Below are 43,509 nucleotides of genomic sequence, written 5' to 3'. Positions count from 1 at the left end.
CGGAATTGCATTCCAGCCAATGTGACCTTGCGGTCGCCCGTTCCGGGGTGAAAATGGGCTGGTGGTCGCCTTGCGACGCCGTGTCTGCATGGTTCTTCGAGGCCGGATTCCAGCCAGGTGCTGGAGTCGTGTTGAGGGCCCTTCATTGTTGCCGCCGGTGGTGTTCGGCGATCAAGCACGCGGATTAGATTTTCTGTTGGCCCATACGACTCCACGAGGCGACCACACCCTCAAATGGTGGACGCGCACAGGAGTGGAGGTACAACGATGCTGGCAGAATCCGAGGACTCTGAACAGATCATCGCCAGGGTCGCAGCTCTCGATATCGGCAAGGCTGAACTGGTGTGTTGCGTGCGGGTGCCCGGCCGGGGCAGCCGCCGTTTGCANGAGGTGACCACGCACTCGACGATGACGCGGTCGTTGACCGAGTTGGCCAGTCACCTCGTCGAATCCGGGGTCTCGCGGGTGGTCATGGAAGCCACCTCCGATTACTGGAAACCGGTGTTCTATCTGCTCGAGGCCCACGGCCTTGACCCGTGGCTGGTCAACGCCCGCGACGTCAAACACCTACCGGGCCGACCCAAGACCGATGTGCTGGATGCAGTGTGGTTGGCNAAGCTGGCCGAACGCCAGATGCTGCGCCCCAGTTTCGTTCCCCCGCCCCCGATCCGGCAATTACGCGATCTGACCCGCTACCGCGCCGACCTCATCGCGGTGCGTACCGCGGAGAAGAACCGCGTGGAAAAGCTCCTCGAAGACGCCTGCATCAAGCTCTCGGTGGTAGCCAGCGACATCTTCGGGGTGTCCGGGCGGGCGATGATGGCCACGATGATCGCCGGAGAGCGTGACCCCGCCGTCTTGGCCCAGCTGGCGAGATCACGGATGCGAACCAAGATCGGCCAACTCGAAGAGGCTTTCAACGGCCACTTCGACGACCATCACCGGTTCCTGCTGGCCCGCATGCTCGACCATATCGACGGCATCGACGCCGACATCGCCGCCGTCGATGACCAGATCGAGGCCCATCTGGCCCCTTTCGCCGCAGCGGTGGCCCGTCTCGATGAGATCCCCGGGATCGGNNCGCTCGCCGCCGCTGTCATCCTCGCCGAGATCGGCACCGACATGTCGATCTTCCCGACCGCAGCCCACCTGTGCTCCTGGGCGAAATTCAGCCCCGGCATCAAATCCTCGGCCGGTAAAACCAAAGGTAAAGCCCACACCGGCCACGGCAACCGCTACCTGGCCCAGGTCCTGGGCGAGGCCGCCGTCTCCGCCGGCCGCACCGACACCTTCCTCGGGCAACGCTACCGACGCATCGCCCGACGACGCGGCAACAAACGCGCCGTCGTCGCCGTCGGACGCTCCATCCTGGTCATCATCTGGCACCTGCTGGCCGACTCCGACGCCACCTACACCGACCTCGGCGCCGACCACTACACCACACACCTCAATCCAGAGTCCAAGAAACGCAACCACATCCGACAACTCGAAGCACTCGGCTACACCGTCACCCTCACCCCAGCAGCCTGACCCGCGAACACACCAAACCCGCCGTGGCACCCACGGCAACACCGACGCGCCCACACCCAGCGCACCTCACCTCTATTTTCGGATTAGCCTGACCCGCGAACACACCAAACCCGCCGTGGCACCCACGGCAACACCGACGCGCCCACACCCAGCGCACCTCACCTCTATTTTCGGATTAGCAGGAAAACCGCGAGAGCGGGCCTGCTGGAATGCAGTTTCGGCCGGGAGTGGCTGACTGGAATTGGAACACGTTCTAGTCTGTCGTGTATGACCCAGGCTGATGCTTCCTCGCGCGAGCGCTCGTCAGGCGAGCTGTTGCGCCATCCCCTGCACTCCGGCCACCTCACCGTCGGTGCGCTCAAGCGCCACAAGGACCGACCGGTGCTGTTCCTCGGTGAGACCACGATGACCGGCGGCGAGCTCGCCGACCGGATCAGCCAGTACATTCAGGCGTTCGAGGCCCTCGGCGCGGGCAGCGGCGCAGCGGTCGGGCTGCTGTCGCTCAACCGGCCGGAAGTGCTGATGATCATCGGCGCCGGCCAGACCCAGGGCTTCCGGCGCACGGCACTACACCCTCTCGGCTCGCTGGACGACCACGCCTACGTGCTGTCCGACGCGGGTGTGACCTCGCTGATCATCGACCCGAAGCCGATGTTCGTCGAGCGGGCGCTGGGGCTGATCCAGAAAGTGCCCGCGCTCGAGCAGATCCTGACGATCGGCCCGGTGCCTGCCGAACTCGCCGACAGCGGCGTGGCCGCGGTCGACCTCAGCGCCGAGGCGGCGAAGTACCCGCCCGTTCCGCTGATCGCGGCCGACCTGCCGCCCGACCACATCGGCGGCCTGACCTATACCGGGGGCACCACCGGCAAGCCCAAGGGCGTGATGGGCACGACGCAGTCCATCACGACGATGACGACGGTGCAGTTGGCCGAGTGGGAGTGGCCGGAGAATCCCCGCTTCCTGATGTGCACGCCGCTGTCGCACGCGGGCGCGGCGTTCTTCACCCCGGTGATCGTCAAGGGCGGCGAGCTGATCGTGCTGACGAAGTTCGACCCGGCCGAGGTCCTTCGGGTCATCGAGGAGCAGAAGATCACCGCGACGATGCTGGTGCCCTCGATGATCTACGCGCTGATGGACCATCCCGATTCGCATACCCGCGATCTGTCGTCGCTGGAGACGGTGTACTACGGCGCGTCGGCGATGAACCCGGTCCGGCTGGCCGAGGCGATCCGGCGGTTCGGCCCGATCTTCGCGCAGTACTACGGGCAGTCCGAGGCGCCGATGGTGATCACGTACCTGTCCAAGAAGGACCACGACGAGAAGCGCCTGACCTCGTGCGGCCGGCCGACGCTGTTCGCGCGGACCGCACTGCTCGGCGAGGACGGCCGGCCGGTGCCGCAGGGCGAGGTCGGCGAGATCTGCGTGTCGGGGCCGCTGCTGTCCGGTGGGTACTGGAACTTACCTGACGAAACCTCCCGAACCTTTCATGACGGCTGGATGCACACCGGCGACCTGGCGCGCGAGGACTCCGATGGGTTCTGGTACATCGTCGACCGGACCAAGGACATGATCGTCACCGGCGGGTTCAACGTGTTCCCCCGCGAGGTGGAAGACGTTGTGGCCGAACATCCTTCGATCGCGCAGGTGTGCGTGATCGGCACGCCCGACGAGAAGTGGGGTGAGGCGGTGACCGCGGTGGTGGTGCTGCGGCCCGACGCGCCCTCCAACGAGGCCGCGGTCGACACGATGATCGCCGAGATCCAGGCCTCGGTGAAGGAGCGGAAGGGTTCGGTGCAGGCCCCCAAGCAGGTGATCGTCGTCGACTCGGTGCCGGTGACCGCGCTGGGCAAGCCCGACAAGAAGGCGGTGCGGGCGCAGTTCTGGGAGAGTTCGGGACGGGCGGTCGGCTGAGCCGACGAGACGGCACCGTCGGCTGACCGACGGGACGGTACCCACCTCGCCGCCCTGGGCTGCCGACAGCGGGTGCCGCGCGTCGCGTCCGACCTCACGCCCGGCAGAATCGCGAAGATGCGCACCCTCGCGAAGTGGGTCCCCGGCGATCACCTCGGCCTCGACATCCCCGCCGACGCCGAAGCGTTGCGCGACGGCGGCGCCGGCTACCTGACGGAGGCGTTCCGGCGGGCAGGCACCCTGACCGAAGACAACGCCGTCGTTGCCATCGACGAACTGACAGAGTTCCGTGGCGGCAGCACCGGCCGCAAGGCCCTGCTGTCGGTGCGCTACCGACAGCCCTGCGAACTGCCGCGCGACCTGTTCGTGAAGTTCTCCAGGGACTTCAACGACCCCGGTCGCGACCTCGGACGCGGCCAGATGGCCGACGAGGTGCGCTTCGCGCTGCTCACCCGGGCGCCGGGATTCCCCATCGACGTGCCCCGATGCCTGTTCGCGGACTTCCACCACGGATCGGGCAGCGGGCTTTTGATCACGAGCCGGATCGGCTACGGCAGCAACGGAATAGAACCGCACTACGACAAGTGCGCCGACCACACCATGCCCGACCCGGCCGCGCACTACCGCGCGCTGCTCCGTGCACTGGCCCGGCTGGCGGGCACCCACATGGCCGGTGGCCTCGCCGCCGAGATGGAGTTCCCCGTCGACATGCGGCGGCTCTCGGTCGGCGAGCGCGCCCCGTACACCGGCGAGCAGTTGCAGCGCCGCGTCGACCACCTCGCCGAGCTGGTTTCCCGCCATCCTGCACTTCTGCCCGCCAATGTCGCTTCCCCGCAGTTCATTTCCCGGCTGCGCGACGAGGCCCCGCGCTGCCCGGATCGCGTCGACGAGCTGTGGCGCGAACTCGGCGCCGACCCTCGGTACGTCGCGCTGTGCCACTGGAATGCCAACGTCGACAACGCGTGGTTCTGGCGTGACCCGCACGGGCGGCTCGAGTGCGGACTGCTCGACTGGGGCTGTGTCGGCCAGATGAACCTCGCCATGGCGATCTGGGGCGCCCTGTGCAGCGCCGAAACCCAGATGTGGAACACCGATTTCGACTCGCTGCTCGGCTACTTCGTCGCCGAGTTCGCGGCGGCGGGCGGGCCCGCGCTGGACCCGCGGGTTCTGCGCAGACACGTGCTCACCTATGCGGCGATCATGGGACCGGCGTGGCTGCTCGACGTTCCCGCATACCTGCTCAGCTGCTTCCCGAACCGGTGGCCGACCGCTTCGACCCCCGGATCGCCGGGAACGAGCAGGCCCGCAGCAGGCTGTTGATGCTGACGAACTTCCTCAACCTCTGGGACAGGTTCGACCTGGCCGAGGTGCTGACGTGACCGGCGGCGACCTGCAGCAGACGGTCGATGCGGTCTGGCGCATGGAGGCCGCGAAGATCGTCGCCACACTCACCCGCGCGGTCGGCGACGTCGGCCTCGCCGAGGACCTCGCACAGGAAGCCCTCGTCGACGCCCTCACCCAATGGCCGGACACCGGAGTGCCCCGCAACCCCGGCGCATGGCTGACCACCGTCGCCAAACGTAAGGCCGTCGACAACTGGCGCAGACAGGACAATCTCGACACCAAGTACGCCGCCATGGCCCGAGATCTCGAGGATCACGTCGACGACGCGTGGGACCCCGATCGCATCGACGACGACGTCCTGCGGCTGATCTTCATGTCCACGCACCCGACGCTGTCCCGGGAGAACCAGATCACCCTGACCCTGCGGGTGGTCGGCGGCCTGACGACCGAGGAGATCGCGAAGGCGTTCCTCGTGCCGAAGGCGACGATCGCCCAGCGCATCGTGCGGGCCAAGAAGTCCCTGACCGGTGCGCCTTTCGAGGTTCCGGACCGATCCGCCTACCCGGAGCGGCTGTCCTCGGTGCTCAGCGTGATCTACCTGGTGTTCAACGAGGGCTACTCGGCGTCGACGGGTCACCGCTGGATCCCTACGAATTGTGCAGTGAGGCACTGCGTCTGGGCCGTGTCCTGGCCGCCTTGGCCCCGGAGGAGGCCGAGGTGCACGGTCTTGTCGCGCTGATGGAGTTCCAGTCCTCGCGGCTGCGGTCGCGCACCGACACCGACGGACGGCCCATCCTGCTGGAGGACCAGAACCGCACCATGTGGGACCGCGCCCAGATCCAGCGCGGCGTCGCCGCTCTCCAGCGCGCGGCCGAAGTGCTGCAGCGCAAGAAGATCGGCTGGGGCCTCTACTCGCTGCAGGCCGCCCTCGCCGAATGCCACGCCGTCGCACCCACCGCCGCCGACACCGACTGGCAACGCATCGTCTCTCTCTACGACGCGCTGCTGCGACTCGCACCCTCACCGGTGGTCGAACTCAACCGCGCGATCGCGGTCGCCATGGCGGATCCGGACTCCGGGCCGGCCACGGCGCTGCGGATTCTCGACGGGATCAAGGGCCTCGAGACCTCGCACCTGCTGCCGAGCGTGCGCGGCGAACTGCTGGCACGACTCGGCCGCAACGCCGACGCCGCAACCGAGTTCGAGCGTGCCGCGGCGCTGGCCGACAACGATCGCGAGCGCGACGTGCTGCACGACAAGGCCGCCAGGGCCAGGACCCGCTAGCCGCCGGGCACCGCGGTACGCGCCGCCACCGACGGGCCGCCGACGTTGTCGAACACGTCGATCACCACATCGGCGTCGCGATACACGCCGAGGTGATGCAGGCCCGGTGTCGCCCCGATGATGTCGTTGGCCCGGTCGCCGGTCATCGGATAATCCTCCACCCGATGCCGCCAGTGCGCGGCGACGACCGTCGCCGCCCGGGCAAGTCGGGGCACCTCGCGATCGAGCACCTCCCGCAGCGCCGAAGGCTGTAGGTAGTAGCACACCTCCGAGAGCACCACCAGGTCGAAAGGTCCTGCGGGCCAGGGCTGGTCGAGTGACCCGCGCAGCAACGTCACCCGATTCCCGACACCTGCGGCCGTCAGCCGCCGGTGCGTGGCGTCCAATGCGCCGACGCTGATGTCGGTGCTGGTCACATGATCGCACCGACCGACAAGCCGTTCGGTGAGCACGCCGACCGAGCACCCCGGCTCGAACGCGTGCCGGTACCGCGGGTAGGGCAGCAGGGCGGTGGTGATCGCGTACTTGCGCTGTTCGTACCACCGCGACTCGAGATGCCAGGGATCCGCCGACTCCGCATACATGCGCTCGAAGTAGCTGTCAGGCAGTCGACTGTTCAGCGGAAGACCACCTCTCCCACAGCCATCAGCCTGCTCAACACGTACGGCGGAAGGACCGGGTCCACCCCGGGCGCCGGAGGGACGAGCTGGCTGCGGAACGCTTGCGCCGCAACGTTCTTGCGCTCGACCGCGAACCGGGTCAACGGAGCCGCGGACGCGCGGTGCCACGGCACGGCGCCGTCGTCGGGCCGCGCCCAGTGCCACATCCACACCGGATACTCCAGCAGCACCGCGCCGGTGCGCTCCGCCGCCACCGCCGCCGCGCGTCCGACCGCCTCGTGGTCGGGATGACCGTCACCACGCCAGGTGGCGGCGCACCAGGTTCCCGGCGGCTTGGTGGCCAGGATCTCGGTGACCAGATCCGCGAGACGTTCGTCGCGCTCGGCTATCTGGCCGTCCGGCAAGCCCAGGCAGAGCGGAGCGTGGACTCCCATCACGCCGGCCGCGCAGTGCAGCTCGGACCGGCGGTCACGTCCCCGCTCCTGCCTTCGACCGCGGCGCGGAGCCGGACAGCTTCCTCAGGTGCTGCGCAAAGCCCCCGGGAGCGCGGCCCTCCCGCCGGTCCGAGGTCGCCACCGACAGGCGCCGGTCCCGGTGGACCGTCAGCCCGGCGGCCTCGAACCGTTCCACCAACTCGACGTCCTCGCCACTTGCCAGGGCGCGGAAGCCGCCGACATGCCAGTACGCGTCGGCGCGGAAACCCATGTTCGCCCCGTGCACGTGGTCGTGGTCGGTCCCGGAGGACCGGTAGGAGCGCAGATAGCGGCGCACCACCGCGGGCGAGACGTGCCGCCAGTTCGGCACGCGCACCACCCCCAGCACCATGTCCGCGCCGGCGTGCAGATCGGGGCGGACCATGCGCATCAGCCAGTCGGCGTCGACGACGCTGTCGGCGTCGGTGGTGGCGTACCACGTGTCCTGAGGGTCGATCTGCCCGTACAGCGACTTCGAGTACTCGAATCCCGCGGCGCGGGCGGCGCCGACGTTGCCGGCGTCGACCGAGATGAAGTGCACGTCGGGGCCGAACTCACCGGCCAGTTGCTCGCTGCCGTCGTCGCTCGAGTCCAGGACGACGACCGCGCAGACCGGCGTCGGGAGGCACAGCGCTGCGGTGGTGAGCGCCCGGAGGCACTGCGGCAGGTGTGAAAACTCGTTGTGCGCGGGCACCACCACAACGGTCTGCAGCGGGAACGAGTCAGGCGCGGTCATGCGCTTATTTAGCCGTTCGGCGGCGGTTTCACACCTGGCACGATGGTCGGGTGACCGACGTTGCGGCTGTTCTGTTCGATTTCTCCGGCACCCTGTTCCGGCTGGAGGAGGACGAGAGCTGGTTCGCGGGCATCACGCTGGACAGTGACGAGGACCGTGAGGTCGACGGCCACGTGCAGGCCGAGCTGATGCGACGGCTCACCGCGCCGACCGGCCGTTCGGTGCACATGACGCCGGAGGCGCTGGAGGCGTGGACCAACCGGGACCTGGCGCCGCATCTGCACCGCGAGGCGTACCTGCACGTGCTGCGCGAGTCGGGGCTCGCTCGTCATCACGCCGAGTCGCTGTACGCCCGCGTGATCGACCCCGACAGCTGGATTCCTTACCCGGACACCGCCGCCGTGTTGAGCGGCCTGCACCGGCGCGGGGTCAAGACCGCGGTGGTGTCCAACATCGCGTTCGACGTGAGGCCGGCGTTCCACGGGGTCGGCGTCGCCGGAGATGTCGACGAGTTCGTGCTGTCCTTCGAGGTCGGTGCCGTCAAGCCGGACCCGGCGATCTTCCGGACCGCACTCGACCGGCTGGGCGTGCCCCCGGAACACGCGCTGATGGTCGGCGACAGCGACGAGGCCGACGGCGGCGCCAGGACACTGGGGTGCGGTTTCGCCCTCGTCGATCCGCTGCCGACGGCCGACCGTCCGGACGGCCTGATCGCGGCCCTGCGCACCCACGGCCTGTGACGGCACACTGGAGCGCATGGCTGATCCGAAGCCGCCCTGGTGGCTCAAACCGATGAACAAAGTGCTGATGGCCGCGATGAAGACGGGCCTGATGAAGGACGGTCCGCTGGTGCTGACGGTGACCGGCCGCAAGTCCGGCCGGCCGCGGTCCACGCCAATCACCCCGTTCGAGGTGGACGGGCGGCGTTACGTGGTCGGCGGGTTCCCCGGCGCGGACTGGGTGCGCAACGCGCAGGCCAATCCCGATGCGGTCGTGGTGCGCGGCAAGGTGCGCGAACCGGTGCGGCTGGTCGAGCTCAGCGCCGATCAGGCCCGCCCGCTGCTGCGGCAGTTCCCCGTCCTGGTGCCCACCGGTGTGAGCTTCATGAAGAACGCCGGTCTGGTCACCGGACCCGACCCCGACGAGTTCGAACGGTTGGCCGGGCGCTGCTCGGTCTTTCGCTTCGATAGCGTCTGACGCTGTGACAGACGCCGCGACAGACCCTGGGACCAATCCGTTCGATGCCCGCCTGTGGGAGCCGGTGGCCGGCTTCGACGACCTCACCGACATCACCTACCACCGCCACATCGCCGACGGCGCACCCAAGCCGACGGTGCGGGTGGCGTTCGACCGGCCCGAGGTGCGCAACGCGTTCCGCCCGCACACCGTCGACGAGCTGCACCGCGTCCTCGACCACGCCCGGATGTCCTCCGACGTCGGCGTCGTGCTGCTGACCGGCAACGGGCCGTCGCCGAAGGACGGGGGGTGGGCGTTCTGTTCCGGCGGCGACCAGCGCATCCGTGGCCGCAGCGGCTACCAGTACGCCAGCGGCGACACCGCGGAGACGGTGGACCCGGCGAGAGCGGGCCGGCTGCACATCCTGGAGGTGCAGCGACTGATCCGGTTCATGCCCAAGCCGGTGATCTGCGTGGTCAACGGCTGGGCCGCCGGCGGCGGGCACTCGCTGCACGTGGTGTGCGACCTGACGCTGGCTTCGCGCGAGCACGGCCGCTTCAAGCAGACCGACGCCGACGTGGGTTCGTTCGACGCCGGGTACGGGTCGGCGTATCTCGCCAGCCAGACCGGGCAGAAGTTCGCGCGCGAGATCTTCTTCCTCGGCCGCGCCTACACCGCCGAGCAGATGCACGCGATGGGCGCGGTCAACGAGGTGGTCGATCATGGCGACCTGGAAACCGTTGCGCTGCAATGGGCTTCCGAGATCAACGGGAAGTCGCCGCAGGCGATCCGGATGCTGAAGTACGCCTTCAACCTGCCCGAGGACGGCCTGGTCGGCCAGCAGCTGTTCGCCGGTGAGGCCACCCGGCTGGCGTACATGACCGACGAGGCGGTCGAGGGCCGCGACGCGTTCCTGGAGAAGCGCGAGCCGGACTGGAGCCCGTTCCCCCGCTACTTCTAGGAATTTCGGTGTAGTTGGTCAGCCTCAGCATGACCAACTACACCGACATCACACGTTCTGGACGCTGGCGCGGTAGCGCAGCGGAGACATCCCCACCTCGCGTTTGAAGGCATTGCTGAACGCGCTCTCCGACGTGTAGCCGAGCCGGAACGCGAGCGGTCCAACGCGGGCGTCGTCGTCGCGCAACGCGTGCCTGGCCAGCTGCATCCGCCAGTTGTTCAGGTACGTCAGCGGCGGCACGCCCGCGACGGCGCGGAACCGCTCGGCGAACGACGTGCGCGACATCGCCGCGGCCCGGGCGAGTTCCTCGAGGCGCCAAGGCTTCCCGGGCTGGTCGTGCATCAGCGAGACCGCCGGCCGGAGCCTGTCGTCGGTCAGCAACCGCAGCCACCCGGGCGGGAGTTCGTCGTTTTGCGCGATGTAGGCGCGCAGCACCTCGAGGAGCAACAGCTGGCCCTGCTGCCGGACCGCGAACGCCGCGCCCACGCGATCGCCGGTCACCTCGTCGAGTAGGCGGTTGAGGATCGCGTGCAGGTTGGTCGCCTCGGCGGCCGAGGCCCGCACGTATCCGACGGGCGGTAACGCCTGCATCAGCAGCGCCCGGCCGATCGGGTTGACGTCGATGTGGCCACCGATGGTCACGTCGGCGTCACCGCAGTCGGCGTCGTCGACCCGCACGAAGGTGTCGGGTTCGCCGATGGTGAGTTCGGTGGCGGGCCCGAGACCCGGACCGCCCTCGAGCACCACCTGGGTTCGGCGGTTGAGGATCGCGACGTCGCCGGGAGCAAGGTCGATGGGAGCGGGTACGCCGTCGGTGGTCAACCGAACGTGCCCACAGACCACCGCGACCATCTTGAGCGGGTGGTGGATGTCGAAGCGGCCGATCCAGTCGCCGCGCACCGAGAACCCGCCGGAGACCAGGCCACGGACGTCGATGAGGTCGAAGACGTCCGACAGCTGATCGCGCACCATCTCTGGACTATCGCGCAGAATTTCCGGACTTTCAACCATTCAACGTCCACTCCTTCGCGCGCACAGTGGTGTCATGACCAACAAACAACAACCCCTCGGATTCGGCTTCGCCGCCGCCTCCACAGCCGCCGAGGTCGTCGACGGCATCGACCTCACCGGGCGCAACGTCGTCGTCACGGCAGGCCATGTCGGCCTCGGCCTCGAGACCACCCGCGCCTTGGCCCACGCCGGTGCCAACGTCGTGGTGGCCAGCCGTAATCCCGCGACGGCGGCGGCCGCGCTCGCAGATCTCGACCGGGTCGAGGTCGACCGCCTCGACCTCGTCGACCCCACCTCGGTCGAGGCGTTCGCGCAGCGGTATCGCGACTCCGGGCGCCCGCTGCACATCCTGATCAACAACGCCGCGATCATGGGCGGCGAGCTCGTCCGCGACGCACGCGGGTATGAAGCACAGTTCGCGACCAACCACCTCGGCCACTTCCAGCTGACCAACGAGTTGCTGCCCGTGCTGCGCGCGGCCGGCGGCGCGCGGGTGGTCGAAGTGTCGTCCTGGGGTCATCACCTGTCCGACATCCGTTGGGATGATCCGCATTTCGAGAGTGAATACGACCCCATGGTGGCCTACGGGCAGTCGAAGACCGCCAACGTGCTGTTCGCCGTCGAGCTCGACCGGCTGTGGTCCGGCGACGGTATCCGCGGCTACTCGCTGCACCCCGGCGGGATCGTGACCACCAACCTGGCGCCGTGGCTGACGCTCGAGGACTGGCGCACCATGGGTCTGGTCGGCGAGGACGGGCAGCCGGTCATCGACCCGGACAACGACATGAAGACCCCCGAGCAGGGCGCCTCGACGACCGTGTTCGCCGCGACGAGTCCGCTGCTGGCCGAGATCGGCGGGGTGTACCTGCAGAACAACGACATCGCGCCGTTGGAGGTGGGTGCGACGCCCGTGACGGTCGACATGGGATCGGGTCCGCTGCGCACCACCGTCGGCGTCACGCCGTATGCCGTGGATCCGGACGCGGCGCAACGCCTCTGGACGCTGAGCGAGAAGCTGCTCACCGCCTGACCAACGTCGGCGAAACTGTATTCCACGCGCCGAAATTCGAGAGCGGCCCGCGTGGAATACAGTTTCGGCGTGACTAGCAGGAACCCGCTGCGGCGGCTGGCCGATCAGGTCGTGCTGACGAGCATGCGTCCTCCGCTCCTCCCCGCGCTGCTGCAGTACGGCACGAACCGCGACATCGTCGACCTGAAGGGCAAGCGCGTCCTGCTCACCGGCGCCTCCTCGGGTATCGGCGAGGCGGCCGCGGAGAAGCTCGCCCGCCGCGGCGCCACCGTGGCGGTGGTCGCCCGTCGTCAGGACCTGCTCGACGCCGTCGTCGCCCGCATCGCCGAGACCGGTGGCCCCGCCGGCCCCCGAGCCCGCGCGTACGCCTGCGACCTGTCCGACCTCGATGCGGTCGACGAGCTCGTCGCCACCGTCGAGGCCGATCTCGGGGGCATCGACATCCTGGTCAACAACGCAGGCCGGTCCATCCGGCGCCCGCTCGAGGAATCACTGGACCGCTGGCACGACGTCGAACGCACCATGACGCTGAACTACTACGGACCGCTGCGCCTCATCCGTGGTCTCGCCCCCGGCATGCTCGAACGCAGGGACGGCCACATCATCAACGTGTCCACGTGGGGTGTGAAGACGGAGTCGCCGCCGCTGTTCGGCGTGTACAACGCGTCGAAGGCGGCGCTGTCGTCGGTCAGCCGCATCATCGAAACCGAGTGGAGCGGCAGGGGCGTGCACTCGACGACGCTGTACTACCCGCTGGTGAAGACCCCGATGATCGCCCCGACCCGCGCCTACGACGGCCTGCCCGGGCTGTCGGCGGACGAGGCCGCGGGCTGGATCGTCACCGCCGCCCGGCACCGCCCCGTGAGCATCGCGCCACGCATCGCCGTCACCGCCCACGCGATCAACAGCATCGCCCCCGCCGCGGTCGACACAATCATGAAACGTCAACGCATGCAGCCGCGAGACTGATGATCCACACCATCGCCGATATCGTCCGGGTGCACGGCCGGGACCGGCCCGACACGCCCGCCCTGGTCGTCGGTGACCGCACCATCACGTTCGGCGAGCTCGACGCACGCTCCAGCCGGGCGGCGCAGGCGTTCGCGCGGGCGGGCATCGGGTTCGGCGACCGGGTGGCATTCGTCGAGCGCAACGGCTCCGAGTTCTTCGACGTCGTCTTCGGCCTGGCCAAGCTGGGCGCCGTCGGGGTGCCCGTCAACTGGCGCCTTACCGCGCCGGAGATCCGGCACATCGTCGAGGATTGCGCGGCCGCCGCGATCGTCGTCGGCGAGGAGTTCTTCGGTCACATCGAGGCCATCGAGGACGAGACCGACGCCGAGGTGATCGCGATCGGCGCGCACGAACGCTGGCCCGACTTCGACGACTGGATCGCCGCCCACCCGCCCGTCGACCCCGGAGTGACGAGCGGGCCGGACGACCCGGTGTTCCTGATGTACACCTCGGGGACCGTCGGGCTGCCCAAGGGCGTCATGCTGAGCAACACCAACTACCGGTGCAAGACCGCCGGGGTCGCGGCCGGGCCGTGGCGGTTCAGCGCCGACGCGGTGAGCCTGGCCGTCATGCCGCTGTTCCACATGGCCGGCTCCGGCTGGGCGTTCGCCGGCCTGTGGGAGGGCGCCACCACCGTCGTGCTGCGCGACGTCGACCCCGCGGCGATCCTCGACGCGATCGCCACCCACCGCGTCACCAACCTGCTGCTGGTGCCCGCCGTCATCGCGTTCCTGCTCGACACATCCGGCGTCGAGACATGCGACTTCTCCCATCTCCGGATCGTCGTCTACGGCGCCTCGCCGATCAGCGACGACGTCCTCGGCCGCGGGATGAAGCGGTTCGGCGGCGTGTTCGCGCAGGTGTACGGCATGACCGAGACCACCGGATCGATCACCCAGCTCGACGGCGACAACCACGTTCCGCACCTGCTGCGCTCGTGCGGCAAGCCGTACCCCTGGGTGCAGGTCCGGATCGTCGGACACGACGGTGCCGACGCCCCGGCGGGCACGGTCGGCGAGGTGTGGACCCGGTCCGGCCAGAACATGATCGGCTACTGGAACGACCCCGGCGCGACGGCGACGACGCTGACCTCCGACGGATGGCTCAAGACCGGCGACGCGGGATACGTCGACGCCGACGGTTACGTGTACCTGCAGGACCGGATCAAGGACATGATCGTCTCCGGCGGCGAGAACGTGTACCCCGTTGAGGTGGAGAACGTCCTGATGACGCACCCCGGCGTCGCGGACGTCGCCGTCATCGGCGTACCCGACGAGCGCTGGGGCGAGGCGGTCAAGGCAGTCGTGGTGGCCGCCGCCCCGCTGTCGGAGGACGATCTGATCGGGTTCGCGCGGCAGCGGCTCGCCGGCTTCAAGCTGCCCAAGATCGTGGACTTTGTCGCGGCGCTGCCGCGCACCCCGAGCGGCAAGGTGCTCAAGCGCGCGCTGCGTGACCCGTACTGGGCAGCCACCGGCAGGCGGATCGGCTGAACTCGCGGCCGACGTGATAGACACGATTCCATGGAGATCCTGGCTAGCCGGATGCTGTTTCAGCCGGCCGACTACTCACGGTCACTGGCGTTCTACCGTGACGGCATCGGCCTGGCGATCGCGCGGGAGTATGCCGGCGGCACCGTGTTCTACGCCGGCCAGTCGTTGATCGAACTCGCAGGCCACGGCGCCCCCGACCACGGCGCCCCGCCGTTTCCCGGCGCGCTGTGGCTTCAGGTGCGAGACCTGCACGCGACACAGAACGAGCTTCGGGAGCGTGGCGTGGAGATCGCCCGCGAAGCGCGCCGCGAGCCGTGGGGGCTTTTCGAGATGCACGTCGTCGACCCCGACGGTGTGACGCTGATCTTCGTGCAGGTACCCGAGGATCACCCGCTGCGCCGCGACCTGCGCGACTGAGACCGCGGTCAGCGCGCAGGCGCCGCCAACGGCCAGCCGACCGACGCGAGGCGCGAGGCGACCCGGAGGATCTCCTCAGGGTCGGGTTCCTGAGCGGTGACCACGTGGATCGCCGCATGGATCTCCGCCCGCGCCGCCGTGCCCGAACCGGTGCTCCGCAGCACGCTCTGGGCGACCTTGACGACCTCGTCTTCGGACAACGACCGCGCCAGCAACGCGAGCAGCGGAAAGTAATCCAGCTGCGGGACGCCGTGCGGGTAGCCCTCGTGCACCCAGGAGACGACGTTGTCGACGACGCGCTGACTCATGGTTCGATTCTGCGGGGCTGCGGTCGCCCCTGCCCAGCCCGCCCGAGGTCTTCATCTGGTGTTCAAGAACGAGTCGGGAAGTGTTGGTCCTGCGTGGGTCTCGCGTCGGCCCGACATCCGCGCCGGACTACAATCGAGCCGAGCATCACGGCGCGGATCGCGCCACAGGTTCCGACACCAGAAGGTCCGACCAGGAGGACCGCCATAGCCATCCTTCGTCCGGTCGGCATCCGGTCGGGCGCCGCGGCACTGCAGGCGCTGACCGTGGTCGACGAGGTCCTCGACGGCCGTGGGACTGTGCTGCCGGTACCCGCCGACGACGCCGACCAGACCTCGCTGCTGACAACGGCACTGCGTGCGGGCGAGGAGATCGACGACGACGTCGCCGTCGTGCTGTCCACCTCGGGAACCACCGGTACACCGAAGGGGGCGTTGCTGACCGTCTCGGCGCTGGTGGCGAGTGCGCAGGCGACGCATCATCGGCTCGGCGGCGACGGCCGTTGGCTGCTCGCGTTGCCCGCCTACCATGTCGCCGGGTTCCAGGTGCTGGTGCGCAGTGTCGTCGCCGGCACCGACCCGGTCGCGATCCCGGCCACCTTCGACGGTGCCGAGCTGGTGTCCGCGGTCGCCGCGTTGGGGCCGGGACGCAGGTATGCGTCCCTGGTGGCGGCCCAGCTGGACAAGGCGCTGAAGGATCCGGGCGCGGCCGAGGCGCTGGCAGAACTGGATGCGGTCCTCATCGGCGGCGGCCCGATGCCTGCGGCTGTCGCCGAAAAAGCCTCTGCAGCAGGGATTTCAGCGGTCAGAACGTACGGCATGAGCGAGACGGCCGGTGGCTGCGTGTACGACGGGGTGCCGCTGGGCGGGGTCGGGGTGTCAGTGGCCGACGACGGCAGGATCTCACTGGGCGGCCCGACCATCGCCTCCGGCTACCGCAACCCGGTGACCCCCGACCCGTTCGCCGAGAGCGGCTGGTTCCGCACCGATGACATTGGCGCGGTGGATGACTCAGGGGTGCTGACGGTCCTGGGACGGGTGGACGATGCGATCAGCACCGGCGGGCTCACCGTGCTACCCGCACTGGTCGAGGCCGCTGTGGCGAGCCACCCGGCGGTGGCCGAATGCGCGGTGTTCGGCGTCGCCGACGAGCGGCTGGGCCAGCGCGTGGTGGCCGCGGTGGTTGCGGCGCCGGGCGCGACGATCACCCTGTCGGAGCTGCGTTCTCACGTGGCCGGCTCGTTGCCCTCGACCGCGGCGCCGCGCCAGCTGCACCTCGTCGACGCGCTGCCGCGACGAGGTATCGGCAAGGTGGACCGCCGTGAGCTCGCACGGGTGTACGCCTCGACGTCGTGAGCAGCTGCTGCATGATGAGGGCATGACCCGAGAAGTGACCTCTGTCGACGAACTCCGTGCGATCGTCGGGTATCCGAACGAGGCCGTCGCCAACAAGGTCGGTGACCGGCTGTCCGCGGTGCACCAGCACTGGCTGGCCCATTCACCGCTGGCCTTCGTGGCGACGACGGACGCCCGCGGCCGCGTCGACGTCTCCCCGAAGGGTGACCCCGCAGGGTTCGTGCACGTCATCGACGAGACCACGGTCGCAATCCCCGAACGGCCCGGCAACAAGCGGGTGGACGGCTACCTCAACGTGCTGGAACGCCCGCATGTCGGGACGCTGTTCGTGATCCCCGGACGCGGCGACACGCTGCGGATGAACGGGACCGCCCGGATCATCGCCGACGCCGACTACTTCGACGCGATGGCGGTGCAGGGCAAGCGGCCCATCCTGGCGCTGGAGATCGACGTCGAGGAGGTGTTCTTCCACTGCGCCAAGGCTTTTCTGCGCTCGGATGCCTGGAAACCCGAGAGCTGGGATCCGGGCGCGGTGCCCAGCGTCGCGCAACTGGCCAAGTCGATCTTTGCGGACATGAGCCTCGAGGAGTTGGAGAAGTACTTCGCCGAGGAGAACATGCGCTCGATGCTGTACTGAGCGGGTCTGTCACCGAATCGTTCGGGGCGGGCACCGGCTAGCGCTCGGAACCACAATATGCTGGCTGCGTGCCCATCGGTCGCAGAGAGGCGGTCGCGGTCAGCGCCGCCGTGGTCCTCGTCGTCGCCGCATTCGCCGTCCCGCACCTCGATCTCGGCATCGTCACCCCGCTGATCAACGCCGACGAAAAGCGGTTCCGCACCTTCGCAGGCACCGCACCGATCTTCGGCTGGTTCAACGCCCACGTCGGCCCCGGCACCGTCCCGGCGGTCGCGATCGCCGCCGCCGCGGTGCTGTGGGGCCCGTCGGTGGCGCAGCGCCTGCCGTGGCGGTGGCTGCCCTGGACGGTATGGGCCGCCTCGTTCGCGTGGGCGTTCAGCCTGGCCATGATCGACGGCTGGCAGCGCGGCTTCGCCGGCAGGCTCACCGCCCGCCACGAATACCTGCGCCAGGTGCCGACCGTCACCGACATCCCCGAGGCGCTGCGCACCTTCTCCGACAGAATCCTTGACTACCAGCCGGATTCATGGATCACCCACGTGTCCGGGCATCCGCCCGGCGCGCTGCTGACCTTCGTCTGGCTGGATCGCATCGGGCTGAGCGGCGGCGCCTGGGCGGGCCTGCTGTGCGTGCTGGCAGGCTCGAGCGTGGCGGCGGCGATCGTCGTCGCCGTGCGCGCCCTCGCCGACGAGGACACCGCCCGGCTGGCCGCGCCGTTCGCGGCGGTGGCACCGACCGCCGTCTGGATCGCGGTGTCCGCCGACGGCTACTTCGCGGGCGTCGCGGCCTGGGGCATCACCCTGCTGGCGCTGGCGGTCACCGGGTCCACCCGCCGGCCGGTGGTGGCGGCCGCCGGCTCCGGGCTGCTGCTGGGCTGGGGCATCTTCGTCAACTACGGTCTGGCACTGATGGTCCTGCCTGCGCTGGCGGTCCTGCTCAGCGCGAAGACCTGGCGGGCGGCGCTGAGTGCGCTGGCGCCCGCGGTGCTCGCCGCGCTGGGGGTGGCAGCGGTGTTCCTCGCTGCCGGCTTCTGGTGGTTCGACGGATACCTGCTGGTGCAGGAACGGTATTGGCAGGGCATCGCCAAAGACCGCCCGTTCAAGTATTGGGGCTGGGCCAATTTCGCATCGGTGGTGTGCGCCATCGGGCTCGGCAGCGTCGCGGGGATCGGCCGTGCGTTCGACATCACCGCGATCAGGCGGCGCTCCGGGCTGTACCTGCTGGTGCTCGGCGCCCTGCTGGCGATCGTCGTCGCCGACCTATCCCGGCTCAGCAAGGCCGAGACCGAACGCATCTGGCTGCCGTTCACCGTCTGGCTGGTGGCCGCGGCCGCGCTGCTTCCGCGCAGCTCACATCGATGGTGGTTGGCGCTCAACGTCATCGGCGCCCTCGCCGTGAACCACCTGATCCTGACGAACTGGTAGCCGACTGGCCAGCAGGTTGTACAGCGGGACAAAGATCCACACGACGAGGACGGTGGGATTGTCGGGACGCGCACCGGGCGTGCTGTACACCGGAATCGCCAGCAGCACAACGCGGTGCCGTGCAACGAGGTCGTCACGTCGCGGACAGGCTGGCGACCACCCGCCTGCCGATCGGGTGCACTCCGGCCACGGCGAGCCCGACCTGCGCGGCCAGCGCGGGAACGCAGTCGATCCCGACCGAGGCCCACCGGAACCACGGGCCGATCGTCCGCGCCGATTCCAACCGCACCCAGCTGACATCGATTCCCGCTATCGCCGTGTCGAATTCGACCACGCACTGGCCACCGTCGCGCAGCAACTCGGCTGCCCTGCGCAGCACCCGTCGCGGATCCCCACCGACCCCGACGTTGCCGTCGGCCAGCAGCACCGTCTGCCAGCGACCGGTACCAGGGAGGGGCTCGAACATGTCGCGGCGCAGGGCAGGTGCCCCGCTGCTGCGGGCCAGGTTCACGGCTGTGGCGGACAGGTCGACACCGAGCGCCGGGACACCGCGCTGCACCAGATCCGCGACCAGACGCCCAGGGCCGCAACCCAGATCGATCGTCGGCCCCTCACACATGTCGACGACGGCGCGGTCGAAACGGGCGTCGGCACCGCGCCCGCCGAGCCAGCTGCGCACCGGGAGCTTGCGCACCCGTCCGTCGTCGTGGCGGACCCAGCACCGTTCGCCGTCGAGCGCACGGTCGTACAACTGGCCGAACATCAGGACCCCACCGTCGCGGTGAGCCGGCTGAACCGGGAACCCGGCGGGCAGGCACGGCGCACCGTGCCCACATCATCAAGGGTGTCGACATCGGCGAGCTCACACATGAGTTCCACGTCGACACCCGTGTTCCGCAGCGCCGCAAGCGTTACAGCCCCGGTGTCGGGTGCCGACATCGGGACACCGCGCAGGCAGTCGGCGGTTGCGGCGTCGGCGACGCCGAGCACCCACCATCCACCGTCGCACGCCATGCCGAGCACGGCGTCGCTGCCGGCGAGGGACCGCGCGCACCGACCGATCAGTTCAGGGCTCACCTGCGGGGTGTCCATACCGATCTGCAGCACCGGCAAACCGCCGGTTGCGGCCGCGGCGTCCGAGTGGGCGTTGGCCAGCCGCGCGGCGAAGCCCTCGCCCCGCTGCGGCACCACCACGAAATCATCGAGGCGGGAACGTATCTCGTCCGCGCACTTGGCGGCGTCGAGGTCGCCGGTCAACGCGACGACGCGCGCCGCGACCGGGCTGGCGGCGACCGAGTCGAGCGTGTCCAGCAGCGCCGCGGCCGCGATCTCGGCGGCGGTGTCGTCGCCGACCGCTGCGGCCAGGCGCGTCTTGGCCAGGCCGGGTACCGGCGCCTTGGCGACCACCAGCACGCACACGGGTATCACGAGATCACCCGCCAGAAGTCCAGCGCGGCGATGGCGCTGCCCTTGACCGAGCCGCTGACCTTGGACGTGCCTCCGGTGCGGGGCCCGTAAGCCACATCGCGTTCGGTCACCGACCAGCCCGCCTGCGCGGCGCGCACGAGCAGCTCCAGCGGATAGCCCGAGCGCCGATCGGTCACCCCGAGCGACAGCAGCGCATCGCGGCGGGCCACCCGCATCGGCGCGATGTCGTGGACCTGCAGGCCATACCGCGTCCGGAGCCGCCAGCACACCGCCGCGGTGCCCAGCCGGGCATGCCAGGGCCATCTCAGGCCGGGCACCGGACGCCGTCGGCCGATCGCCATATCGGTGCCTCGTTCGACGTCGTCGACCAGCGCGGGCAGCACCCCGGGATCCAGGGAACCGTCGGCGTCGAGCACCGCGACGATGGGCGTCGTCGCCGCCACCACACCGGCGTGCACCGCAGAGCCGTAACCCGGCCTGCTCTCGGCGACCACCTCGGCACCGTGGCGGCGCGCCACCTCCGCGGTGCCGTCGGTGCTGTTGTTGTCGACGACCAGCGCCGTGTATCCGGCGGGCAGAGCCGCCAACACCCCTGGCAGTGAGGCCGCTTCGTCGAGGCAGGGCAAGATCACCGTGACCGGACAGTCGGGCATACCCACTCACGCTAGGCGACCTCACCAGGGCGAACCACCCCCAAGCCTGACAATTCGATGACGTCGGCGCAGGTGGCGACGGTGTGGGGCTAACCTCGGTGTGGTGACCCGAGTCCTCATCGCCGACGACGACGGCGTCGTCCGCGACGTCGTGCGCCGTTACCTGGAACGCGACGGGCTCGAAGTGTCGATCGCGCACGACGGCACCGAGGCGCTTCGGCTGCTCGGTTCCCAGCGCATCGACGTGGCCGTCCTCGACGTGATGATGCCCGGACCGGACGGGTTGTCGTTGTGCCGCAGCCTGCGTCACCGGGGCGACAACGGCGGCTATTCGGTGCCGGTGATCCTGCTGACCGCGCTGGGTGAGGAGGAGGACCGCATCGCCGGGCTCGAGGCGGGCGCCGACGACTACCTGACCAAGCCGTTCAGCCCGCGGGAACTCGCGCTGCGGGTGCGGTCGGTGTTGCGCCGCTCCCCCGCACCCTCGAGCGTGCTGCCGATAGACATCAGGTCCGGCGACCTGACGGTGTCGACCGCGTCGCGCGCGGTGACCATCGGGGACAGGCCGGTCAGCCTCACCAACCGCGAGTTCGACCTGCTGTTGTTCTTCCTCACCCACACCGACACCGTGTTCACCAGGGAGGACCTTCTGAGGCAGGTGTGGCACTGGGATTTCGGCGACCTGTCCACGGTGACTGTCCACGTCAAGCGGTTGCGCTCCAAGCTGGGCGAGCGGCACCGGGTGCAGACCGTGTGGGGTCGCGGCTACATGTGGGCCTCCGACCGGGCGGCGTCGGGGCGGGCGGATGCCGACGGCTGACTTCTGGGAGATCGTCGGCTGGGCGTTGGCCTGCTCGGTGCCGGTCGTCCTGACCGGTGCCCTGATCATCAGGCTCGCCCGGTCCTGGTCACTGGCCGTCAGCATGGTGGCCCTGGTGCTGATCCCCGTGCTGGCCACCTTCACCGGGGTGCTCGGCGCCACCGGCTTCATGATCACCGGCGACTTCGGGCGCACCGCCGTCGTGCTGGTCATCGTCTCGATCGTGACGATCCCCGCGGCGGTGATGCTGGGCCGTTACCAGGCGCGGCGCACCGTGTGGGAAGCCGAGATCCGCGACTCCGAGCGCGTCGCCGAGCAGTCGCGACGGCGCCTGGTCGCGTTCGTCAGCCACGATCTGCGCACCCCGCTGGCGGGTATCCGCGCGGTGTCGGAGGCGATCGCCGACGGCATCGTTCCCGACGACGAGGTGCGGGTGCACGCCAAACACATCGAGAACGAGTCCGTCCGGCTGTCCGAGATGGTCGACGACCTGTTCGAGATGTCGAAGATCAACGCGGGCGCGCTGACCCCGTCGTTCGACAAGGTCGCCCTCGACGAAGTGGTCGACGACGTGCTCGCCGCGCACCGGATCGCCGCCGAACGCGCCGGGGTGCAACTCACGGCCGACCTGCCCGACCAGCCGGTGCGGGTGGTCGGCAGTGACCGCGCGCTGGTGCGGGTGCTGTCGAACCTGGTGGCCAACGCCATCGCGCACACCCCGGAGGGCGGCAGCGTCGAGTTGGCGCTCGGCGCCGACGAGAACAGCGCATGGGCGCGCGTCGACGACACCGGCGTCGGGATCGACGAAGCGGACCTCCCGAGGGTGTTCGATGTGGCCTACCGCGGCTCGAACAACCGTGTGCCACGGGCGGATTCGTCACTGCCCAGCGGATCGGGCCTGGGGCTGGCGATCGCGGCGGGGCTGGTTCAGGCGCATCGCGGCACGCTGTCGGCGCACAACCTGCCGACCGGCGCCCGCTTCGAGGTGCGCCTGCCGCTGGCCACCGACTAGTGGCCTTGGTCGCGAACGTGCATTCCCTGTCGCGATTTCGCTGTGCGAGCTACAAGGAATGCACCTTCGCGGCCGGAGGAGGTCAGCCGGGCAGTGAGTTGTTCAGCCGCTCCGCGGCGGCCAGGTAATCCTCGATGAACTCGCGCACCACCTCGCGTGCGGGCTTCACCTTGTTCATCAGGCCGACGCCCTGCCCGACGAAATAGGTCGCCAGCGCCTGGGCACCCTCATGGCCCTGCGACGCCAGCACGTCGATCCGGCGGATCACCGGTTCGCACAGCATCGACTGCAGCGGCAACGGCAACGGCTGGTGGCCACCGGCGTTGGGCGTCCAGGCGTCCGTCCAGTCCGACACCAGCTGACGCGACGGCTTGCCGGTGCGGCCCGCCGAGCGCACCGTGTCGCGGGAGGTGGCGGCCAGCATCTTCGCGACGGTGTGCGGCGCCGTCTCGGCCTCCTCGGTGGTCAGCCACACCGAACCGGTCCACGCCCCCGCGGCCCCCATCGCGACCATGCCCGCCATCTGCCGACCGGTGACGATCCCGCCCGCGGCCAGCACCGGGGTCGCGGCCCCCATCTCCTCGATGGCCGCCAGCACCTCGGGTACCACCACCAGCGTGCTGACCTCGCCGCAATGCCCGCCGGCCTCGGTGCCCTGGGCGACGATCAGGTCCACCCCGGCGGCGACCTGCTTGACCGCGTGCTCCTTGGCGCCGACCAAGGCAGCCACGCGCACCCCGTGTTCACGCCCGGCCTCCATCATGTAGTCCGGCGGCACCCCCAGCGCGTTGGCGATCAGCTTGACCGGATGCGTGAGCGCGACGTCGAGCAGTTCGTGGCCGGTGTTGCCGGACAGAAGCGCGCTACCCAGCCGGCGCTTCGGCTCGGGTTCGATGCCGTGGGCGGTCAGCAACTCGTCGACGAGGTCGCGGTAGTCCTGCGGAATGCGCTGGGCCAGATCGTCGGTGGAGAGCTTCTCCCCTTTGCCCTCGAACTTGGCCGGGACGATCAGGTCGACGCCGTAGGGCTTGCCGCCGACCGCGTCGTCGATCCAGGACAGCTCCTGATCGAGCTGGGTGGGGGTGTAGGCGGTCGCGCCCAGCACACCGAAGCCGCCGGCGTTGGTGACCGCGGCCACCACATCGCGGCAGTGGCTGAACGCGAAGAGCGGAAAATCGATGCCGAACTGCTCGCAGATGTTGGAAGTCACGTGAGCCAGTATGTTCACCGCTCCGTCGCATTGAGCACCGGGGTGTGCTGCAGGAAACCCTCGACGGCGGTCAACATCCGGGGGCCGTCGAGGAGCGCCCGGTCGTTGTGTCCGGCGCCCGGAATCGATAGGAACCGCTTCGGTTCGGGCGCAGCGTCATAGAGACGACGGGTCAGCGACGGCGGCACGATGTCATCGGTATCCCCGGCGATGACCAGCAATGGTGCGGACAGCGCGCCGATGCGGTCGATCGACGGGTAGCGGTCAAGCAGGAGTCGGCGCACCGGCAGCCACGGGTAGTGCACACCGGCGACGTCGGCCAGTGAGGTGAACGGTGAGCGGAGCACCAGCGCCGCGGGTGGCCGCTCGCCGGCCAGACCCACTGCGACGGCGCCACCCAGGGACTCACCGAAATAGCCGATGCGCTTCGGATCGACCTGTGGCTGTCCGGCCAGCCAGTCGTGAGCGGCGCGAGCATCGGCGGCCAAACCCACTTCGGTGGGTTGCCCGGGATTGCCGCCGTATCCGCGGTAGTCCAGCAGCAGCACGGACAGGCCCATAGCGTGGAGCGCGGCAGCCAGCGGGGCTCGCATCTCGCGGTCCCCGCCGTTACCGCTGAGCACCAGCACGGCCGGTCCCGGACCGCCCGGCAGGAACCAGGCGGCAAGGTCCAAGCCGTCAGCGGTGTGGATGACGACATCGCGGGCCCCGGGAAGCACCGTCGACGCCGGCGGTACCGGCCCCGTCGAGGGGAAGTAGATCAAGCGGCGCTGCTGCGACCACAGCAACGCGAGCAGTCCGGACCCCACCAGCGTGACGATAACGGCGATGATGATCGCCCTGCGAGGCAGACCGTGCTCCACTATGCCCGCAGCGGTGCGGTGGCGCACCCGCGCAACCCGTCGGCCGGGTCGACGGCCGCCCGGAAACCCAGCAGCTGCGCGGCTTTCGCCGGGTCTGCGACGATGTGGCGGACGTCGCCGCTGCGGTACTGACCGGTGACTGCCGGCCGTGATGTTCGCCGCGGGCTGTCAGCGGCTGGTGCTGACCTCCTCGATGGTGGTCTACGGGCGGGGTCGCTACGCCTGCCCCGAGCACGGTCTCGTGAGACCGGCACCGCGGCGGCGCGCCGATCTCGACGCCGGGGTCCGCGGTGCCCAGCTCGTTGTGCGACGCGTAGGCGGGGCTGTCCGCGGCGTTCACGCCCGCACCCACCATGGCCGCACTGCTCGCAGATCTTCATCCAGCCAGTATTACTAGACAGGGTCAAGAATCCGCAGAGGGTCTCAGGCGCACGGAAACAGTTGCGCGGCGCTGGCCTTGCGGGCCCAGAGTTCGGCGAAGGCGCGGGAGATCTCGTCCAGCGCAGGGGCGAGGGGCTCGATCCGGCGGGTGACCAAGGAGCCGTCGTCGGTCGCCGCCACCGGATGCCAGTAAACGCCTTCGGCGGTGACCGTGACCTCGGGCACCAGCGACTCGCGGGTGATCATCACGCCCTCGGATGCCACGCCCTCGTGGGCGACCGGCCGCACCACCTGATCGTCGGGCGCGATACCGAGCTCGTCGAGGAATCGGTGGAAGGCAGCCAGCTCGCCGGGAGCCGGCGCGGCCACCGTGGCGGCCACCCGCACGCGAAAACCCAGGCCGAGCGCCAGCCGGATTCCTGCCACCGCCCTGTCCCAGCTTCCCTGTCCGCGATGCGAGTCGTGCAGCTGCGGCGTCGCGGAATCGAGGCTGATCTGCAGCGCCACATTGTCCCGCGGAATGGCCTCGAGCTCGCGTAACCCCCTGCCCCGGAACACCATTCCGTTGGTCAGCACGGTGGTCGGCAGCAACGCGGCGCAGCTGGCGACGATGGTGCCGATATCGGGCAGCAGGAACGGCTCGCCGCCGGTGAGAAAGATCTCGCGCACCCCCCAGGCCGCCGCCTCGTCGGCCAGCCGGGCGATCCGGTCGGCCCCGAGCTCGCGCCGCGGGGTCTGCGGTGAGGATTCCACGCAGCAGTAGTCACACGCGAGGTTGCAGTGGAAATTGGTGTACATCCACAGCCGAGCGCCCGGCATCCGCTCGGGGCCGAGGACCAGGAGCGGATCAGGCGGACGGCCGCGCCGCACCGTCAGTGTGCCCATCCCCGACCCGTCCAGGTTGGCGTCCACCACGGTGTTACCGCTTCGTGCGCACCACTTTTCGGCGAGCTCTCGTTCCGCGGCGGACGCGACGGTGATCTCGCCGACGGCACCGTCGGCCAGTGTGGCCATCAACCTCATCAGGTCGAGAATCACCACCGAGGGTCGACCCCCTGCTCCTCCACCGCGGCGAACAGTGGCTTGTACCCGTCCAGGTGCGGCCTCACCCAGCGCCGCAATCCTTCGAGTTCGAGGATCCTGCGGTGCTCGGGATTTTCCCAGTCCATCGCCAGCAGCTTGTCGACCCATGGGGTGTAACGCTCGGCCGGAAGGGTGTCGAGCGCGGTGAACATGCAGTGGCAGTACCCGTCGGTCCGCCATACCTCCTCGAGGGTGCCGGGCATCAGCTCGTCACGTCCCATCGCTTCCCAGGTGCTGCTGCCGATCGCGGCGACGTCGGCCTCACCGGCCAACACGGCCTCGATGGCGTCGAACTCGCTGCGGCCGGTGTCGCCGTGTTTACCGATATCGGTGTCGAACCGGATGACCTGCATGTCCGATGCCGGCACACCCGCGCGGAATAGATAGTGCAGGGGCAGGATCGCCGCATGCGCGGAGTCGGCCGAGCCGAGCGCAAGCCGCTTGCCGGCGATCGCCGTCGGGCCGGACAGCCCGCTGCCCGACGGCGCGACGAAGACGGTGGTGAATCCCACGTCGGTGTCGCGCTGTGCCAGGGCGACACAATGGCCGTCCGTCTGCATCACCGTCCGTACGTAGGCCAGGTTGGTGTTCCACGCGACGTCGATGTGCCCGGCGATCAACGAGGTCACCAGCCGCCCGTAGTTCGAGTAGAGGACGAAGTCCATGGCGGTGTCGGGTGCGCCTGGATCGTCGAAGTACTCGCGGATGCCCTCCCAGATCGGGACGACGTTCGGGGTGTAGGCCACGGCGCCGACGATCAGTGGGTTGCTCATCTTGTCCTCCCGCGTCAGAAGAGTGGAAGGCCGGTGGCGACCTTGCCGTAGAAGTCGTAGAGCACGTCGGCGGTCGGCGCCATCACCGCGCCCGCCCTCGCGTCCCGGAAGGCCCGTTCGATGGGCAAGTGCTTGGAGAACGCGGCGCCGCCACACACCCGCATGGCCGATTCGGTGATGGCCAGAGCGGCGTCGTTGGCGGATGCCTTTACCCCGAGAACGAAGTCGAGCGTCTCCTGACCCGGTGCGCTGACGCTGGCGGCGGCGCTGTGCAGATAGGCGCGCTGCGCCGCGAGAGTCGTTCCCATTCTTGCGATCTGCGCGCGAATCGTCGGCAGCGCCGACAGCGCCTCGTCGCGGTGTTCCAGCCGCGCACCGCCGACATGCGAGACGGCGGCGGCGTAGGCGGCGCCGGCGAGTCCCAGCGAGACAGCGGCGTTGCCGAGGTTGAACCACGGCAGCACCGTCTGCATCATCATTCCGAATCCGGCGGCCTGTTCTCCAAGCCGCAAACCGACAGGCAGCGTCGTATCGACCGCCATCGGCGAGGATGCGTTACCGCGCAGGCCCATTCCGGTGAACGGCGCGACGACGGACAGGCCGTCGACGGACTCGGGTACCGCAAACAGGTCGACCTCGCCGGCGACTCCCGAGGTGGATCCTGCGGACACGACGTACACGTCGGCGTAACCCGCCGACGTGACCCAACTCTTGTCGGCCCGCAGCTTCACCGAGTCACCGTCGTCGGACAATGCGCCCGTCGACACCGGCGCCCAGAAGTGCGAACGGGACCCCTTCTCGCTGAACGCCAACGTCCCCAACGCCTCACCAGAGGCCATGCGGGACAACAACTCCGGTGCACCGGGGGGTGGCGCGGCGGCGATGCACACGGCGGCGGCCGTGTGCATGAGATAGATCATCGCCGTGGATCCGCAGGCGGTCGCCAACGCGCCCACCACATCGACGAGCTCCGTCGGGCGGGCGCCCAGTCCGCCGACCTCCTCGGGAAGGACCAGTCCCAGCAACCCGCTGCCGCGCAACGCATCGACCGTTGCCGAGGGAAACGAACCCTCGGCGTCGACGTGATCGGCATTGGCCGCGGCGACCGTGGTGACCTGATTCAACGCGTCGGTCGAATACATGGCTCAAGACGATACGCGAAGAGGGCGCGCGCCGACGGCGATTACCGAAGCGCACACGAAAACCGCTGCAGTACTTGGGTTTCCACCCATCCATACGGCGGTGCGTCCGAGTTGCACGTAGATGGACAACGCCGCGAGCGCAGCGAGGACCGCCGCGATCAGAGCCAGCACCGGGATGCGGGTGATCGCCGCGGCGAGCATCAGACCCGCGACCCCGAGCAGCACCAGTGCGGCGAGCATGTTGTAATCGCCGAGGAACAACTGCAGTGGCGGGTAGCCGACCCCCTGGCCGCGCGGCGCGAGGAACTCCTCACCGAGCGACTTGACTGCGGCGATGATCGCGATGAGCGCGAGGATCACACCCCATCCGCCGAGTAACCGCCTGGCCACCGGCGCCGGGTCTCCGCCGATGCGGGCGGCGCGGACCGCGTCCACCGCGGCGTACTGCGCGCTCGGCGCGAGCAGCAGCACCAGGTGGATGCCGAGCATCATCGCGTACGCCCAGGGCCATTCGTTGGGCGCCTGCGCCACCGACAACCCGATCGCCAACGACTGGCCGATGCCGATCAACGCAGCCAGCCGAACCGCGGTTCCGGTCAGCAGCAACACGGGCAGGAGTGTCTCCACCACCAGGACCAGCCACCCGAACGGCGTGAAGTTCGGCAGCACGAGGTGTTCGACCAGCCAGCTGTACGGGGGGAACACCGGATGGTCGACCGCCAGGTGGGTCCAGAACCAGAGCCCGGTGCGGCGGCTTTCGCCGAAGTCAGGGGGCACCTTCCACCACACGTGGGCCAACCACAACAACCCCGCCACGATCCGCAGCACCGCAAGGCCGATACCGCCGGCCCTGGCCGGTGGGGGTGTCGGTGAGAAGACTAGGTCAAGGGCCCTGCGCGGGCTCGCCGTGGTCATCTTGTCAGTGTCACCTCCGACAGCGGCCGACACGCAGGTTTCGACACTGTGTCTGCGCCGGTTGCACCCACTCAATCGGTTATCGGCGGTCCGCGACTGCAGACTGTCAGCGCGATGACAGTCTGCGATGCGACGCCCGCCCCTAGTGCCGCAATGGTGCGGTGGCGAACTCGCGCAGCCCGTCGGCCGGGTCGACGACCGCCCGGAACCCCAGCACCTGCGCGGCTTTCGCCGGGTCCGCGACGATGTGGCGGACGTCGCCGCTGCGGTACTGACCCGTGACCGCGGGCGCAGCGCTTTTCAGGCCACCGCGGGCTTCGCACAGCGCCGAGGCCACGTCGAGGATCGACACCGGCTTGCCCGAACACACGTTGAAGGCACTGAACGCGTCGAGCCCGCCGGGTTCCGCCTCGATTGCCGCCACGTTCGCCGCGGCGACGTCGTCGACGTGGACGAAGTCGCGCATCTGCCCGCCGTCCTCGTAAACCCTCGGCGCATCCCCGGATTCGAGTGCAGACCGGAAGATCGCGGCGACCCCCGAGTAGGGGGTGTCGCGCGGCATTCCGGGGCCGTAGACGTTGTGGTAACGCAGCGCGGTGACAGTGCCCGCGGCGGCGTCGCTCCACGCCAGCGCGTAGTGCTCCTGGGCGACCTTGCTGGCCGCGTACAGGCTGCGGGGTTTCAGCGGCGCGTCCTCGCCCACCAGCTCCCAGCGGAGCTGCTCGCCACCGACCGGACAGCAGTGGTCGAAGACCCCGGCGTCGAGGTCCGCGCGTTGCCGTGGCGACGGGTCGACCACACCGTGCTCCTCACACCGGTACCGGCCCTGCCCGTAGACGACCATCGAGGACGCCAGCACCAGCCGCTGACATCCCGCGGCGAACATCTCCGCCAGCAGCACCGCGGTGCCCAGATCATTGTGCGACGCGTAGGCCGGGCTGTCGGCGGCGTTCACGCCCGCACCCACCATGGCCGCCTGGTGGCAGACCACGTCGACCCCGTCGAGCACGTCGGCGACCGCCGCGGCATCGCGGATGTCGACCCGGTGCACGTCGGCGGGCAACTCGGCGTCCCCACCGTGGGCGGCAGACAGCATCGTGTCGACAGCGACGACGTCGTGGCCTCCGGCGGCCAACCGCGCGAAGATCCGGGTGCCGATGAACCCCGCCGCGCCGGTCAGCAGCACCCTCATGGCAGTTCGATCGGCAGGGTGACGCCCTCGTGCGGCAGGCAGTGGGTGCACGCGCGCTCGGCGTCGACCTGATCTATCGCCTCGTGCACGAGCTGCTTGAACGCCACCAGGTTGCGCTGGAACTCGGCGAACACGTCCACCGCCCGCACACCCTGGCCGGTCTCGATGCCGGCGTCCAGGTCGGTCACCAATGCGATTGCCGCGTAACACATTTCGAGTTCCCTGGCCAGCACGGTCTCGGGGTAGCCCGTCATGTTGACCAGCCGGAACCCCTGGCCGGCGAACCAGCGGCTCTCCGCGCGCGTCGAGAACCGCGGCCCCTGGATGACCACCATGGTGCCGCCGTCGACGACGCCGGGCAGACCGGTCACCGCGGCACGCAGCGACGGGCAGTACGGGTCGGCGAAGTCCACGTGGATACCGCCGGAATCGAAGTACGTGTCGCGACGGCCGGAGGTGCGGTCCACGATCTGATCGGGCACCACCATGGCACCGGGACCCAGTTGCGGGTCGAGGCTGCCGACCGCGCACGGGCCGAAGACGCGGCGCACCCCGAGCGCGCGCAATGCCCACATGTTGGCGAGATACGGCACCGTGTGGGGCGAGAACTCGTGGTTGGCGCCGTGCCTCGGCAGGAACGCCACCTCGTGATCGCCGACGGTGCCGACGGTGATCGCCGCGCTCGGCGGCCCGTAGGGCGTGTCCAGGTTTATCGCGCGGGCGTCGGGACCGAAGAACGAGTAAAAGCCGCTACCGCCGATGACTCCCAACATCCGACCATTGTTAATCATCGCGCCGCCACCCCGGACATGACGTTGCGGTGACGTGGAGTCGGGCCGCCCGTGGTCAGCGGCGCGAGCCGTGACCGGCGGGTCCGCTACCGGTCGTCGGGCTGGTCGTCGAGGTGCTGCGACGCCCGTCGTGCCCCGTCGCGAATCTCGAACAAATCGGTGGCGAGCCCGCCGATGGCGTTGGCGACGTCCCTGACCGCGGTGGTGATGATCGAGGTCACCTCGCCGACGGTCGATGCGCCGGCCCCGACGATCTCCTGGACGGTGTCCTTGCGGATCTCGGCCTTGCTGAGTCGGTCGTCCATGGGCTCAGTCTGCCACGGTGGGCGTCGCCGGTCGCGAGGAGGAAAACCGCCACCTGCAAGACTGACGCCGTGGCCAGTTTCGCCCAGTGGGTCGAGGGTGCGCGTCCCCGGACGCTGCCGAATGCCGTCGCGCCGGTGATCGCGGGGACCGGCGCCGCGGCCTGGCTGGACGCCGCGTCGTGGTGGAAAGCGCTGCTCGCGCTGCTCGTCGCGGTGGCGATGATCATCGGGGTGAACTACGCCAACGACTACTCCGACGGCATCCGCGGCACCGACGACGTGCGGGCCGGGCCACTGCGACTGGTCGGCTCGAAGCTGGCGGCGCCGCGGTCGGTGCTCACCGCCGCGGTGGCGAGCCTTGCCGTCGCGGCGGTGGCCGGCCTGGCGCTGGCGTGGTTCAGCGCGCCGTGGCTGATCGTGGTCGGGGCGGTCTGTATCGCCGGGGCATGGCTGTACACCGGCGGCTCCAAGCCGTACGGGTACCAGGGCCTCGGCGAGGTCGCCGTGTTCGTGTTCTTCGGTCTGGTCGCGGTGCTGGGCACCCAGTACACGCAGGCGCTGCGCATCGACTGGGTCGGCGGTGCACTCGCCGTCGCGACCGGGTGTCTGTCGTCGGCTGTGCTGGTGGCCAACAACCTGCGCGACATCCCCACCGACGCCCGGTCCGGCAAGATCACGCTGGCCGTTCGGCTGGGTGACGCCAGGACCCGGCTGCTGTTCCAGGCGCTGCTGGCGGTGGCGTTCGCGCTGACGCTGGTGCTGATGCTCGCGACGCCGTGGGCAGCGGTCGGTCTGGTGGCGCTGCCCCTGGCGGTCCGGGCCGCCAAGCCGGTCCGCGGCGGGCTGGGCGGCAAGGACCTGATCCCGGTGCTGCGCGACACGGGGCTGACGATGCTGGTGTGGGCGATCGCGGTGGCCGCCGCGTTGATGTTCGGCTGACCTGGGACGAGGGAGGGGCAGGGGCATCCTCAGGGCCCAATGGCGAGGTCGCTCATTCGGCGGTGCGGTGAGAATCAGCTGTAGCAGTAGGAGTCCGACGAAGCGTCGCCACCCTGGAGCCGGATCTGGTGCACCCGCAGGCCGCGGAACTCCTCGCCGTGCGGAAAGAAGTGCTCGTCGATGCTCAGCCCGCCGTCGGGATCCGCGTCGAGCTTGGCCATCCACGCGCCGACGCCGTCTGGGTAGAACTGGTCGTCCCATGCCCCGTACAGCGAGTTGGTGAAGTACACCCGCTTCCCGTCGCGGCTGACTTCGACCATCTGCGGCCCGCCTGCCAGCGGCATATCGGGCATCGCCGGATGCGGCGCGCGGTCAACGATGCCGCCGAGGCGCACCGATCCGACCTGCTTCGGGTTCGCCGGATCCGACACATCGAACTGCTTCATTTCGCCTGTACCCCAGCACGACACGTACAAGAACCGGTCGTCGACCGACAGGTCGATGTCACTAATGAGCGGCGGCACCGCGGAGAACGGCTTGAGTGCGGGCGGCAGGAGATCGGGGTCGGCGGGCTCCGCGGGAATGGTGATGACCTTCTCCACCTTCCACTCGTCCTCCTCGCGCCACCAGCGCCAGACCGAGCCGGACAGATCCTCGGTGGAGATCACCACGCCGACGAAGCCCCAGGTCGCCTCGGGGTCGTGGGACGGGCGCACCTCCAATGCCATCTGGTGCTGGGCGCCCAGGTCGACCCGCTGCATGTGCTCGCCCTTGGCAAGGTTCCAGAAGTGGATGGCGTGGCCGTACTTCTGGCCCAGCAACAATTCCGGCACGATGCCGTTCTCGATCATCGAGGGGCTGCCCCACTCGCTGGAGATGAGCGCGTTCTGATTGAGGTGCCACCAGGCGTCGTAGTGGAAGTGCTGCGGTCCCCGGTCGGTCTCCCAAGCCCGCAAGACGTCGAACGTCGCGTGGTCGAGCAGGGCGATCCCGCCGGGTCCGTCGTCGTTGCCCTCAGGTCCTCCCAGGCAGGTGAGGAATACGCCGTCGGGTCCGCAGTGCAGGGTGTGCGGACGCGAGTAACCGGCGTTCTCGGACAGGCTCTTGGCGTCGATCGTCTTGATCAGCGTCGGGTTGCGCGGGTCGGGCTGAGTGTCGAAGACGTGGATGTTGGACGACCGCAGTCCCGGAACCAGTAGGTAGCGGCGCTGGAGGCCGTCCATGTCGTGGCCCTCGTGCTTGAGCGCGCTGCTGCAGGCGTTCCAGCCGAAGTGATGAAGCTCGTCGCCGCGGCCGGGAACGTCGGTCCAGCCGACCACCCGTCCATAGCTGTCAGACGCCGGATTCACATCGACGACGGTCATCGCGTCGTGTTTCTGTGCGGCGCGGTCAAAGGCCACTACGTACGCGAGCTGCTCGCCGGGAGCGGCCGCCGCCTCTGCAGCGGTCCGGTAGAACGTCGGATCGATCGACGGATGAGCCATGTGAGGACCTCCCAAGTGGGGCCGCTAATGCTCCAAGACAAGCCGCACGCAACTGCATCCGGTTGCCGTGAAAATCGTAGTAGCAGGTCGCACGTCCCGTCCACGATTCGCCAATCCAGCGGCCGGGGCAAGGTCGTCACCCGGATCGTCCGACATCGGTGTCGAGCCAAGATCAACAACAACCACACATCTGGAAAACCACGCCACCCGTTCAGCCCTCGCTGAGCATCGGTTTGCGTGCGCGATCCGGGGGTACACCGCGCTGGATGACAGCAGCCCCGGTACCTCGAGATCTCGACGACGATGCCCGTGCGGCACAGCGCATCGTCGCCGCGCTCTCCCAGGCGTTCTCGGCCAAGGTGGTCGGCCAGGAACACCTGCGGGAGTCGCTGCTGATCGGGCTGCTGACCGGTGGGCACATCCTGGTGGAGAGCGTTCCCGGGCTGGCCAAGACCACCGCCGCGCGCGTCATCGCCGAATCCATCCACGGGGAGTTCCGGCGTATCCAGTGCACCCCGGACCTGCTGCCCAGCGACATCATCGGCACCCAGATCTACGACGCGGCCACCACCTCGTTCGTCACCCAGCTCGGACCCGTGCACGCCAACGTCGTCCTGCTCGACGAGATCAACCGCTCCAGCGCCAAGACCCAGAGCGCGATGCTCGAGGCGATGGAGGAACGCCAGACCACCATCGCGGGCACGGTGTACCCGATCCCGGAGCCGTTCCTGGTGATCGCCACGCAGAACCCCGTCGACCAGGAAGGCACCTACGCGCTGTCGGAGGCCCAGACCGACCGGTTCCTGCTCAAGGAGATCGTGCGTTACCCCTCCCCCGAGGAGGAGGTCGAGGTCCTCAGCCGGCGCGACGCCGGGCTCTACGACCGCGACCACCGCACCAGGCCGGTGGCCACCCTCGAGGACATCCGCCACCTCCAGCGGGTCGCCCGCGACGTGCACATGAGCCGCGACCTGATGCTGTACGCCAGCCGCCTCGTCGGAGTGACCCGTGATGCGGCCAACTACCTGCCCAGCAACCTGGCCAGGCTGATCGAATACGGGGCCAGCCCACGCGCCACCATCGCGTTGTGCACATCGGCCCGCGCGCTGGCGCTGCTGTCCGGCCGAAACCACGTCATCCCCGGCGACATCGCCGACCTCGCACACCGCGTGCTGCAGCACCGGCTGATCCTGGGTTTCGAGGCGGCCAGCGCGGGCGTCACGCCCGACGTGGTGATCGACGCCGCGCTGCAGTCGGTACGGGTGCCCTGAGCGGGGCGGGCAGTGGGTAAGCACCTCAACAGAGCCAAGGCGTACTTCGGCACCGATACCCGGGGCATGCTCGAGGGCGGTCGCTACGCGCTGTTACACACACGCAGCCTGGAACTCGACGAACTACGGCCCTATGTGCCGGGCGACGACGTCCGCGACATCGACTGGAAGGCCTCGGCCCGCTCCGGCGGCGTGCTGATCAAACAATTCGTCTCCGAGAAGCACCACAAGGTCCTGCTCGTCGCCGACGCCGGCCGCAACATGTGCGCCCTCGCTCCCGGCGGCGAGCTCAAGAGCGACATCGCGGTCAACGTGCTGGGCGCCGTCGGCCTGATCACGCTCGGGCGCACCGACGAAGTCGGGATGGTGTACGGCGATGCCCGCGGCAGCGTCAACGTCCGCCAGCGCCGCGGCGAGAACCACATCGAGAGCGTGCTCACGCGCTACCACGGCCACTCGGCCGGCCACACCGCCCGGGGTCCGAGCGACATCGTCTGCCAATTGACCTATGTGGCAACACATTATCGCCACCCCATGCTGATCGTGGTCGTCTCCGACGAACCCGACGCCGATCCCCGACTGGCCGAGGTGCTCGGGCGGCTGACCGCGAGACACGACGTGATGTGGGCGATGATCCCCGACATGCCTGCGGTGGCCGCTGCCGAAGACGGGGCCTACGACGTCGCCACCGGACGGCGGGTGCTCGGGTCCGCCTCGCACGAACCACGAGTCGTGGCCGCCTACCGGATGGCCGAGCAGCGGCGCATCCGCCATCTCGCGGAAATGATGACCACACACCGGATCCCGCATGTGACGATCCCGCGCAGCGAAGCAATCCGGGCAGCGGTCGCCGACATGACCGGGGTGTGGTCACGTGCCGGATGACCTGCTGGAGTTCGTCAGCGGGCCGCCAGGCTACGAGTCGCGGTGGTTGTGGCTCGGGCTGGCGCTGTTGACACTTGTGATCGTTTGGTATGCAGCGGTTTTCGTGGCGACGATGCCCGCCGCGCGGTTGCGACGCATGCCCGCCGTGAGATCGTTGCACTCCCGGGTGCTGCGGCGCCGGTTCGCGGGGACGGCCGCGACGATCGCCCGGCGGCACCGCAGCGGTGAGCTCTCCGGAGAGCAGGCGAGTGCGGCGCTGAGCCGGACCCTGCGCAGCTTCCTGCACCAGGCCACCGGTCGGCGCGCCCAGTACATGCAGCTGCGGGCAGTCGCCGCAAGCGATCTCGCCGACGCGGCGCCGGTGTTGTCGGCGCTGGGCGACGCGCAGTTCGACAGGTCCTCGACCGCCGACGTGGCACGGCTGGGCGACGAGACGGAAGAGCTGATCCGCTCGTGGGTGTGATGTGGTGGGCGGTCTCAGTCGTCGGGTTCGGCGCCCTGGCACTGGCGCTGGGGCTGGCGGCGGTGCTCCCGACCGAGCGGACCCGGGGACGCCAGCCGCTGGCCAACACCACCCGCCTGACCCGGCTCCCCGAGTACCGAGCAGTGGTCCGCAGGCAGACGCGGGCCACCGCGGTGGCGCTCACGCTGCTGACCCTGCTGTTCGGGGCCACGGTGCTCGCCAGCGCCCGCCCCGTCGGAACACTCTGGGATACCGACGATTCCACTCAGCGAGTCGACATCATGCTCTGTGTCGGCCAGCCCGTCACCGACGAGGCCACCGGTGAGTTTCTGACCTACTTCGCTCGTCAGGCCACCGCCTACGGCGCCGAGCGCATCGGGCTGACCTCGCCCAACCGCAGGGTGGTACCGCTGACCCGCGACTACCAGTTCGCAGCGGGCCGGTTCGGCGACTACGCCCAAGCCGCGCGAGCGCAGAGCGAGGCCGAGGCGGGCACGCTGGCACCGGCCGAGGCCGTCGCGCTGCGGGCCAGGACCGAATCCTTCTCCACGCCCGTCGCCTACGACGACTATGCACCGACCGTCGCGGACGTTCTGGCGCTGTGTCTCACCGGCTTTCCCGGGTTCCAGGCCGAAGGAGACACCCGCCGCTCGCTGATCTACCTGGGGCCGGGCGCGCTGCGGTCGCCCGAGGACGGTAGGCCGTCGCTGTTCGCCGACGCGCAGGTCACCCAGATGGCGCAGCGGGCCGGCGTGCAGATCGACGCGATCGCCACGCCGGGACGCGAGACCCAGGCGCTCTCGACGATGACCGCTGCGACCGGTGGACAGTTCTTCCGCTACGACGCCGCCGACCTCGACGCCGACCTCGACGCGATCCGCGCCGACCCCGCCCCGGAGCAGCAGAGCAGCCGGGGCGACTCCCCCGCCGTCGTGCTCGTCGCCGCGCTCGCGCTGGCCGGTCTGCTGGGCGTGTCGCTGATGGCGGTGCGGCGATGACGTTCGACCCGGTGCTGCCTGCCCTTGTTCTCGGCGCGATCGCCGCGACGTTGATCGTGCTGCGCGCTCTGGCGCTGCGACTGGCCACCCGCTCGGGTACGGGCGGGCGCGGCGTCCTGCGTTGGTGCGGAATGACATCGGCCATGCTGCTGGTGCTGGTCGCCGCCGCGCGGCCGGGCACCGACACCGCCGTCGACGACGACACCCCTGCGGCCGCACAGGGAGGCGCGAATGTGTACTTCGTCGTCGACCGCTCGGCGGACTCCGGGATCGACGACTACGGCGGCCGCACGCGGATGTCGGGGATTCGCGACGACATCAAGGCCCTGATCGAATCCCACCCCGGCGCGCGGTTCGCCGTCATCGCGTTCGCCTCGCGGCCCGCGATCGATTGGCCGCTGTCGGCCGACACGTGGAGTCTCGAGCCGGTCGTGGACGCGTTGAACCCCTACCGCGATGCGGCCGCGGGCAGCGATCAGGTCAACGCAGGCGCCGCCGCCAACGTGCTGCGCTACCAGCTGATCGCGGCCGGACAGCAGTACCCGCGGTCGGAGAACCTGGTGTACTACTTCGGCTCCGGCGCCGGGCAGTCGTCGGCTCCCCAGGGGGTGTTCGACACCGACGCCGTGGACGGGGGTGCGGTGTACGGCTACGGGCCCGGCGCCACGGCACTGCGCGGCATCGCGGAGCAACTCGGGGTGCCCTACCTGCAGCGCACCGCCGGAGAACCCCTGCGACAGGCCCAGGCGCCGGCAGGGCAGGCCACGGCGATCCCCCAGTCCACGTCCGAGCGTGTCGAGTTCTACTGGGTGCTCACGATGCTCGCGTCGATGCTGCTGCTGGTCGAGATCTACCTGACCGCGCGGGACTTGCGCCGCACCAGGTCCACGGCAGCGGTGGCGTCATGACGCGCCGGTCCGTGCCGGCCAGGCTGCGGCTGCGGAGGCGGCTGCTCCTCGGCTCCGCACCGGTCGCGGCCGTCGCGCTCGGGGCCGCGGCCAAGCTGATCTCCGTGGTCGTCGTGGGCGGGTCGGCACAGGAGCATTTCGCGGCAGGTGAGATCGGGGCGCTGCGCAGCGATGTCTCGGTACTGAGGATCTTCGACGTCGTCGAGCCCGCACACACGGCATTCGCGGCGGGCGGGTTGGCGGTGCTGGAGAACCGGCTCGACGTGGCCGATGCGGAGTTCTCGAAATCTTTGGCGGACAACGACTCTGGGCAGGCGTGTGCGGTACGGATCAATCTCGAGCTGGTCCGGGAACGCCAGGGCGACATCGACGCGTGGGAGGCGAGGCTCGATGCCGCGCGGGAACGCTACGACAGCGCGCTCGAGGTGATCGCGGACGCTCCCGCCGACTGCTTCGGCGGAAACCGCGATCCCGACCCCGAGCGGCGCGCCGTCCGACAGGACGCCGCCGCCCGCGTCGCCGCCAAGATCGCGGCGCTGGGCACGGTCGCGCCGCCGTCGGCTGCACCACCGCCGCCGCCTGCGGGCACACCGGCACCTCCGGCCGCGGTGGTCGGTGTGCCGGAGACCACCGAGCCGCCAGAGGGGCGTCAACTCGATCCGACCGCAGGGGATCCCCTGGATGCGCTGCGGCGCCTGCTGCGCGACGCAGCCGCCGACTAAGCCGGCGACGTACCGGCCCAATACTCGACGACTCTTCCGTTCGCGACGCGCAGGATGTCGTTGCCGGTGTACCGGACGGGTCCGTCCTTGGTCGAGCCGGTGGCGATCCACCGGGTGTACAGCAACTTGTGGCTACTCGTCATGCGGTGGCTGCTGATGCTTCTGTGGCTGGTGATGCCTTTGGTGCGAGACAGCACATATTGTTCTGTCATGTGACTGCGGTTACCCAACGCCGGTAGCCTTCAAGCGGCTCACAGTCGCGCGACGGCGGCTACGCGCCGGTTTGCTACGCGGAGGTCAGACGTCCGTGGAGCCGTCGCCGGGGCGGGCGGGATCCTCGGGTGCGCTGTCGCCGCGCAACCGGGCCTGCAGCTGTTCGCGGTCCCGACGCCGTCGCGCATCCATCGCCGCGATGCTCTCGGTGGCCCGCCGCCGCAGCGGGGCGAACAGCCAGATGCCCAGCGGCAGCGCGATGACGATGGCGAACAGCAAAGCGACCACCACCGGGAAGTCCCGCACCCCGAGCAGGTGTCCGACGCCGAGGATCACCGCCGCCACGACGACGACGAGCACGAGCCGGGCCGCCACGTAGGCGAGCACGTCGAGCAGCAGGCGGGATCGGGATGGTCCGTCAGGCACAGACCGAGCCTACCGACGGCGCGTATATTGACAGGAAGGAGGTTTTGAGTGGCATATTTGCTCCTGATTCTCGTCTTGGCCGCCCTGGTCTACGTCGGCTGGCGGGTCACCCGGATGGCCGCGAATCGACCGCGCACCCGGGTGATCGGACCCGACGACGATCCGGAATTCCTGCGGCGGATCAATCCGCGAGATGACCAGCCGCGGTCATAACCGCGCCGTGATCGTCTGACGACTCAGCCGGCGACCGGGTCGCCGCTGCGCCGCGCACCCGGAAAGCCTTCTGCCACCACCGCAGCCAACTCGAGCAGCGACTCCCGGGTTTCAGGCCGCAGGCGGTCCAGGCTGATCTCCGCGCCCTCCTCCAGATGCGGGTCGAACGGCACCTGGCACACCGCACGGCACCGTCGCGAGAAGTGGTCGACGACCTTGGTGAGGTCGACTTTCGTGACGCCCTTGCCGGAGCGGCGCCGCACCCCGTTGATGACCGCGATCGAATTGCCGACCATGTCCTCGTGCCCGTGGGCGTCCAGCCAGTCCAGCGTCGCCGACGCGCTGCGCGCCCCGTCCACCGAGCCCGAGCTGATCACCACCAGCACGTCGGCCTTGTCGATGATCGCCGACATCGCCGAGTGCAGCATGCCGGTGCCGCAGTCGGTGAGCACCACGCTGTAGAACCGCTCCAGCACCTCCAGGGTGCGCGTGTAGTCCTCGGAGCTGAAGGCCTCGGACACCGCGGGGTCGCTCTCGGAGGCGAGCACCTCCAGACGGCTGGGGCCCTGCGACGTGTAGTGGCGCACGTCGCTGTAGGCCGCGATTCCTTCGGCGTCGCGCAACAGGTGCCGCACGGTCGCCGGCGTCTCCAGCGGCACCTTCTGGCTCAGCGTGCCGCGGTCGGGGTTGGCGTCCACTGCGATCACCCGGTCGCCGCGCGTCGATGCGAACGTCGCCCCCAGCGTCGCGGTGATGGTCGTCTTGCCGACCCCGCCCTTCTGCGAGAGCAGCGCGATCCGATAGCACCCGCGCAGCGGACGTTGCACCTTGGCGACCAGGGTGTCGTGACGGAGCACCTTCGGGCTCTCACCCAAGTTGACCAGCCGCGCCGAACCCCAGTAGAGCCACTTGCGCCATCCCGCCGACGGAGCCCGCCTGGCCTTGCCGAGCAGCGCCACCGTGGACAGGTCGAGGTAGGGCGGCGGATCGTCCGCAGGCGGCGCGCTCGGAACCGGGGCGGGCAGCGCAGGCCCGCGACTGGTCGCGACGACCGGCCGAAACCCCTCCGGCGGTGTCGGGGCCGCCCACTCCGCGGGGACGGCCGCGGCCGGATCGACAAAACGTTGCTGTCCCCGAAACCCACCCGGCAGGTCAGACAACCGCTGATCCCCTCTCCTACGCGACGTCTGGGCGAGGTCGCCCGACCCGTTCAGCCCACGCCAGCGTACGAGTGCAGCCCGACGGTCACCAGGTTGATGAAGAACAGGTTGAACACCATCGCGACGAACCCGGCGACGTTGATCCAGGCGGCTTTGCGGTCCCGCCAGCCCGCGGTCGAGCGCGCGTGCAGGTACGCGGCGTAGATGACCCAGGCGATGAACGACACCGTCTCCTTGGGATCCCAGCCCCAGTAGCGGCCCCACGCCTCCTCGGCCCAGATCGCACCGAAGATGACCCCGAACCCGAACACCGGGAACGCGAAGATCGTTGTGCGGTAGGCGATCCTGTCCAGCGTCTGCGCGTCGGGGAGCTTCGCCACGACACGGCCGAGCGCGTCGGAGCGGTCGGCACCGCCGAACCGCGACATCTTGAGCAGGAACAGGATGCTGGCGACGCCGCCGACCAGGAACACGCCGGACCCGAGGCTGACCACCGAGACGTGGATGGGCAGCCAGTAGGACTGCAGCGCGGGCATCACCGGCGCGGCATGCGAGTACAGCCAGCGACCGGAGACGGTCAGCAGGATCAGCACCGGGACGAGGACGAACACCCACAGCGAGCGGTACTGCGGTCGCCGCAGCACCACCGCCGCAGCCACCAGGCCGCAGAAGCTGGTCAGGTTGATGAACTCGTACATGTTGCCCCACGGCACCCGTGAGGTGGACAGACCGCGCAACACGATGCACGCCGCCAGCAGCCCGATGCCGACATAGACCAACGCGATCCCGGCGGTGCCGAGGCGCTCGTCGAACGGACGCCGCGGGGCGTCGACGACGACGCCGGGGGTCGCGCTGTTCACCGCGACGCCGCCGCCCCTGTCCGATGTGGCCGCGGCGGCGCCGACAAGCTCCCGGGATTCGACCTTGCGGCCGCGGCTGTAGGCCAGCTCGACGGCCAGCAGCAGCATGGCGGCCACCAGCACTACCACCGATGACGTGAACGCCCAGTCCGAGTAACGGGCCAGGCCCAGGTCGATGTCGGTGGTGTTCATGCGCGATCCGCTTTCTTCTCTTCGTCCTCCAGCGCGGCGGCGGTGCCGGACTCGGCGCAGGCGAGCAGCCGCGCCGTCAGCCGCTCGAACTCATCGCCCCACCCCGAGTTGTCGGTGCGGGCCAGGCCGCCCAGCTCGACGTTCACCGTACCCTCAGGGTCGGACACGGCGCCCTGCGACAACCGCACCCAGACGCGTCGGCGGCGCACGATCAGCGACACCAGCAGCCCCGCCATCATCGTCATCGCGAACACCAGCACCCAGATCTGGGCCGGGTCGTGCGAGACCTGCAGGTTCACGAACTGCTCGGCGCCGTCGAAGCGGACGACGGTGCCGTCCTCGAGGCGGGTGTCCTCGCCGGCGCGCAGGTTGACCCGCGCCACCTTCGTCAGGCGGCCCTGGTCGATCATGCGGGGGTCCAGCGAGAACAGCGACTGCGGCCGCCCGGTGTCCAGGCCGGTGTCGCCCTTGTAGACGTCGATGGCCACGGCAGGGTCGTTGAGCGCGGGAAAGCTGGACGACAGCAGGGTGCCGTCGAGTTGCCCGGTGGGCGCGAACAGCCCCTGGATCGCGAGCTGGTTCTTGCGGCGCTCCCGCTCGTCGGCGTAGGTGCCGCCGGGCGGGTCGAACCGCATCGCGCCCGAGGACAGGAACGTGATCTGGTCGTCGGGCCGCCACTGCAGGGTCTGGGTGCGGGTCTGCCCGTCGGGGAACGTCACGGTGAACGTGGGCGCATAGCCGTGGCCCTGCAGGTAGACGCGGTCGCCGCCGACGCGCAGCGGCTCGTTGACCTTGAGCAGGTACGGCTGCCAGGTGCCGGAGTCGAGGTCGTCGCCGGCCTGATAGTCGATGTCGGCCTGGAACGACACCGCCTGCCCGTTGGGCAGATAGGTCGCCTCGAAGTCGTTGACCCGCACGCAGATCGGGTACAGCGAGGTTCCGTCGACGGTGTTGCCCGCCCGGAAGGAGTCGAACGCGGCCGGTGACGCCGAACAGAACCCGGGCCCGCCGTCGGCGACGACGATGACGTTGCCCTCGTAGCTGAACAGCTTTCCTGCGGCGATCGCGACCAGAAGCCCGAGCAGTGAGAAGTGGAACACGATGTTGCCGAACTCGCGCAGATAGCCCTTCTCCGCTGAAATTTCGGTGATTTCGCCGTCCCCGCCTCCACTGCCGGCGCGGCGGGTGACCCGGCGCCAGCCCCGTAACCGTTCGTCGACGGCCGCCGCCACCTCGGTCACGTCCCCGCGGACCTCGGCGCTGTGGTGCTTGGGCAGCCGGCCCAGGTTGCGCGGCGCGGCCACCGGCATCGCGCGCATGCTGCGGAAGTGCTCGAACAGCCGCGGTGTCAGGCAGCCCACCAGCGAGATGAACAGCAGCACGTAGATCGCGGTGAACCAGAAGCTGGAGAAGACGTCGAAGGCCTGTACCCGGTCCAGCCACGGCCCGATCCGCGGATTCGCGGCGATGTACTCGGCGACCTTCGACTCG

At 69.4% G+C, this 43,509-nt stretch carries 44 protein-coding genes and 5 pseudogenes (1 of these 49 only partly in view); 25 read left to right on the top strand and 24 right to left on the bottom strand.

All coding sequences use genetic code 11. The features are described 5' to 3' along the window. Positions 1-267 precede the first annotated feature (267 nt). The 4 genes and pseudogenes from H7I57_RS09665 to H7I57_RS09650 all read left to right on the top strand — a co-directional run bounded on the left by H7I57_RS09665 (position 268) and on the right by H7I57_RS09650 (position 6,069). Positions 268-1,530, top strand: a complete 1,263-nt coding sequence (locus H7I57_RS09665; RefSeq protein ID WP_264023210.1) for an IS110 family RNA-guided transposase — start codon at positions 268-270, stop codon at positions 1,528-1,530. Positions 1,531-1,797: 267 nt separating this feature from the next. Then, a complete protein-coding gene (gene fadD8, locus H7I57_RS09660; RefSeq protein WP_264023209.1) occupies positions 1,798-3,441 on the top strand; it encodes a fatty-acid--CoA ligase FadD8 in 1,644 nt (547 codons plus the stop codon). Positions 3,442-3,558: 117 nt separating this feature from the next. Then, positions 3,559-4,820 (top strand): annotated as a pseudogene (locus H7I57_RS09655) (hypothetical protein). Between the two features lie 41 nt (positions 4,821-4,861). Further along, positions 4,862-6,069, top strand: a pseudogene (locus H7I57_RS09650) (RNA polymerase sigma factor). On the opposite strand, the gene H7I57_RS09645 reads toward H7I57_RS09650, so the two are convergent. Genes H7I57_RS09645 through H7I57_RS09635 form a run of 3 tightly spaced genes read right to left on the bottom strand, consistent with a single transcriptional unit; the run spans position 6,066 to position 7,898 of the window. Next, complete coding sequence (locus H7I57_RS09645) at positions 6,066-6,653, bottom strand: SAM-dependent methyltransferase (protein WP_264023208.1); 588 nt, start codon at positions 6,651-6,653, stop codon at positions 6,066-6,068. The pseudogene H7I57_RS09650 and the gene H7I57_RS09645 sit on opposite strands and share 4 nt — an antisense overlap. Before the next feature lie 32 nt (positions 6,654-6,685). Continuing rightward, positions 6,686-7,123 (bottom strand): PIG-L deacetylase family protein, encoded by a 438-nt coding sequence (locus H7I57_RS09640; protein WP_372510163.1) that lies wholly within the window; start codon positions 7,121-7,123, stop codon positions 6,686-6,688. A gap of 34 nt (positions 7,124-7,157) precedes the next feature. Further along, positions 7,158-7,898, bottom strand: a complete 741-nt coding sequence (locus tag H7I57_RS09635; protein WP_264023207.1) for a glycosyltransferase family 2 protein — start codon at positions 7,896-7,898, stop codon at positions 7,158-7,160. Between the two features lie 50 nt (positions 7,899-7,948). Here H7I57_RS09635 and H7I57_RS09630 point away from each other — a divergent pair, with 50 nt between their 5' ends. From H7I57_RS09630 to H7I57_RS09620, 3 genes are read left to right on the top strand one after another with little or no spacing between them, the layout of a single operon-like run. Then, the gene (locus tag H7I57_RS09630; protein WP_264023206.1) at positions 7,949-8,638 is read left to right on the top strand and encodes an HAD family hydrolase; all 690 of its coding nucleotides are present in this window, start codon (positions 7,949-7,951) and stop codon (positions 8,636-8,638) included. Positions 8,639-8,654: 16 nt separating this feature from the next. After that, on the top strand, positions 8,655-9,095 hold the full coding sequence (locus H7I57_RS09625) for a nitroreductase family deazaflavin-dependent oxidoreductase (RefSeq protein ID WP_264023205.1): 441 nt from the start codon (positions 8,655-8,657) through the stop codon (positions 9,093-9,095). A 4-nt stretch (positions 9,096-9,099) separates the two neighbouring features. After that, a complete protein-coding gene (locus H7I57_RS09620) occupies positions 9,100-10,035 on the top strand; it encodes a 1,4-dihydroxy-2-naphthoyl-CoA synthase (RefSeq protein ID WP_264023204.1) in 936 nt (311 codons plus the stop codon). Between the two features lie 48 nt (positions 10,036-10,083). On the opposite strand, the gene H7I57_RS09615 is transcribed toward H7I57_RS09620, so the two are convergent. Further along, positions 10,084-11,007, bottom strand: coding sequence for an AraC family transcriptional regulator (locus H7I57_RS09615; protein WP_264023203.1), 924 nt, complete (start codon positions 11,005-11,007; stop codon positions 10,084-10,086). Between the two features lie 73 nt (positions 11,008-11,080). Here H7I57_RS09615 and H7I57_RS09610 point away from each other — a divergent pair, with 73 nt between their 5' ends. The 4 genes from H7I57_RS09610 (at position 11,081) to H7I57_RS09595 (ending at position 14,994) form a co-directional block, all read left to right on the top strand. Then, the gene (locus tag H7I57_RS09610) at positions 11,081-12,076 is read left to right on the top strand and encodes an SDR family NAD(P)-dependent oxidoreductase (RefSeq protein WP_264023202.1); all 996 of its coding nucleotides are present in this window, start codon (positions 11,081-11,083) and stop codon (positions 12,074-12,076) included. 69 nt (positions 12,077-12,145) lie between these two features. Next, positions 12,146-13,045 (top strand): SDR family oxidoreductase, encoded by a 900-nt coding sequence (locus H7I57_RS09605; RefSeq protein WP_264023201.1) that lies wholly within the window; start codon positions 12,146-12,148, stop codon positions 13,043-13,045. Then, positions 13,045-14,577, top strand: a complete 1,533-nt coding sequence (locus tag H7I57_RS09600) for a long-chain-fatty-acid--CoA ligase (protein WP_264023200.1) — start codon at positions 13,045-13,047, stop codon at positions 14,575-14,577. The genes H7I57_RS09605 and H7I57_RS09600 overlap by 1 nt, the downstream gene beginning before the upstream one ends. Before the next feature lie 30 nt (positions 14,578-14,607). Next, positions 14,608-14,994: a VOC family protein gene (locus H7I57_RS09595; protein WP_264023199.1), complete on the top strand. Its 387-nt coding sequence runs from the start codon at positions 14,608-14,610 to the stop codon at positions 14,992-14,994. 8 nt (positions 14,995-15,002) lie between these two features. Here the strand turns inward: H7I57_RS09595 and H7I57_RS09590 are convergent, their stop codons facing one another. Beyond that, entirely contained in the window at positions 15,003-15,302 is a 300-nt protein-coding gene (locus H7I57_RS09590; RefSeq protein WP_264023198.1) for a DUF3349 domain-containing protein, read from the bottom strand. A gap of 264 nt (positions 15,303-15,566) precedes the next feature. Between H7I57_RS09590 and menE the strand changes: the two genes are divergently transcribed. From menE to H7I57_RS09575, 3 genes are all read left to right on the top strand, one after another. After that, positions 15,567-16,655, top strand: coding sequence for an o-succinylbenzoate--CoA ligase (gene menE, locus H7I57_RS09585; RefSeq protein ID WP_264023231.1), 1,089 nt, complete (start codon positions 15,567-15,569; stop codon positions 16,653-16,655). A gap of 22 nt (positions 16,656-16,677) precedes the next feature. Then, positions 16,678-17,292 (top strand): pyridoxamine 5'-phosphate oxidase family protein, encoded by a 615-nt coding sequence (locus H7I57_RS09580; protein WP_264023197.1) that lies wholly within the window; start codon positions 16,678-16,680, stop codon positions 17,290-17,292. A 68-nt stretch (positions 17,293-17,360) separates the two neighbouring features. Continuing rightward, complete coding sequence (locus H7I57_RS09575; RefSeq protein ID WP_264023196.1) at positions 17,361-18,716, top strand: hypothetical protein; 1,356 nt, start codon at positions 17,361-17,363, stop codon at positions 18,714-18,716. Between the two features lie 133 nt (positions 18,717-18,849). On the opposite strand, the gene H7I57_RS09570 is transcribed toward H7I57_RS09575, so the two are convergent. From H7I57_RS09570 to H7I57_RS09560, 3 genes are read right to left on the bottom strand one after another with little or no spacing between them, the layout of a single operon-like run. Further along, positions 18,850-19,479, bottom strand: coding sequence for a methyltransferase domain-containing protein (locus H7I57_RS09570; RefSeq protein ID WP_264023195.1), 630 nt, complete (start codon positions 19,477-19,479; stop codon positions 18,850-18,852). Next, positions 19,479-20,144: a TIGR04282 family arsenosugar biosynthesis glycosyltransferase gene (locus H7I57_RS09565; protein WP_264023194.1), complete on the bottom strand. Its 666-nt coding sequence runs from the start codon at positions 20,142-20,144 to the stop codon at positions 19,479-19,481. The genes H7I57_RS09570 and H7I57_RS09565 overlap by 1 nt, the downstream gene beginning before the upstream one ends. Then, positions 20,141-20,797, bottom strand: coding sequence for a glycosyltransferase family 2 protein (locus H7I57_RS09560; protein ID WP_264023193.1), 657 nt, complete (start codon positions 20,795-20,797; stop codon positions 20,141-20,143). Before H7I57_RS09560 ends, H7I57_RS09565 begins: the two co-directional genes overlap by 4 nt. Positions 20,798-20,900: 103 nt before the next feature. Here H7I57_RS09560 and H7I57_RS09555 point away from each other — a divergent pair, with 103 nt between their 5' ends. Continuing rightward, positions 20,901-21,617 (top strand): response regulator transcription factor, encoded by a 717-nt coding sequence (locus H7I57_RS09555; protein WP_264023192.1) that lies wholly within the window; start codon positions 20,901-20,903, stop codon positions 21,615-21,617. After that, on the top strand, positions 21,604-22,629 hold the full coding sequence (locus H7I57_RS09550; protein WP_264023191.1) for a sensor histidine kinase: 1,026 nt from the start codon (positions 21,604-21,606) through the stop codon (positions 22,627-22,629). Before H7I57_RS09555 ends, H7I57_RS09550 begins: the two co-directional genes overlap by 14 nt. A gap of 82 nt (positions 22,630-22,711) precedes the next feature. Here H7I57_RS09550 and H7I57_RS09545 read toward each other — a convergent pair whose 3' ends face one another. The 3 genes and pseudogenes from H7I57_RS09545 to H7I57_RS09535 all read right to left on the bottom strand — a co-directional run. Then, positions 22,712-23,839 carry an NAD(P)H-dependent flavin oxidoreductase gene (locus H7I57_RS09545; protein WP_264023190.1) on the bottom strand — a complete coding sequence of 376 codons (1,128 nt, stop codon included), beginning with the start codon at positions 23,837-23,839 and terminating at the stop codon, positions 22,712-22,714. 14 nt (positions 23,840-23,853) lie between these two features. Beyond that, positions 23,854-24,669: an alpha/beta hydrolase gene (locus H7I57_RS09540; RefSeq protein WP_372510166.1), complete on the bottom strand. Its 816-nt coding sequence runs from the start codon at positions 24,667-24,669 to the stop codon at positions 23,854-23,856. 32 nt (positions 24,670-24,701) lie between these two features. Then, a pseudogene (locus tag H7I57_RS09535) lies at positions 24,702-24,848 on the bottom strand (NAD-dependent epimerase/dehydratase family protein); the annotation flags it as partial. Here H7I57_RS09535 and H7I57_RS09530 point away from each other — a divergent pair. Then, a pseudogene (locus tag H7I57_RS09530) lies at positions 24,842-24,988 on the top strand (NAD-dependent epimerase/dehydratase family protein); the annotation flags it as partial. The pseudogenes H7I57_RS09535 and H7I57_RS09530 overlap by 7 nt on opposite strands. A gap of 137 nt (positions 24,989-25,125) precedes the next feature. On the opposite strand, the gene H7I57_RS09525 reads toward H7I57_RS09530, so the two are convergent. The 7 genes from H7I57_RS09525 to H7I57_RS09495 all read right to left on the bottom strand — a co-directional run bounded on the left by H7I57_RS09525 (position 25,126) and on the right by H7I57_RS09495 (position 31,284). After that, positions 25,126-26,124 (bottom strand): Rv1681 family radical SAM protein, encoded by a 999-nt coding sequence (locus H7I57_RS09525; protein ID WP_264023189.1) that lies wholly within the window; start codon positions 26,122-26,124, stop codon positions 25,126-25,128. Then, on the bottom strand, positions 26,118-26,939 hold the full coding sequence (locus H7I57_RS09520) for an Rv1680 family SBP-like protein (RefSeq protein WP_264023188.1): 822 nt from the start codon (positions 26,937-26,939) through the stop codon (positions 26,118-26,120). The genes H7I57_RS09525 and H7I57_RS09520 overlap by 7 nt, the downstream gene beginning before the upstream one ends. Positions 26,940-26,953: 14 nt before the next feature. After that, positions 26,954-28,081 (bottom strand): Rv1679 family acyl-CoA dehydrogenase, encoded by a 1,128-nt coding sequence (gene fadE16 / locus H7I57_RS09515; protein ID WP_264023187.1) that lies wholly within the window; start codon positions 28,079-28,081, stop codon positions 26,954-26,956. A gap of 3 nt (positions 28,082-28,084) precedes the next feature. Continuing rightward, on the bottom strand, positions 28,085-28,996 hold the full coding sequence (locus H7I57_RS09510; RefSeq protein WP_264023186.1) for an Rv1678 family membrane protein: 912 nt from the start codon (positions 28,994-28,996) through the stop codon (positions 28,085-28,087). A 142-nt stretch (positions 28,997-29,138) separates the two neighbouring features. Further along, a complete protein-coding gene (locus H7I57_RS09505; protein ID WP_264023185.1) occupies positions 29,139-30,188 on the bottom strand; it encodes an NAD-dependent epimerase/dehydratase family protein in 1,050 nt (349 codons plus the stop codon). After that, positions 30,185-30,961: an S-methyl-5'-thioadenosine phosphorylase gene (locus H7I57_RS09500; protein WP_264023184.1), complete on the bottom strand. Its 777-nt coding sequence runs from the start codon at positions 30,959-30,961 to the stop codon at positions 30,185-30,187. Before H7I57_RS09500 ends, H7I57_RS09505 begins: the two co-directional genes overlap by 4 nt. Positions 30,962-31,065: 104 nt before the next feature. Then, complete coding sequence (locus tag H7I57_RS09495) at positions 31,066-31,284, bottom strand: hypothetical protein (protein WP_264023183.1); 219 nt, start codon at positions 31,282-31,284, stop codon at positions 31,066-31,068. Positions 31,285-31,353: 69 nt separating this feature from the next. Between H7I57_RS09495 and H7I57_RS09490 the strand changes: the two genes are divergently transcribed. Continuing rightward, a complete protein-coding gene (locus H7I57_RS09490) occupies positions 31,354-32,223 on the top strand; it encodes a 1,4-dihydroxy-2-naphthoate polyprenyltransferase (RefSeq protein WP_264023182.1) in 870 nt (289 codons plus the stop codon). 74 nt (positions 32,224-32,297) lie between these two features. Here the strand turns inward: H7I57_RS09490 and H7I57_RS09485 are convergent, their stop codons facing one another. After that, positions 32,298-33,707, bottom strand: coding sequence for a selenium-binding protein SBP56-related protein (locus H7I57_RS09485; RefSeq protein ID WP_264023181.1), 1,410 nt, complete (start codon positions 33,705-33,707; stop codon positions 32,298-32,300). Positions 33,708-33,973: 266 nt separating this feature from the next. On the opposite strand from H7I57_RS09485, the gene H7I57_RS09480 reads away from it, so the two are divergent. From H7I57_RS09480 to H7I57_RS09455, 6 genes are read left to right on the top strand one after another with little or no spacing between them, the layout of a single operon-like run. Further along, positions 33,974-34,978, top strand: a complete 1,005-nt coding sequence (locus tag H7I57_RS09480) for an AAA family ATPase (protein WP_264023179.1) — start codon at positions 33,974-33,976, stop codon at positions 34,976-34,978. Between the two features lie 12 nt (positions 34,979-34,990). Continuing rightward, positions 34,991-35,863: a DUF58 domain-containing protein gene (locus H7I57_RS09475; protein ID WP_264023178.1), complete on the top strand. Its 873-nt coding sequence runs from the start codon at positions 34,991-34,993 to the stop codon at positions 35,861-35,863. Continuing rightward, positions 35,853-36,326: a hypothetical protein gene (locus tag H7I57_RS09470; RefSeq protein WP_264023177.1), complete on the top strand. Its 474-nt coding sequence runs from the start codon at positions 35,853-35,855 to the stop codon at positions 36,324-36,326. The genes H7I57_RS09475 and H7I57_RS09470 overlap by 11 nt, the downstream gene beginning before the upstream one ends. Then, positions 36,326-37,324 (top strand): hypothetical protein, encoded by a 999-nt coding sequence (locus H7I57_RS09465; RefSeq protein WP_264023229.1) that lies wholly within the window; start codon positions 36,326-36,328, stop codon positions 37,322-37,324. Before H7I57_RS09470 ends, H7I57_RS09465 begins: the two co-directional genes overlap by 1 nt. Then, complete coding sequence (locus H7I57_RS09460) at positions 37,321-38,232, top strand: vWA domain-containing protein (RefSeq protein WP_264023176.1); 912 nt, start codon at positions 37,321-37,323, stop codon at positions 38,230-38,232. The genes H7I57_RS09465 and H7I57_RS09460 overlap by 4 nt, the downstream gene beginning before the upstream one ends. Continuing rightward, positions 38,229-38,954: a hypothetical protein gene (locus H7I57_RS09455; RefSeq protein ID WP_264023175.1), complete on the top strand. Its 726-nt coding sequence runs from the start codon at positions 38,229-38,231 to the stop codon at positions 38,952-38,954. Before H7I57_RS09460 ends, H7I57_RS09455 begins: the two co-directional genes overlap by 4 nt. Here H7I57_RS09455 and H7I57_RS09450 read toward each other — a convergent pair. Beyond that, positions 38,951-39,079 (bottom strand): annotated as a pseudogene (locus H7I57_RS09450) (nuclear transport factor 2 family protein); the annotation flags it as partial. The gene H7I57_RS09455 and the pseudogene H7I57_RS09450 overlap by 4 nt on opposite strands. Positions 39,080-39,251: 172 nt before the next feature. After that, positions 39,252-39,593 (bottom strand): DUF4229 domain-containing protein, encoded by a 342-nt coding sequence (locus H7I57_RS09445; RefSeq protein WP_264023173.1) that lies wholly within the window; start codon positions 39,591-39,593, stop codon positions 39,252-39,254. A gap of 48 nt (positions 39,594-39,641) precedes the next feature. Between H7I57_RS09445 and H7I57_RS09440 the strand changes: the two genes are divergently transcribed. Then, positions 39,642-39,806 carry a hypothetical protein gene (locus H7I57_RS09440; RefSeq protein WP_264023172.1) on the top strand — a complete coding sequence of 55 codons (165 nt, stop codon included), beginning with the start codon at positions 39,642-39,644 and terminating at the stop codon, positions 39,804-39,806. A 23-nt stretch (positions 39,807-39,829) separates the two neighbouring features. Here the strand turns inward: H7I57_RS09440 and H7I57_RS09435 are convergent, their stop codons facing one another. The 3 genes in view from H7I57_RS09435 to resB are tightly spaced (at most 50 nt apart) and all read right to left on the bottom strand, a layout consistent with a single transcriptional unit that may run on beyond the window. After that, on the bottom strand, positions 39,830-40,966 hold the full coding sequence (locus H7I57_RS09435) for a MinD/ParA family ATP-binding protein (RefSeq protein WP_372510161.1): 1,137 nt from the start codon (positions 40,964-40,966) through the stop codon (positions 39,830-39,832). Positions 40,967-41,016: 50 nt separating this feature from the next. Continuing rightward, the gene (gene ccsB, locus H7I57_RS09430; RefSeq protein ID WP_264023171.1) at positions 41,017-42,018 is read right to left on the bottom strand and encodes a c-type cytochrome biogenesis protein CcsB; all 1,002 of its coding nucleotides are present in this window, start codon (positions 42,016-42,018) and stop codon (positions 41,017-41,019) included. Beyond that, positions 42,015-43,509, bottom strand: the 3' portion of a protein-coding gene (gene resB, locus H7I57_RS09425) for a cytochrome c biogenesis protein ResB (RefSeq protein ID WP_264023170.1). 128 nt of this gene lie beyond the right edge of the window; the window shows 1,495 of its 1,623 coding nt (coding positions 129-1,623); its start codon lies off the right edge, out of view; it ends in the stop codon at positions 42,015-42,017. Before resB ends, ccsB begins: the two co-directional genes overlap by 4 nt.

The sequence above is a fragment of the Mycolicibacterium pyrenivorans genome (assembly GCF_025821625.1).
In the GTDB taxonomy this organism is placed as follows: domain Bacteria; phylum Actinomycetota; class Actinomycetes; order Mycobacteriales; family Mycobacteriaceae; genus Mycobacterium; species Mycobacterium pyrenivorans.
Note: the sequence above shows the minus strand (reverse complement) of the source record. Positions and strands in the feature narration are given on the sequence as shown.

Excerpts from the sequence above, each read along its gene's own strand:
- H7I57_RS09635 (WP_264023207.1), bottom strand. The coding sequence starts at position 7,898 with ATGACCGCGCCTGACTCGTTCCCGCTGCAGACCGTTGTGGTGGTGCCC.
- H7I57_RS09570 (WP_264023195.1), bottom strand. The coding sequence starts at position 19,479 with ATGTTCGGCCAGTTGTACGACCGTGCGCTCGACGGCGAACGGTGCTGG.
- H7I57_RS09580 (WP_264023197.1), top strand. The coding sequence starts at position 16,678 with ATGACCCGAGAAGTGACCTCTGTCGACGAACTCCGTGCGATCGTCGGG.
- H7I57_RS09600 (WP_264023200.1), top strand. The coding sequence starts at position 13,045 with ATGATCCACACCATCGCCGATATCGTCCGGGTGCACGGCCGGGACCGG.
- H7I57_RS09500 (WP_264023184.1), bottom strand. The coding sequence starts at position 30,961 with ATGTTGGGAGTCATCGGCGGTAGCGGCTTTTACTCGTTCTTCGGTCCC.
- H7I57_RS09495 (WP_264023183.1), bottom strand. The coding sequence starts at position 31,284 with ATGGACGACCGACTCAGCAAGGCCGAGATCCGCAAGGACACCGTCCAG.
- H7I57_RS09480 (WP_264023179.1), top strand. The coding sequence starts at position 33,974 with ATGACAGCAGCCCCGGTACCTCGAGATCTCGACGACGATGCCCGTGCG.
- H7I57_RS09590 (WP_264023198.1), bottom strand. The coding sequence starts at position 15,302 with ATGAGTCAGCGCGTCGTCGACAACGTCGTCTCCTGGGTGCACGAGGGC.
- H7I57_RS09615 (WP_264023203.1), bottom strand. The coding sequence starts at position 11,007 with ATGGTGCGCGATCAGCTGTCGGACGTCTTCGACCTCATCGACGTCCGT.
- H7I57_RS09640 (WP_372510163.1), bottom strand. The coding sequence starts at position 7,123 with ATGGGAGTCCACGCTCCGCTCTGCCTGGGCTTGCCGGACGGCCAGATA.
- H7I57_RS09625 (WP_264023205.1), top strand. The coding sequence starts at position 8,655 with ATGGCTGATCCGAAGCCGCCCTGGTGGCTCAAACCGATGAACAAAGTG.
- H7I57_RS09560 (WP_264023193.1), bottom strand. The coding sequence starts at position 20,797 with ATGCCCGACTGTCCGGTCACGGTGATCTTGCCCTGCCTCGACGAAGCG.
- ccsB (WP_264023171.1), bottom strand. The coding sequence starts at position 42,018 with ATGAACACCACCGACATCGACCTGGGCCTGGCCCGTTACTCGGACTGG.
- H7I57_RS09520 (WP_264023188.1), bottom strand. The coding sequence starts at position 26,939 with ATGAGCAACCCACTGATCGTCGGCGCCGTGGCCTACACCCCGAACGTC.
- H7I57_RS09465 (WP_264023229.1), top strand. The coding sequence starts at position 36,326 with ATGTGGTGGGCGGTCTCAGTCGTCGGGTTCGGCGCCCTGGCACTGGCG.
- fadE16 (WP_264023187.1), bottom strand. The coding sequence starts at position 28,081 with ATGTATTCGACCGACGCGTTGAATCAGGTCACCACGGTCGCCGCGGCC.
- H7I57_RS09645 (WP_264023208.1), bottom strand. The coding sequence starts at position 6,653 with ATGTATGCGGAGTCGGCGGATCCCTGGCATCTCGAGTCGCGGTGGTAC.
- H7I57_RS09510 (WP_264023186.1), bottom strand. The coding sequence starts at position 28,996 with ATGACCACGGCGAGCCCGCGCAGGGCCCTTGACCTAGTCTTCTCACCG.
- H7I57_RS09610 (WP_264023202.1), top strand. The coding sequence starts at position 11,081 with ATGACCAACAAACAACAACCCCTCGGATTCGGCTTCGCCGCCGCCTCC.
- H7I57_RS09505 (WP_264023185.1), bottom strand. The coding sequence starts at position 30,188 with ATGAGGGTGCTGCTGACCGGCGCGGCGGGGTTCATCGGCACCCGGATC.
- H7I57_RS09455 (WP_264023175.1), top strand. The coding sequence starts at position 38,229 with ATGACGCGCCGGTCCGTGCCGGCCAGGCTGCGGCTGCGGAGGCGGCTG.
- H7I57_RS09485 (WP_264023181.1), bottom strand. The coding sequence starts at position 33,707 with ATGGCTCATCCGTCGATCGATCCGACGTTCTACCGGACCGCTGCAGAG.
- fadD8 (WP_264023209.1), top strand. The coding sequence starts at position 1,798 with ATGACCCAGGCTGATGCTTCCTCGCGCGAGCGCTCGTCAGGCGAGCTG.
- H7I57_RS09550 (WP_264023191.1), top strand. The coding sequence starts at position 21,604 with ATGCCGACGGCTGACTTCTGGGAGATCGTCGGCTGGGCGTTGGCCTGC.
- H7I57_RS09595 (WP_264023199.1), top strand. The coding sequence starts at position 14,608 with ATGGAGATCCTGGCTAGCCGGATGCTGTTTCAGCCGGCCGACTACTCA.
- H7I57_RS09460 (WP_264023176.1), top strand. The coding sequence starts at position 37,321 with ATGACGTTCGACCCGGTGCTGCCTGCCCTTGTTCTCGGCGCGATCGCC.